Annotated in this window: 43 protein-coding genes and 1 tRNA gene (1 of these 44 only partly in view); 18 read left to right on the top strand and 26 right to left on the bottom strand. The window is 68.2% G+C overall.

Features of this window, described 5'->3' with window-relative positions:
• The 8 genes from glpK to glpD form a co-directional block, all read right to left on the bottom strand.
• A protein-coding gene (glpK, locus tag O4G76_RS01325) for a glycerol kinase GlpK (protein WP_269395624.1) crosses the window boundary here: on the bottom strand, positions 1 to 1,282 show its 5' portion. 200 nt of this gene lie to the left of the window's left edge; 1,282 of the gene's 1,482 nt are visible here — the first part of the coding sequence; its start codon is at positions 1,280 to 1,282; its stop codon lies off the left edge, out of view.
• Positions 1,283 to 1,370: 88 nt separating this feature from the next.
• Positions 1,371 to 3,092, bottom strand: coding sequence for an ABC transporter substrate-binding protein (locus tag O4G76_RS01320; protein WP_269395623.1), 1,722 nt, complete (start codon positions 3,090 to 3,092; stop codon positions 1,371 to 1,373).
• Between the two features lie 64 nt (positions 3,093 to 3,156).
• Complete coding sequence (locus tag O4G76_RS01315; RefSeq protein ID WP_269395622.1) at positions 3,157 to 3,429, bottom strand: DUF2160 domain-containing protein; 273 nt, start codon at positions 3,427 to 3,429, stop codon at positions 3,157 to 3,159.
• Between the two features lie 15 nt (positions 3,430 to 3,444).
• A complete protein-coding gene (locus tag O4G76_RS01310) occupies positions 3,445 to 4,338 on the bottom strand; it encodes a carbohydrate ABC transporter permease (protein ID WP_269395621.1) in 894 nt (297 codons plus the stop codon).
• Positions 4,338 to 5,210 carry a carbohydrate ABC transporter permease gene (locus O4G76_RS01305; RefSeq protein WP_085894925.1) on the bottom strand — a complete coding sequence of 291 codons (873 nt, stop codon included), beginning with the start codon at positions 5,208 to 5,210 and terminating at the stop codon, positions 4,338 to 4,340. Before O4G76_RS01305 ends, O4G76_RS01310 begins: the two co-directional genes overlap by 1 nt.
• Positions 5,210 to 6,304: an ABC transporter ATP-binding protein gene (locus O4G76_RS01300; protein WP_269395620.1), complete on the bottom strand. Its 1,095-nt coding sequence runs from the start codon at positions 6,302 to 6,304 to the stop codon at positions 5,210 to 5,212. Before O4G76_RS01300 ends, O4G76_RS01305 begins: the two co-directional genes overlap by 1 nt.
• Before the next feature lies 1 nt (position 6,305).
• The gene (locus tag O4G76_RS01295; RefSeq protein WP_269395619.1) at positions 6,306 to 7,394 is read right to left on the bottom strand and encodes an ABC transporter ATP-binding protein; all 1,089 of its coding nucleotides are present in this window, start codon (positions 7,392 to 7,394) and stop codon (positions 6,306 to 6,308) included.
• Between the two features lie 29 nt (positions 7,395 to 7,423).
• On the bottom strand, positions 7,424 to 9,016 hold the full coding sequence (gene glpD / locus O4G76_RS01290; protein WP_269395618.1) for a glycerol-3-phosphate dehydrogenase: 1,593 nt from the start codon (positions 9,014 to 9,016) through the stop codon (positions 7,424 to 7,426).
• Between the two features lie 271 nt (positions 9,017 to 9,287).
• Between glpD and O4G76_RS01285 the strand changes: the two genes are divergently transcribed.
• The 5 genes from O4G76_RS01285 to O4G76_RS01265 all read left to right on the top strand — a co-directional run bounded on the left by O4G76_RS01285 (position 9,288) and on the right by O4G76_RS01265 (position 13,034).
• Positions 9,288 to 10,055 (top strand): DeoR/GlpR family DNA-binding transcription regulator, encoded by a 768-nt coding sequence (locus O4G76_RS01285; protein ID WP_269395617.1) that lies wholly within the window; start codon positions 9,288 to 9,290, stop codon positions 10,053 to 10,055.
• 74 nt (positions 10,056 to 10,129) lie between these two features.
• Positions 10,130 to 10,783, top strand: coding sequence for a hypothetical protein (locus O4G76_RS01280; RefSeq protein WP_269395616.1), 654 nt, complete (start codon positions 10,130 to 10,132; stop codon positions 10,781 to 10,783).
• A gap of 72 nt (positions 10,784 to 10,855) precedes the next feature.
• Entirely contained in the window at positions 10,856 to 11,785 is a 930-nt protein-coding gene (locus O4G76_RS01275) for a LysR family transcriptional regulator (protein WP_269395615.1), read from the top strand.
• 107 nt (positions 11,786 to 11,892) lie between these two features.
• Positions 11,893 to 12,288, top strand: a complete 396-nt coding sequence (locus O4G76_RS01270) for an antitoxin Xre/MbcA/ParS toxin-binding domain-containing protein (RefSeq protein ID WP_269395614.1) — start codon at positions 11,893 to 11,895, stop codon at positions 12,286 to 12,288.
• 95 nt (positions 12,289 to 12,383) lie between these two features.
• Entirely contained in the window at positions 12,384 to 13,034 is a 651-nt protein-coding gene (locus O4G76_RS01265) for a trimeric intracellular cation channel family protein (protein ID WP_085894933.1), read from the top strand.
• 60 nt (positions 13,035 to 13,094) lie between these two features.
• Here the strand turns inward: O4G76_RS01265 and O4G76_RS01260 are convergent, their stop codons facing one another.
• The 4 genes from O4G76_RS01260 to O4G76_RS01245 form a co-directional block, all read right to left on the bottom strand.
• Positions 13,095 to 14,531 carry a sodium:alanine symporter family protein gene (locus O4G76_RS01260; protein ID WP_269395613.1) on the bottom strand — a complete coding sequence of 479 codons (1,437 nt, stop codon included), beginning with the start codon at positions 14,529 to 14,531 and terminating at the stop codon, positions 13,095 to 13,097.
• Positions 14,532 to 14,625: 94 nt separating this feature from the next.
• On the bottom strand, positions 14,626 to 15,651 hold the full coding sequence (locus tag O4G76_RS01255) for a sodium:calcium antiporter (RefSeq protein ID WP_269395612.1): 1,026 nt from the start codon (positions 15,649 to 15,651) through the stop codon (positions 14,626 to 14,628).
• Positions 15,652 to 15,671: 20 nt separating this feature from the next.
• Positions 15,672 to 17,351 carry a hypothetical protein gene (locus tag O4G76_RS01250; RefSeq protein ID WP_269395611.1) on the bottom strand — a complete coding sequence of 560 codons (1,680 nt, stop codon included), beginning with the start codon at positions 17,349 to 17,351 and terminating at the stop codon, positions 15,672 to 15,674.
• Positions 17,352 to 17,454: 103 nt separating this feature from the next.
• Positions 17,455 to 18,246 carry a sulfotransferase gene (locus tag O4G76_RS01245; RefSeq protein ID WP_269395610.1) on the bottom strand — a complete coding sequence of 264 codons (792 nt, stop codon included), beginning with the start codon at positions 18,244 to 18,246 and terminating at the stop codon, positions 17,455 to 17,457.
• 150 nt (positions 18,247 to 18,396) lie between these two features.
• On the opposite strand from O4G76_RS01245, the gene O4G76_RS01240 reads away from it, so the two are divergent.
• The 3 genes from O4G76_RS01240 to O4G76_RS01230 are packed head-to-tail and all read left to right on the top strand — an operon-like array spanning position 18,397 to position 22,512.
• Positions 18,397 to 20,451, top strand: coding sequence for an HAD-IIB family hydrolase (locus O4G76_RS01240; protein ID WP_269395609.1), 2,055 nt, complete (start codon positions 18,397 to 18,399; stop codon positions 20,449 to 20,451).
• A complete protein-coding gene (locus O4G76_RS01235; RefSeq protein ID WP_269395608.1) occupies positions 20,448 to 21,569 on the top strand; it encodes a glycosyltransferase in 1,122 nt (373 codons plus the stop codon). Before O4G76_RS01240 ends, O4G76_RS01235 begins: the two co-directional genes overlap by 4 nt.
• 16 nt (positions 21,570 to 21,585) lie before the next feature.
• Positions 21,586 to 22,512: a galactosyltransferase-related protein gene (locus O4G76_RS01230; RefSeq protein WP_269395607.1), complete on the top strand. Its 927-nt coding sequence runs from the start codon at positions 21,586 to 21,588 to the stop codon at positions 22,510 to 22,512.
• A 6-nt stretch (positions 22,513 to 22,518) separates the two neighbouring features.
• On the opposite strand, the gene O4G76_RS01225 is transcribed toward O4G76_RS01230, so the two are convergent.
• Positions 22,519 to 23,655: a glycosyltransferase gene (locus tag O4G76_RS01225; RefSeq protein ID WP_269395606.1), complete on the bottom strand. Its 1,137-nt coding sequence runs from the start codon at positions 23,653 to 23,655 to the stop codon at positions 22,519 to 22,521.
• A gap of 154 nt (positions 23,656 to 23,809) precedes the next feature.
• Here O4G76_RS01225 and O4G76_RS01220 point away from each other — a divergent pair, with 154 nt between their 5' ends.
• Positions 23,810 to 24,493, top strand: a complete 684-nt coding sequence (locus tag O4G76_RS01220) for a tellurite resistance TerB family protein (RefSeq protein WP_269395605.1) — start codon at positions 23,810 to 23,812, stop codon at positions 24,491 to 24,493.
• A gap of 79 nt (positions 24,494 to 24,572) precedes the next feature.
• On the opposite strand, the gene O4G76_RS01215 is transcribed toward O4G76_RS01220, so the two are convergent.
• The 5 genes from O4G76_RS01215 to O4G76_RS01195 all read right to left on the bottom strand — a co-directional run bounded on the left by O4G76_RS01215 (position 24,573) and on the right by O4G76_RS01195 (position 29,015).
• A complete protein-coding gene (locus tag O4G76_RS01215; RefSeq protein ID WP_269395604.1) occupies positions 24,573 to 25,091 on the bottom strand; it encodes a DUF2934 domain-containing protein in 519 nt (172 codons plus the stop codon).
• A 147-nt stretch (positions 25,092 to 25,238) separates the two neighbouring features.
• Positions 25,239 to 25,315 (bottom strand) — tRNA-Arg (locus tag O4G76_RS01210).
• 106 nt (positions 25,316 to 25,421) lie between these two features.
• Entirely contained in the window at positions 25,422 to 26,819 is a 1,398-nt protein-coding gene (locus O4G76_RS01205; RefSeq protein WP_269395603.1) for a HAMP domain-containing sensor histidine kinase, read from the bottom strand.
• Between the two features lie 34 nt (positions 26,820 to 26,853).
• Complete coding sequence (locus tag O4G76_RS01200) at positions 26,854 to 28,272, bottom strand: NAD(P)/FAD-dependent oxidoreductase (RefSeq protein WP_269395602.1); 1,419 nt, start codon at positions 28,270 to 28,272, stop codon at positions 26,854 to 26,856.
• Positions 28,269 to 29,015: a TVP38/TMEM64 family protein gene (locus O4G76_RS01195; RefSeq protein WP_269395601.1), complete on the bottom strand. Its 747-nt coding sequence runs from the start codon at positions 29,013 to 29,015 to the stop codon at positions 28,269 to 28,271. Before O4G76_RS01195 ends, O4G76_RS01200 begins: the two co-directional genes overlap by 4 nt.
• Before the next feature lie 242 nt (positions 29,016 to 29,257).
• Here O4G76_RS01195 and rpmH point away from each other — a divergent pair, with 242 nt between their 5' ends.
• The 9 genes from rpmH to O4G76_RS01150 all read left to right on the top strand — a co-directional run bounded on the left by rpmH (position 29,258) and on the right by O4G76_RS01150 (position 36,840).
• Positions 29,258 to 29,392 carry a 50S ribosomal protein L34 gene (rpmH, locus tag O4G76_RS01190; RefSeq protein WP_017928060.1) on the top strand — a complete coding sequence of 45 codons (135 nt, stop codon included), beginning with the start codon at positions 29,258 to 29,260 and terminating at the stop codon, positions 29,390 to 29,392.
• 32 nt (positions 29,393 to 29,424) lie between these two features.
• Positions 29,425 to 29,805, top strand: a complete 381-nt coding sequence (rnpA, locus tag O4G76_RS01185) for a ribonuclease P protein component (protein ID WP_269395600.1) — start codon at positions 29,425 to 29,427, stop codon at positions 29,803 to 29,805.
• Positions 29,802 to 30,023 carry a membrane protein insertion efficiency factor YidD gene (yidD, locus tag O4G76_RS01180; RefSeq protein ID WP_269395599.1) on the top strand — a complete coding sequence of 74 codons (222 nt, stop codon included), beginning with the start codon at positions 29,802 to 29,804 and terminating at the stop codon, positions 30,021 to 30,023. Before rnpA ends, yidD begins: the two co-directional genes overlap by 4 nt.
• 232 nt (positions 30,024 to 30,255) lie before the next feature.
• Positions 30,256 to 31,119: a tRNA 2-thiocytidine(32) synthetase TtcA gene (ttcA, locus tag O4G76_RS01175; RefSeq protein WP_269395598.1), complete on the top strand. Its 864-nt coding sequence runs from the start codon at positions 30,256 to 30,258 to the stop codon at positions 31,117 to 31,119.
• 122 nt (positions 31,120 to 31,241) lie between these two features.
• The gene (locus tag O4G76_RS01170) at positions 31,242 to 32,789 is read left to right on the top strand and encodes a bifunctional diguanylate cyclase/phosphodiesterase (protein WP_269395597.1); all 1,548 of its coding nucleotides are present in this window, start codon (positions 31,242 to 31,244) and stop codon (positions 32,787 to 32,789) included.
• A gap of 138 nt (positions 32,790 to 32,927) precedes the next feature.
• Positions 32,928 to 34,763 (top strand): membrane protein insertase YidC, encoded by a 1,836-nt coding sequence (gene yidC, locus O4G76_RS01165; RefSeq protein WP_269395596.1) that lies wholly within the window; start codon positions 32,928 to 32,930, stop codon positions 34,761 to 34,763.
• A 5-nt stretch (positions 34,764 to 34,768) separates the two neighbouring features.
• Positions 34,769 to 35,419 (top strand): ribosome biogenesis GTP-binding protein YihA/YsxC, encoded by a 651-nt coding sequence (yihA, locus tag O4G76_RS01160; protein WP_269395595.1) that lies wholly within the window; start codon positions 34,769 to 34,771, stop codon positions 35,417 to 35,419.
• Positions 35,420 to 35,452: 33 nt separating this feature from the next.
• Positions 35,453 to 36,349, top strand: a complete 897-nt coding sequence (gene argB / locus O4G76_RS01155) for an acetylglutamate kinase (RefSeq protein ID WP_085894952.1) — start codon at positions 35,453 to 35,455, stop codon at positions 36,347 to 36,349.
• Entirely contained in the window at positions 36,346 to 36,840 is a 495-nt protein-coding gene (locus tag O4G76_RS01150) for a histidine phosphatase family protein (RefSeq protein ID WP_269395594.1), read from the top strand. Before argB ends, O4G76_RS01150 begins: the two co-directional genes overlap by 4 nt.
• Positions 36,841 to 36,924: 84 nt before the next feature.
• On the opposite strand, the gene O4G76_RS01145 is transcribed toward O4G76_RS01150, so the two are convergent.
• From O4G76_RS01145 to O4G76_RS01110, 8 genes are all read right to left on the bottom strand, one after another.
• Positions 36,925 to 37,716: an amino acid ABC transporter ATP-binding protein gene (locus O4G76_RS01145; RefSeq protein ID WP_269395593.1), complete on the bottom strand. Its 792-nt coding sequence runs from the start codon at positions 37,714 to 37,716 to the stop codon at positions 36,925 to 36,927.
• Positions 37,717 to 37,726: 10 nt separating this feature from the next.
• Entirely contained in the window at positions 37,727 to 39,043 is a 1,317-nt protein-coding gene (locus tag O4G76_RS01140) for an amino acid ABC transporter permease (protein ID WP_269395592.1), read from the bottom strand.
• 1 nt (position 39,044) lies between these two features.
• Complete coding sequence (locus tag O4G76_RS01135) at positions 39,045 to 40,571, bottom strand: amino acid ABC transporter permease (protein WP_269395591.1); 1,527 nt, start codon at positions 40,569 to 40,571, stop codon at positions 39,045 to 39,047.
• Between the two features lie 134 nt (positions 40,572 to 40,705).
• On the bottom strand, positions 40,706 to 41,725 hold the full coding sequence (locus O4G76_RS01130; protein ID WP_085894957.1) for an amino acid ABC transporter substrate-binding protein: 1,020 nt from the start codon (positions 41,723 to 41,725) through the stop codon (positions 40,706 to 40,708).
• A gap of 259 nt (positions 41,726 to 41,984) precedes the next feature.
• Positions 41,985 to 42,692, bottom strand: coding sequence for an ATP12 family chaperone protein (locus O4G76_RS01125; protein WP_269395590.1), 708 nt, complete (start codon positions 42,690 to 42,692; stop codon positions 41,985 to 41,987).
• A complete protein-coding gene (locus O4G76_RS01120) occupies positions 42,692 to 43,363 on the bottom strand; it encodes an HAD-IA family hydrolase (protein WP_269395589.1) in 672 nt (223 codons plus the stop codon). Before O4G76_RS01120 ends, O4G76_RS01125 begins: the two co-directional genes overlap by 1 nt.
• Positions 43,360 to 44,418: an RluA family pseudouridine synthase gene (locus O4G76_RS01115; RefSeq protein ID WP_269395588.1), complete on the bottom strand. Its 1,059-nt coding sequence runs from the start codon at positions 44,416 to 44,418 to the stop codon at positions 43,360 to 43,362. The genes O4G76_RS01120 and O4G76_RS01115 overlap by 4 nt, the downstream gene beginning before the upstream one ends.
• A complete protein-coding gene (locus O4G76_RS01110; RefSeq protein ID WP_269395587.1) occupies positions 44,415 to 44,768 on the bottom strand; it encodes a CrcB family protein in 354 nt (117 codons plus the stop codon). Before O4G76_RS01110 ends, O4G76_RS01115 begins: the two co-directional genes overlap by 4 nt.
• Positions 44,769 to 45,000 lie beyond the last annotated feature (232 nt).

Genomic DNA, 45,000 nt, shown 5'->3' with positions numbered 1-45,000 from the left:
CCACCGGTGCGCCGGTGATGTCGGCGAGGAACTGCATGGTCCAGTCGCTGGCGCTCATGCCGCCATCCACGCGCAGCGTCGCGCGTTCGGAGGCGTCCTGCCAGTCGGCGCGCATGGCCTCGAGCAGGTCGCGGGTCTGGTAGCCCACGCTTTCCAGCGCGGCGCGCGCCATCTCGCGCGGGCCGGTGTTACGGGTGAGCCCAAATACCGCGCCGCGGCAGTCGGGGTCCCAATAGGGCGCGCCGAGACCGGTGAAGGCGGGGACCATGATCACCCGCTGCTGCGGGTCCGAGGCCTCGGCCATCGCCTGCGTCTCGGACGCCTTGTCGATCAGACCCAGCCCGTCGCGCAGCCATTGCACCACCGCGCCGGCGATGAAGATCGAGCCTTCGAGCGCATAGGTCGGCTTGCCGTCGAGCTGGTAGGCCACGGTGGTCAGCAGGCGGTGGGTCGAGCGCACCGGCGTCTCGCCGGTGTTCAGAAGCGCGAAACAACCGGTGCCATAGGTGGATTTCAGCATGCCGGGGGCGAAGCAGGCCTGACCCAGCGTCGCCGCCTGCTGGTCTCCCGCGACGCCGAGGATCGGGATTTCGCCGCCCAGGAGATCGGTCGCGCCGAAATCGGCGGCGCAGTCGCGCACCTCGGGCAGCATCTCCATCGGAATGTCGAGCATGCCGCAGATGGTGCTGCTCCAGCCGCCTTTGCGAATGTCGTAGAGCATGGTGCGGCAGGCATTGGTGGCGTCGGTGGCGTGCACCCGCCCGCCGGTAAGGTTCCAGATCAGCCACGTATCCACGGTGCCGAACATCAGCTCGCCCTTGCGCGCCCGATCGCGCGCGCCGTCGACGTGATCGAGGATCCATTTGAGCTTGGTGCCCGAGAAATACGGATCGATGATCAGCCCGGTCTTGGCGGTGACGGTTTCCTCCTCGCCCCGCTCGCGCCAGTCGCGGCAGAACTGGGCGGTGCGGCGATCCTGCCAGACGATGGCGTTATGGATGGGGCGGCCGGTCTCGCGCTCCCAGACTAGCGTCGTCTCGCGCTGGTTGGTGATGCCGATGCCGGCGATGTCGGCGGCGGCGATGCCGGTCTTGTCCAGCACGGCGCGGCAGACGCGCAGCGTGCTCTGCCAGAGGTCGTCCGGGTCGTGTTCGACCCAGCCGCTGTCGGGGTAATGCTGCGGAAATTCCTCCTGCGCCATCTCCACGATCTTCATCTGCGCGTCGAAGAGAATGGCGCGGCTCGAGGTGGTGCCCTGATCGATGGCGAGGATGTGGGTCATCGGATGCTCTTGTCTGAAAGGAACGCGCCGCGGCGGGAGGCTCCGCGGCGCGGGATGCCGGGGCCAGACGGCCCCGGCGGTTCGGCATTTACTGCCAGGACTTGATCAGCTCTTCATAGCTGATGGTCTCGGGCTCCTCGTCCTCGTTCTCCAACTTCGGCTTCGGCGCGCCGGGCTGGTCGAGCCAGTACTGCGGATCCTGCTCCTCGTTCATGACCGGCCCGAGATCGCCCTGGATGCCCGCGCGCTCGAGCCGCTCGAGCACCTGCTCCTGCTGCTCGCAGAGGCTGTCGAGGGCCTCCTGTGCGGTCTTGGCGCCCGAGGAGGCGTCACCGATGTTCTGCCACCAGAGCTGCGCCAGCTTGGGATAGTCGGGGATGTTGGTGCCGGTCGGCGACCAGCGCACCCGGTCGGGCGAGCGGTAGAACTCGACGAGACCGCCAAGCTCGGGCGCCCGCTCGGTGAAGCTTTCGTGCTGGATCGTCGACTCGCGGATGAAGGTCAGGCCCGCATGCGACTTCTCGACGTCGACGGTCTGCGAGGTGACGAACTGGGCGTAGAGCCAGGCCGCCTTGGCGCGATCGACCGGGGTCGATTCCATCAGCGTCCAGGAGCCCGCGTCCTGGTAGCCGACCTTCATGCCCTCTTCCCAGTAGACGCCGTGCGGGCTTGGGGCCATGCGCCATTTGGGGCTGCCATCCTCGTTCAGCACGGCCGCCGCGCCGTCGCCGACCATGTCGGCGGTGAAGGCGGTGTACCAGAACATCTGCTGCGCGATCTGGCCCTGGGCCGGCACCGGGCCGGATTCCGAAAAGGTCATGCCGGCAGCCGCGGGCGGGGCGTAGTTCTGCAGCCAGTCGGTGTACTTCTCGATCGCATAGACGGCCGCGGGCGAGTTGGTCGCGCCGCCGCGCGCCACGCAGGAGCCGACCGGCTGGCTGTTCTCGTTGACGCGGACGCCCCATTCGTCGACCGGCAAGCCGTTGGGCTCGCCCTTGTCACCCATCCCGGCCATCGACATCCACGCATCGGTGAAGCGCCAGCCGAGGCTCGGATCCTTCTTGCCGTAATCCATGTGGCCGAAGACCTCGCCCGACACGCCCATGTGGCTCAGGTCGCGGCCGGTGAAGAAGGCGGCGATGTCCTCATAGGCCGACCAGTTGACCGGCACGCCGAGCGGATAGCCGTATTCGGCCTCGAAATCCGCCATGTTCTTCTCGTCGGTGAACCAGTCGTGGCGGAACCAGTAGAGGTTCGCGAATTGCTGGTCGGGCAGCTGGTAGAGCTTGCCATCCGGGCCGGTGGTGAACTGCAACCCGATGAAATCGTCGAGGTTGAGGTTCGGGTTGGTGACGTCCGCGCCCTCGCCCGCCATCCAGTCGGTCAGGTTGCGCGCCTGCTGGTAGCGCCAATGGGTGCCGATCAGGTCGCTGTCGTTGATGTAGGCGTCGTAGATGTTCTCGCCCGACTGCATCTGCGTCTGCAGCTTTTCGACCACGTCGCCCTCGCCGATCAGGTCGTGGGTGACGTTGATGCCGGTGATCGCGGTAAAGGCCGGGGCCAGCACGTTGGCCTCGTATTCATGCGTGGTGATGGTTTCGGAGACCACGTTGATCGACATGCCCGAGAACGGCTCGGCGGCATCGACGAACCACTGCATCTCGGCTTCCTGCTCCTCGCGGGTGAGGGCGGAGCGCTCGATCTCCTCGTCGAGGAAGCTGATCGCGGCCTCCATGTCGGCCATGGCGGGCCCCGCCATGAGACCGAGCGCGAGGCCCAGCGCGGTGGTGGATTTCAGAAGCGGGTTCATATGGTTTCCTCCCATTTGTCGAACCATCACGCCGTCCTCCCCGAACGGCGCTTCGTGAAACTCGTCAGACCCAGCGGAACACCGCGGCGGCGTAAACGAGGCAGACCAGCATCGCCCAAGGCTGCGGCGCATCGACAAGCCCCAGCCAGGCGAGATTGATGAAGGCGGAGCCCAAGAGCGTGATGAAGAGCCGGTCGCCGCGCGTCGTCTCGATTCCCAGAACGCCGGTGCGCGGCGTCTCGGGATAACGGATCGCCAGCACCGTGAAGATGATCAGCAGCGCCGCGATCGAGCCGAAGAAGATCGCGGTGGGGACCGTCCATGCCATCCATGCCATGTCGTCTCTCCTCTCTCAGACCCGGCCCAGGGCAAAGCCCTTGGCGATGTAGTTGCGCACGAACCAGATCACGAGCGCGCCGGGCAGGATCGTCAGCACCCCCGCCGCCGCGAGCACGCCCCAGTCGAGGCCCGAGGCCGAGACGGTGCGGGTCATCGTCGCCGCGATCGGCTTGGCATCGACGCTCGTCAGGGTGCGCGACAGCAGCAGTTCCACCCAGGAGAACATGAAGCAGAAGAAGGCGGCGACGCCTATGCCGCTCGCGATCAGCGGCATGAATATCTTCACGAAGAACTTCGGAAAGGAATAGCCGTCGATATAGGCGGTCTCGTCGATCTCGCGCGGCACGCCGCGCATGAAGCCCTCGAGAATCCACACCGCCAGCGGCACGTTGAACAGCGTATGCGCCAGCGCCACCGCAATATGGGTGTCGAACAGCCCGACCGAGGAGTAGAGCTGGAAGAACGGCAGCGCGAAGACCGCGGGCGGCGCCATGCGGTTGGTCAACAGCCAGAAGAACAGGTGCTTGTCGCCCATGAAGCTGTAGCGCGAGAAGGCATAGGCCGCCGGCAGCGCCACCGAGATCGAGATGACGGTATTCATCGTCACGTAGATGATCGAGTTGACGTAGCCCATGTACCAGGACGGATCGGTGAGGATCTTCTCGTAATTGGCCAGCGTCAGGTTGCGCGGCCAGAGCGAGAAGCCCGACAGGATCTCGGCATTGGTCTTCAGACTCATGTTCAAGAGCCAGTAGATCGGCAGCATCAGGAACAGCAGGTAGAGCGCCATCACGATCATCGAGCCGTTCGGCCGGAAGCGGCGGCGGGTGCGGGCGCGCGGTTCGGCGGCGCTGACGTCGCCGGGGATCGAGGCCGCGCCGGGGGCGGAGGTCGTCGCATCGGACATCAGACACCATCCCTTTTGTCGAGGTTGGTCATCACGGTGTAGAACACCCAGGAGATCAGCAGGATGACGAGGAAGTACATCAGGCTGAAGGCCGCCGCCGGGCCGAGGTCGAACTGTCCCAGCGCCATCTTCACGAGATCGATCGACAGGAAGGTGGTGGCGTTGCCGGGACCGCCGCCGGTAACGACGAAGGGCTCGGTATAGATCATGAAACTGTCCATGAACCGCAGCAGGATCGCGATCATCAGCACGCCCGCCATCTTCGGCAGTTCGATGAAGCGGAACACCTTCCAGCGCGAGGCCTGGTCGATCTTGGCGGCCTGGTAGTAGGCGTCGGGGATCGATTGCAGGCCGGCATAGGCCAAGAGCGCCACCAGCGAGGTCCAGTGCCAGACATCCATGATGATGACCGTGGCCCAGGCGTCGATCACGTTCTGGGTGTAGTTGTAGTTCACCCCCAGCTTGGCCAGCACGTAGCCCAGGAGCCCGATGTCGACCCGGCCAAAGATCTGCCAGATCGTGCCGACCACGTTCCACGGGATCAGCAGCGGCAGCGACATCAGCACGAGGCAGAACGAGGCCCAGAAGCCTTTCTTCGGCATGTTGAGCGCGACGAAGATGCCCAGCGGCACCTCGATCGCGAGGATGATGCTCGAGAAGACCAACTGGCGGCCCAGCGCGTTCCACATCCGCTCGCTCTCGAGCATGTCACGGAACCAGTCGAGACCGGCCCAGAAGAAGACGTTGTTGCCGAAGGTGTCCTGCACGGAATAGTTCACCACGGTCATCAGCGGGATCACCGCCGAGAAGCCGACGAGGATCAGCACCGGCAGCACCAGGAACCAGGCTTTCTGATTGACGGTCTTGTTCATCACGCGGCCCTCCCCTGCGCGGTCCCCGGAGCGACGCGCCACTCGTCGGCATAGACGTTGATCGCCTCCGTATCGAAGCTCACCCGGTCGGCCCCTGCCGGCACCGGCGTGCCCTCGTCGAGGATCGCGTTGGCGGCGGTGCCGCCGACATCGAGCCGGACGATCTTGTGGCGGCCCACATCCTCGACGCGCAAGATGCGCGCGGGCAGCCCTTCGCCGCCGGCATGCAGCCGGACGAATTCGGGCCGGACGCCGATCTGCACCTGACCCGCGACGGGGGCGTAGCTGTCGCCCAACGGCACCGCCACGCCCTGCACGGTGGCGGTCGCGCCCGAGACCTGGGCGTCGAACAGGTTCATGCCGGGCGAACCGATGAAGAAGCCCACGAAGGTATGCGCGGGCCGCTCGAACAGCTCCTGCGGCGTGCCGATCTGTACCACGCGCCCATCATACATCACCACCACCTTGTCGGCGAAGGTCAGCGCCTCGGTCTGGTCGTGGGTGACGTAGATCATCGTGTGGCCGAAGTCGTGGTGCAGCTGCTTGAGCTGGGTCCTGAGTTCCCACTTCATGTGGGGGTCGATCACGGTCAGCGGCTCGTCGAAGAGAAGCGCGTTCACGTCCTCGCGCACCATGCCGCGACCGAGGCTGATCTTCTGCTTGGCGTCGGCCGTCAGCCCGCGCGCCTTGCGCCTGAGCTGATCCTCCATGCCGATCATCGCCGCGATGCTGTTCACTCGCTCGGCGATGTATTTCGGATCGGCGCCGCGGTTCTTGAGGGGAAAGGCGAGGTTCTCGCCCACCGTCATGGTGTCGTAGACCACCGGGAACTGGAATACCTGCGCGATGTTGCGCTCGGCCGTCGGCGCGTCGGTCACGTCGCGCCCGTCGAACAGGATTCGCCCCCGGCTCGGCCGCAGCAGCCCCGAGATGATGTTGAGCAGCGTGGACTTGCCACAACCCGACGAGCCCAGGAGCGCGTAGGCCTCGCCATCGGCCCAGTCGTGGTTCAACTCCTTGAGCGCCCAGTCATCGTCGGATTTCGGTTGCTTGAGGTAGGAATGCGCGAGGTTGTCGAGCGTGATCTTGGCCATGTCAGGCGGCCTCCACGTAGGATGCAGGGGCGACGAGCGGACCGTCCTCGGCGAAGACGTAGACATGCGCCGGGTCGAGATAGGCGGTGAGCGCCTGCCCGGGGCGCAGGTTGCGCACGCCATGGATCAGCCCGACCCAACGGGTGCCGTGATGGTCGAGATGCACGAAGGTCTCGGAGCCGGTGATCTCGGTCACCGCGAGCCGCGTCTCGAAGGCGATGTCGCCCTCGTGGCGGCGTTCCAGCTCCATGTGGTTGGGGCGGAAGCCCCCCTGATAGCGACCGTCGCGCAAGCCGCCCAGCGCGCCCGCGGCCGGCACCTCGCGGCCGCCATCGAGATGCAGGACCGCCCCGCGCTTCTCGAAGGGCAGGAAATTCATCGGCGGATCGGAGAAGACCCGTGCCGTGGTCGCGTCCACCGGGTGGCGGTAGACCTGTGGCGTCGGGCCGAACTGCGTCACTCGCCCCTCCCAGAGCGTCGCGACATGGCCGCCCAGTAGCAGCGCCTCCTCCGGCTCGGTGGTCGCATAGACGAAGATCGAGCCCGCCTCTTCGAAGATCTTTGGGATTTCGGCGCGCAGTTCCTCGCGCAGCTTGTAGTCGAGATTGGCCAGCGGCTCGTCCAAGAGCACCAGACCCGCATCCTTGACCAGCGCCCGGGCCAGCGCGCAGCGCTGTTGCTGACCGCCCGACAGCTCAAGCGGCTTGCGGTCGAGAAGCGGGGTCAGCTTCATCATCTCGGCCGATTTTCGAACGGCGGCGTCGATCTCGTCCTTCGACTTGCCCGAGATCCGCATCGGCGAGGCGATGTTGTCGTAGACCGTCATCGACGGGTAGTTGATGAACTGCTGGTAGACCATCGCCACCTTGCGGTCCTGCACCCGCACGCTGGTCACGTCCTCGCCGTTCCACAGGATGCGGCCGGTCGTCGGCGCGTCGAGCCCCGCCATCAGCCGCATCAACGAGGTCTTGCCCGACAGGGTCGGGCCCAGCAGCACGTTCATCGTGCCGTTTTGCAACGTGAGGTCGGTGCGGTGGATATGGGTCTGCCCCTCCACCCGCTTCGACACGCCCTCCAGCGTCAGCGTCATGATCGTCCTCCCCGGTCGCGCGGCCCTCCTCAGCCGTGCCGCGCGGCCCTCTCTCCCTGCATCCAGTCCTCGAGGGCGGCGGCCTGATCTCCTGTCAGGCGCAGCCCCAGCTTCGATCTCCTCCACAGCACGTCATCCGCGCTGCGAGCGTATTCCTTTTCGACGAGCCACGCGACCTCGGCCTCGGTCAGCGTCGCCCCGAAATCGCGACCGAGATCCTGCGCGCTCCGGGCCTTGCCGAGGATCAACCGCGCCTCGGTGCCATAGGCGCGCACCAGCCGCCGCGCCCAGCGCCGGTCGAGGAACGGGTAATCCGCCTCGAGCCCCGCGATCAGCGCCTCGACGCCATCGACCGGGAAATCCCCGCCCGGCAGCGCGACGCCGGCGGTCCAGCGACCCTTTGTGGTCTCGAAATAGGGCGCGATCTTCTCCATCGCGCTCTCGGCGAGGCGGCGATAGGTGGTGATCTTGCCGCCGAAGACGTTGAGCACCGGCGCGCCGCCCTCGGCATTGACCTTGAGCGTGTAGTCCCGCGTCGCCGCCGTGGCGCTCGAGGCGCCGTCGTCATAGAGCGGACGCACCCCCGAATAGGTCCAGACGATGTCGTCGCGCGTCACCTCGCGTTCGAAATAGCGGCTCGCGAAGCGGCACAGATAGTCCTGCTCCTCGGGCGTGCAGATCGCCGGCTCGGAGGGATCGGGGTGGTCGGCATCGGTGGTGCCGATCAGCGTGAAATCGGTCTCGTAGGGGATCGCGAAGATGATCCGCCCGTCGGTGCCTTGGAAGAAATAGCACTTGTCGTGATCGTAGAGCCGCTCGGTGACGATGTGGCTGCCGCGCACGAGGCGCACGCCCTCGCGGGTTTCCACGTCGATCGCGCCCTTCAGCAGCTTGCCGACCCAGGGCCCGCCCGCATTGACCAGCATCCTGGCCCGGTGCGTGCGCCGCGCGCCGGTGTCGCGGTCCTCGACCTCGATGACCCAGAGCTCGCCCTCCCGCGTCGCATGCAGCACCTTGGTTCGGGTCATGATCCGCGCGCCGCGCGCCTCGGCGTCGCGGGCGTTCAGGACCACGAGCCGCGAATCCTCGATCCAGCAGTCGGAGTATTCGTAGGCGGTCTCGAACTTGGGATCGAGCGGGCCGCCGGCCGGGTCGCGCCTGAGATCGAGCGTGCGGGTGCCGGGCAGGATCTTCCGCCCGCCCAGATGGTCGTACATGAAAAGCCCCAGCCGGATCAGCCAGGCCGGGCGCCGCCCCTTCATCCAGGGCATCACCGTGCCCAGAAGCTTCGAGGTCGGGGTATCGCTCTCGAACCGCATCGACGGGTGATAGGGCAGCACGAAGCGCATCGGCCAGGAGATGTGCGGCATGGCGCGCAGCAGCGTCTCGCGCTCGATCAGCGCCTCGCGCACCAGCCGGAACTCGAAATATTCGAGGTAGCGCAACCCGCCATGGAACAGCTTGGTCGAGGAGGAGGAGGTCGCCTGCGCGAGATCGTCCATCTCGGCCAGAACCACCGACAGCCCGCGCCCGGCAGCGTCGCGGGCGATGCCGCAGCCATTGATGCCGCCACCGATCACGAAGAGATCGCTGACATCTTCGGTTGTCTCGACTGCCGACAAGTGGATGCCCCCCGCCCCGTGTTCGGTTCGCCCGTGATCCTGACTCCGAGAAGCGCGCCAAGCAAGAGGAATTTTTCGTTTAGGTTCGCTTTCTTCGATCCGAACCTGTACCGTTCGCGACCATAGGGAGTAGAGTTTTCAGCACTTTTTGGGAGTTTTCGCGGGAAAGACGGGCTATAGGTTTCCATTCACATAGGGAAGCAATCCCGCGTTTGCGTTGCATTCTGCCGGATTCCGCGCATTATGGAACATCCATAACGGGATCCGCGCGATGTCACAGAGCTTTCGGCAGCCAGAAATCCTCGAGATCGCCCGCCGCGAAGGGCGGGTCACGGTCGAGGGGCTGGCCGAACATTTCGGGGTGACCCTGCAGACGATCCGCCGCGACCTGACCGATCTGGCCGAGGCCGGACGACTCGAGCGAGTGCATGGCGGTGCGGTGCTGCCATCGGGCACCGTCAATATCGGCTACGAACATCGCCGCAGCCTCAACCCCGGGCCCAAATCCGCGATCGCCGCGGCCTGTGCTGCCGAGATTTCGGACGATGCCTCGATCTTTCTCAACATCGGCACCTCGACCGAGGCGGTGGCGCGGGCGCTGCTGCGCCATCGCGGGCTGATGGTGGTCACCAACAACATGAACGTCGCCACCATCCTCGCCGAGAACGCCGAGGCGCAGGTGATCGTCACCGGCGGCGCGCTCAGGCGCTCGGATGGCGGGCTCGTTGGTTCGCTCACCACCCAGACGATCCAGCAGTTCAAGTTCGATCTCGCGGTGATCGGCTGCTCGGCGCTCGACGAGACCGGCGACCTGCTCGATTTCGACATTGAGGAGGTCGGGGTGAACCAGAGCCTGCTGCGCCGTTCGCGCCGCACCGTCCTGGTGGCCGACCGCTCCAAGTTCTCGCGCTCCGCGCCCGCGCGCATCGCCTCGCTGCGCGAGATCGACGTCTTCTATACCGACGCACCGCCGCCTCCCGCGCTGGCGCAGCGCTGCGCCGAATGGGGCACCCGCATCGTCATCGCCCGACCGGACTAGCCCTGCACTGGCGATTCACCCCTTCGAGGCATAAAGGGGGATGCGCCTTTCCTGCCCGCGCGCCCGGAGTGCCGATGCGTACCACCCTGCCCCGACTGGCCCTGCGCCTCGCGCTGGTCGCGATCCTGATCGCGGTCAATCTCTGGCTGGCCTTCTGGCTGCGCGACTTCGCCGCCGAGATGGCCGCGCAAGGCCGGATGGAACTGCTCGGCCTCACGGTCGCGGGTCTGCTCCTGCTCTACGCGGTGGTGCTGGCGATTCCCTTCGTGCCGGGGGCCGAGATCGGGCTGGCGCTGCTGATGGCGCATGGCGCTGCCGCCGCACCCATCGTCTGGGGCGCGACGGCGGTGGGGCTGATGCTGGCCTTCGGGGCCGGCCGGGCGCTCGCCGCGCCGCGGGTCTGTCTGGCGCTGGACCGGCTGGGCTTCGACAGGGCCGCCGCGGCATTGGCGCGGCTGCGCGAAACCGATCCAGAGGCACGGATGCGCAAGCTCGAGGACAGCGTGCCGCGCTGGGCCCGGCGCTGGGTGCTGCGGCGGCGTTATCTCGTTCTGGCACTGCTGGTGAACCTGCCGGGCAACTCGCTGATCGGCGGCGGCGGCGGCATCCTGCTGGCCGCCGGGCTGAGCCGGTTGTTCCAGCCGGTTGCCGTGGCGCTGACCATGCTGCTGGCCACAGCGCCGCTGCCGCTCGCGGTGATGCTGATCGGCCCCGGCATACTGGGCTAGCTCCGGCTGCCACTGGCCGAACCCCGTAAGGCGGCGTAACCAAGCCCCAGCTGACAGCGATGGGAACGTGACTTGGCCTATCTCGACAACATCCGCACCTTCGTCAGGGTCTACGAGTTGGGCTCGATGTCGGCGGCCGGGCGCGATCTGCGGGTGTCGGCCGCCGTGGCATCGGCCCGGATCGGGCAGCTCGAGACGCATCTGGGCGTGCGGCTGTTCCAGCGCACCACCCGCAGCCTCGCCCCCACCGAGCAGGGCCGCAGCTTCTACGACGGCGCGCGCGCGGTGCTGGAAAAGGTCGAGGAGGCCGAGGCGCTGGTCTCGCGGATCACCGAAAACCCGCGCGGCACGATCCATGTCGCGGCCCCTCTGGGCGTCGGGCGGCGCCTGATCGCGCCGGAGCTTCCGGGCTTCGCCGCCACCTATCCCCAGGTCGATCTGCGGTTGCGGCTGTCGGACCGGATGATCGATCTCGCCGCCGAGGCGATCGATCTGCGGTTCTTCCTCGGCCGCCCCGCCGACAGCGATCTGACGATCCGCCAGATCGCCAGCTGCGCAAGACTGCTCTGCGCTGCGCCCGACTACATCGCCCGACGCGGCACCCCGCGCGACGGCGCGGCCCTGGTGAGCGGCGCGCATGATTGCCTCAACCTGCGCTTTCCCGGCGCCACGGAGTTCCGCTGGACCCTGATGACCCCCGAAGGTCCGCGCGCCTACCCGGTGAGCGGGCGGCTCGAATGCGATGATGGCGACGTGCTCACCGATTGGGCTCTGGCTGGTGCCGGAATCGCGCTCAAGCCGGTGTTCGAGATCGCCGATCATCTGGCGGCGGGCCGGCTGGTGCCGGTCTGCACCGAAACGCCGCCCCTGCCGGTGCAGATGGCCTGCCTGTTCACGCATCGTCGGCTGCAGGACCCGAAGATGCGGCTCTTCATGGACCATATGGCCGAGCGGATCGGCGGTGCGGTTGCTGCCGCCGAGGCCGTCGCCGGGGCCTGCTAGGCCCGAAATCGGCAAATTTTCGCCCATCACACGGAGATGCTGGAACCGTTTCTGCCCGCTAGACGCGACTCGGGTATAGCGGGGGGCAGAGACAGAGGAGAGCGCCCTTGTTCGCAGCCGTCCGGTCCGTCGAGGCCCCCGAACGTCCCGTCAGCCCTGCGGAAACCGGTCCGCTCGTCCGCACTGCCGTGCTGCTCGCCCGGGTCTGGGAGCTGCGCGATGCGCAGATGGTGGCCATCCTCGGCGGCATGCAGCCCGAGAGCTGGCGCCGCTGGTGCGCCGGACAGGTCGAGATCGTCGACCGCGAGCGGCTGCGCCGCATGGCGCTCCTCCGCGACATCCACGTCGCCACCCGCAGCGCGAGCGCGACGCTCGGCCCCGCCGACTGGATCCGTGCCCGCCAGCCAGCCCTTGGCGGCCGCAGCCCGCTGCAGATGATGGGGTCGGGCCGGATCGAGGACCTGATCAGGCTGCGCGACGCCTTCGCTTCCATCGCCGCCTGATCGCGCATCCCGGGCGCGGGATGCGTCCGCGTTGACACGGGCCCGCCAGCGGCTAGGAGGGCGCTCCCGCCCCTCCTGATGCCCGGAGCCCCGCCATGGACCTGCCCCTCGCCCCGCTGCTCGCGGCGCTCGATCTCGTTTCAGCCGTCTCCTTCGCGGCGACCGGCGCGCTGGTCGCTTCGCGCAAGGAACTCGACATCCTCGGCTTCGTCTGGTTCGCGGTGATCACCGGCGTCGGCGGTGGCACGACGCGCGACCTGATCCTCGGAGAGCCGGTGTTCTGGGTCGAGGATCCGACCCCGGTGATCGCCTGCATCCTCACCGCCATCGTCACGCATTTCGCGGCGCACATGATGGAGTACCGCTACCGCTACATCCTTTGGCTCGATGCCTTCGGCATGGCGCTGGTGAGCGTGGTGGGCACGCTCAAGGCGCTCGACGCGGGGGCGGGCGTCACGGTGGCGATCGCGATGGGCGTGATCACCGCCAATGTCGGCGGCATCATCCGCGACACGCTGGGCCATGAGCCCTCGGTGATCCTGCGCCGCGAGATCTATGTCGCGGCCTCGATGCTGGGGGCCGCGGCCTGCGCCGCGCTCGTGCTTTCGGGCGCGGGGCGCGAGGCGGCGGCGCTGGCGGGCTTCGGTCTCGCCTTCACGCTCCGGATCGTGGCGCTGTGGCGCGGCTGGTCGCTGCCGGCCTACCGCTCGCGTCCTGGTCGCAAGAACCCGCCCACCGGTTTCTGAAGCATCCCATGAAAAAGGGGGGCGTCAGCGCCCCCCTTCGATCTCGCGGACTGATCGCGCTCAGCCGAGCGGCCGGGTCTGGGCCGGCACGGCCCATGCGGCGCGGTCGATGTCGAGATCGGCGTAATCCTCGATCTCCAGTACCGGCTCCACCGCGCCCGCGCGCAACTGCCTGCGGTAGTCGTTGAGAAGCCGCAGCCCGACCGGGAACAGCATGGTCAGCGCCAGCAGGTTGACCAGCGCCAGAAGCCCCATCAGCGGGTCCGAGAAGAAGAACACCGCCGTGGCGCCGGGCGCCGCTGCCCCAAGAAACACCACCATCGGCACCGCGAGCCGCAGCAGCACCCGGGCGATGCCGTTGTCCCACAGCACGCTCAGCGCGGTCTCGCCGAGATAGTAGTTGTAGATGATCGAGCTGAAGGCGAAGAGCAGCACCGCGCCGGTCAGGAAGTACTGCGCCCAGCTGCCCAGATGGTCGACCAGGCTCTGCTGGGTCAGCGCGACGCCGTCCACATCGGTCGCGCCGGGCACGTAGACATCCCCCAGAAGGATCACCATCGCGGTGCAGGTGCAGATGATCATCGTGTCGATGAACACCGAGAGGGACTGCACGATGCCCTGGCTGATCGGATGCGGCACCGCCGCCGCCGCCGCCACGTTCGGCGCCGAACCGAGGCCCGCCTCGTTCGAGAACAGGCCACGCCGCATGCCTTGCGCCACCGCTGCGCCGACACCGCCACCGACGGCTTCCTCGAGGCCCACCGCATTGGCCACGATGGTCCAGAGTGCCGCCGGCACTTCGGTGATGTTGAGAACGATCACAGCCAGCGCCAGTACGATGTAGCCGATCGCCATGATCGGGATGATCACGTCCGAGACGCGGGCGATCCGCTTGATGCCGCCGAACACGATGACGAGCGTCACCAGCGCGAGGCCCGCGCCGACGAGGATCGGGTCGAGCCCGAGGCTGTCCTGCGCGGCCACCGCCACGGTGTTGCCCTGGAACGCCGAGAAGCCGAGCCCGAAGGAGGCCAGCAGGCAGATCGCGTAGAGGATGGCGAGCCAGTTGAAATGCGCCCCGAGCCCGTGGATGATGTATTGCGCGGGCCCGCCACGGAAGGTGCCGTCGGGCTCACCGCGCTTGTAGAGCTGCGCCAACGCGCATTCGAACAGCGAGGTGGCCATGCCGATCAGCGCCACCACCCACATCCAGAACACCGCGCCGGGTCCGCCCAGCGTGATCGCCACCGCGACACCGGCGATGTTGCCGCCGCCGACGCGGCCGCCGACCGATACCAAGAGCGCCTCGCGCGAGGAGACGCCGCCCTGACGGTCGCCGCCTTCGGAGAGCACGCCCCACATGCGCCCGAAAAAGCGCAGCTGCACGAAGCCCGAGATCAGGGTGAAGGTGCCGCCGAGTATCACGAGGAACGGGATCAGCGCCCAGCCCCACGTGGCGTCCCCGATCCAGCCGAATAGCGTCTGCAATTGTGTCATGCGGTCCTGTCTCCCCTGTCGCGCGCAACTTCAACGGTGCGGCTCTGTGGCGCGTTTGCGCAAGGGGCGCAACGCATTGTTCCGATACAAGCGGTCATAGAAGCACCAGTGCCACGGAGCCCGCATAGAGCACCAGCACCAGAACGCTTTCGAAGCCGATCCGCACCGGGCCGGTCTTCTCGCGCCGCAGCATTCCCAGAAGTAGCACCCCGGTCATCAGCATGGCGATGAGCGCGGTGGTCCGATCGGCCGGGGTGAGTGCGCCGTAGATCGAACCTTCGTCGAAGAAATCGGCGGCCGAGAGGAACATTACCTCGAAGGCGTTGCCGCCGATCACGTCGCCCACCGCAAGGCTGACGGCGCCGATCCGCACCGCGGCGATGGCAGTGACCAGTTCGGGCAGGGAATTGGCCACGCCCGCAAAGACCGTGCCCACCGCGCTTTCACCCATGCCGGTCAGCTTGACGAGCGCGAGGCTTGCCTCGCCGATTACCCAGCCCGCCACAGCCGTCACCCCCGCATAAAGCGCGAAGCGCAGCCAGAGCCCGCCATCCGACCTGCCGCCCTCGCGGTCCGGCTCGGAAACCTCCTCGCGGGTTTCATCGGTTTGAACCGGATGCCACATCGGATCGTCATGGATCCGCGACAGCAACCGCAGGCCGAAGGCATAGCCGACCGGGATCAGCAGCGAGGCGGGATGCACGCCCCAAATTGTGATCTGCGGCTCGGCCGAGGCGATGAGCGGGATCGAGAGCAGCACCACCAGCAGCACGCCCTGCGCGAGACCGGTGACCGAGGCGGCGGCATGTTCGAGATTGGCACGGCGATAGAACAGGTCGGCCACCGCGATGAAGGCGGTCTGCGCGGTCAGCCCGCCCAGTGCGTTGCCCACGGCAAGGCCAGAGGCCCCCTGCGCGGCGGTGGAAATGGAGGTGATGGCGCCGGGCAGCGAGGTCGCCGCTCCGACGAAGAGCGCGCCGGCGACGACCTCGCCCATGCCCGTGCGGTCGGCCAGCGCATCGGCGACATGGGCAAGCCGTACGCCTGCCATCATGATCGCCGCCGCCGCCATCGCGAAGATGCCGGCGACGGCCCAGAGGGAGAGGCCCGACAGGTCCATTCAGCGAACCGGACCGCCGGTCATTCCGCGATCGTGAACTCCCGCCCCTCGAACAGGGCACAAGAGCCGTCGCTGTCACCGATGGCGAAGCCGCTTTCGCTCGGGGCAAGCTCGCAGCGCATCGGGAAGATCGCGGAGCCGGTGTCGCCTTGCACCTGATCGAGCGTCAGAACGCCGTTCTCCACGACATAGCGCCCGTTGACGCGGCCCATCTGGTCGCTGCCTGCCATGGTGAAGCGCCCGTCCTCCGAGAATTTCACCGCGATCGGGCCCAGCGTGTAGAGACCGGGTGACAGGTTCGCGACTTCCGAGGGTGCGGCGGCGGGCGCGTCGCTATCGGCAGGCGCGGCGGCGGGACCTGCCGGCGGGGCCCCGGGTTCGCCGCCAATGACGGTGTCGGTCGAGGCGGTTTCGGCTTCGGCGGCCTCCGCGAGATCGGTCTCGGTCGACGCTTCCTGGTCCGGTAGATCGGTGACCTGCGGACGCGCCATGGCCTCGCCTGCTTCGGGGGCCGCGGCAGCTTCGTCAGTCGGCGCGACCTCGGTTCCGCTCTCGGCCGCGTTGGTCACGGCCTCTGTCGAGGCGGCATCGTCGGCAGGCGCATCCACGTCAGCAGCGGGCACGATCGGCTCGGCCGGCTCGGTTTCGCCCTCCTCTGCCACCGCTACGGTTTCTTCAGGCAGATCGGTCACTTGCGGACGCTCGGCAGCAGGCGCGGCATCGGCGGTTTCGTCCGTTTCCGTAGCTTCAGTCTCCACGGGCGCTTCCGAAGCTTCGGTCTCTGCGGGCAGATCGGTCACCTGCGGACGATCGCCAGTCGCCTCGACCGGCGCCGCCGCGCCAGCGATGCGACGCTCGACCCGAGCCAGCTCCTCGGCCCGCTGCGCGAGGTTCTGCGCCAGCTGCGCCACCTCTTCCTGCAACAGCTGCCTCTGCTCCCGGGCCGCCGCGACTTCCTGGGCGAGCGAGTCCTGCTCCTCGCTCAACGCGCTGACCTCGGCCTCGAGATTGTCGCGGCGCTCGGTCAGCTCGGCAACGCGGGCCTTGGCTTCGGCCAGTTCGGCCTTGATGGTGTCGCTCTCTTCGCGCACCGAGCTCAGCTCGGTTTCGGCCTGCGAAACCTGCTCGGTCAGTTCTGCCGCCTCGCTGCTCAGCGTGGCGATCAACTGGCGCAGCTCGGCCTCCTCGCCGCGCGCCTGCTCGAGGCGCTGCGTGACCTCGTTCAGCTCGGCGGTCGCGGCCTCGGCACGCGATTGGGCCTCGGCGCGACGCGTCTCGAAGCTATCGAGTTCGCTGCGCAGCGGCGCGAGTTCCTCTTCGAGCGTGCGCGTCTGCTCCTGCGCCGCCTCGAGATCGGCTTCCGCCGTCTCGATCTGGCCCGACAGCTCCTGCAGACGCGCCTCGGCCGGGGCGATCTCGGCCTCGATGGTGGCACGACGGTTCTCGAGCTCCTGCTCCTCGACCCGGAGCCCTTCGAGTTCGGCGCGCAACGCTTCGATGCTGCCCATGGTCTCGGTCTGGATCGCCACCTGATCCTCGACCTCGACGATCCGCGCCTGCGCCTCTTCGAGATCGCCGCCGATCGAGGCGCGGGCGATGAGCAGCCACAACACCAGGATCCAGCCGATCACCGCGGCGGCCACCGCGATCCAGAATCGGGACGAGCTCGGCCGCTTCGCGGGTTCAGCTGTATCGGTCATGTCGTGCAATCTCCCCTCGTGACGCCTTGCGCGCGCCGCATTCTTCTCGTCAAGAAGCAACAGGGGCAAGCGCGAAGGGGTTCCGGGCAAAGGTGAAAAATCCTCAGCGCCTCGGAGGCCAGACCCTCTCGACCGCCTCGCGCACTGTCCTAAGCGGGTGCGCGACCGCCGCGGCGGGCATCGGCACCACCGCGCCGTCCGGCCCGTATCCCATCGCGCCCATTACCGCCTCCGCCCCCTCTGGCAACGGCATGGTTGCGCGCAGATCGTAATCGCGATTGCCATCGCGTACCGGCTCCGGCGCCGCGCCGTCGCAAGGCCGGTCGCAGAACGCGGCCAAGGCCCGGCGCGCGGCGTCCGGGGTGGCCACGAGATCCTCGTAGCGCAGGATCAGCCGCGCATGCAGCCGTCGGGCATCTTCCAGTGCGATCCGGTAGGCCTGTGTCCAGTGCGCGACCAGATCGGCCTCGCTGCGGTCGCTCCACTTCGCCATGGCCCGCGCCACCGCGAGGGGATGGCGCGCCACGATGACGAATTGCGACAGCGGGAACAGCTGCTGGTAAAGCCGCGTCCGAAGCAGGTTCACCGGAGACTTCTCGACGCGCCATGCCGTGTCGGGGAACCACGGCGCCCAATCCGCCTCGATCCGCTCGCGCACCTCCAGCCGGTCGAAGCGGCCGCCCTCGACAAGATGCTGATCAGGGTCGAAGGCGAAGGCCCCCGGCTCTCCCGCCAGCGCGTCATGCGGGATCGCGCCCTGCAGATAGACCCCTTCGTTTTCGGGAACCGGCAGGTTCGAAAGCGTACCCAGCCCAGGGATGGAGCCGGCGATCCGCGCCGCCAGCGAGGTGCCTGAGCGGTGCAACCCGCCGATGAAAAGGTAACGATGCTTCATGTTTCTTGGTCCCCGCGCCTGCCTGCAGCCCGCAAGCTAGCGCGGCATGGCGTTTGATCAGCCTCGGCTTGAACCGGAACGGGGAGGGAACCCGGCGGTCGCCAATCGCATTGGGGCGCCAACAGACGAGACACACCGAAAGTCCCCCCAATGTTCGTGATGCAGATCGCGCTCGGCGGTTGCCTCAAGGCGCCGCCGATCCACTATGGCCTGACCGACGATACGGGCGGTCATATCGCCTATGTGCTCGCCGCGACCCGCGCGCTCGAGGCGCGGTCAGACATTGATCGCATCGACGTGGTGACACGCCGCTTCGACCGGCCGGATCTGGGCATCGCCCATGCCCGACCGCATGAGAGGCTGGGGCCGAAGTCGCGAATCCTGCGGCTGGACGATGGCTGCGGCGACTACCTTTCCAAGGAGGCGTTGGAGGCCCGGATTCCCGCGATCACCGAGGCGTTCCTCGACCATCTCGCCGGGCTCGCCCGCAAGCCCGACGTGATCCACGCGCATTTCGCCGATGCGGCCGAACTGGCCCTCGCGGCACGCGAACGCTTCGGTATCCCGGTGATCTACACGCCGCATTCGCTGGGGCTCGACAAGGCCCGCGCGATGCAGGGCCAGGGGGATGCGATGTCGCGGCGCATCGCCGCCGAAACCCGTGCCATCGCCGGCGCCTGTGCCACGGTCGTCTCCTCGCGCGACGAGGCCGAGCGGCAGGTGGCGGCCTATGCCGGGGCCGATCCGGCCCGGATCCACTGCATCGCGCCGGGCGCCACACTGCCCGGCCCCGCCGACATGCAGGGCGCACAGGCGTTGATCTCGCCCGAACTGGCCCATCCCGATCGCCCCTTCATCCTCGCCGTGGCGCGCCCGGTCGAAAAGAAGAACCTCGCCGGTCTGGTGGCCGCCTATGCGTCGGCGCCAGGTCTGCGCGATCGTGCGAACCTCGTGATCCTCGCCGGGCTGCGCGGCCCGGGCCGCCAGGGCAGCGATGAGCAGCGGCGCGTGATCGCGGGAATCCGTCAGGCGATCCGCACCCACGGGCTCGAAGGACGGGTGGCCCTGCCGCCCGAGCATGACGCGGCAAGCCTCGGCGGCCTCTACCGTCTTGCCGCCGAGCGGCAGGGTGTGTTTGCCAACCCGGCGCTGACGGAACCGTTCGGCCTGACCATCCTCGAGGCCGCGGCCGCGGGACTGCCCGTGGTCGCGACCTGCCATGGCGGCCCTTCCGACATCGTCGCGCGGATCGGCCATGGGCTGACCGCGGAGCCGAGCGATGCGCAGGCCTTTGGCTCGGCGCTGTCGCGGCTGATCGGCGATGCCGAGATGCATGCGCGTTGCCGCGAGGCCGCCGCGTCGCACGAGACCGCCTATTCGTGGGATCACTGGGCCGCCCGGGTCGCCGCGCTCATCGCGCGTATCGCCGCGCCGCGTCCCCTGCCCGTCCCGATCCGGATCCTCGCCAGCGACATCGACAACACGCTGACCGGTGATCGCGACGCGCTGCGCGGCTTCGCGCAATGGCGCATGGGGGACCATGCGCTCTTCGCCGTGGCGACGGGACGCACCATCACCGAGGCGCGGCGCATCCTCGCGGAATGGGAGATCGACGAGCCCGACGCCTTCATTACCTCGGTCGGCACCGAAATCTACCGCCGGGACGCGACCGGCCGGCTGGTCTTCGACGAAAGCTGGGCCCGCGAGATCGAGTGCGACTGGCGCCGCGATGCGATCCGCGACGCGCTCGACAGCCCCTCGATCCGGATGCAGCCCGAGATCGAGCAGCGGCGCTGGAAGCTGGGCTATCTCGGCGATGCACGACAGGCGATGCGGATCCGTAACCGGCTCGACATGGCAGGGCTCGCGGCGCGGGTCATCGCGTCGCATGGGCGCCTGATCGACGTCGTTCCCGTCCGCGCGGGCAAGGGGGCGGCGCTGGGCCATCTGGCGCGCAGCCACGGGCTGAGCCTCGATCACTGCGTGGCGGCAGGCGATTCCGGCAATGACGAATGCATGCTGCGCGCTGCCGGGCGCGCCATCATCGTCGGCAACGCCGATGGCGATCTTGCCCGCCTGCCCCGCCGCCCCGGCCTTTACCGAAGCCCGCTGGCGCATGCGGCGGGGCTGATGGACGGGCTGAGCTGGGCCGGGCTGGCGCCGCAGGAGGTGGATGAGCCGGTCATGCGGGTGGCAGCGGAATGAGGCCGCTGGGATACTTCGTCCATCACCAGGGGCGCGGCCATGCCGAGCGTTGCGCCGCGCTGGCCTGGGCGCTGCCGCCGGAGCGGCCTATCACCATCTTCTGCGCCCGCGACGACATCTTTCCGCCCCTGCCGCCGCAGGCCAGCATCATAACTACCCCCTCTCTGTTCGAGGCCACGGGCGCCGAGGCGCCGGGGCTTGCCGATCTCGACACGCCTGACACGCTGCATTGCGCACCGGTGGGCTGGCCCGGCATCCGCGAGGCGATGGGCCTCATCGCAGGCTGGTTCCGCGAGGCCGATCCGGCGCTGATGGTCTGCGACGTCTCGGCCGAGATCGCGCAGCTCGCGCGGATCTGCTCGGTTCCGCATGTAAAGGTGCTGCAGCATGGCGACCGAAGCGATCCCGGCCATGTCGCCGCCTATCGCGGGGCTTTGGGACTGCTCGCGCCCTGTCACGAGGATCTGGCGCAGCCCGACTGGCCGGGCTGGATGCGGGATAGGACGCATTTCGCGGGCGGCCTCGGGATCGCGCCGATGCCCGGGCGCGCCGAGGCCCGCGCTAGGCTGGGCATCGGCGCCGATGACAGGGTCGCTCTGGTCGTTTCCGGCGGCGGCGGCTCGGGCTTTGCTCAGGCGCCGATCGGTGTCGGCGCCCGCGCCTTTCCCGACTGGCAATGGCACAGCATCGGCCATGTCGCGCGCGACTGGCACGCCACCGAGCCCGGAAACCTGACCCATCACGGCTGGGTCGATGACGCGCCCGACCGGATCGCGGCCGCCGATCTGGTCATCGCCTCGACCGGCAACACCACCTGCCATCAGGTTATGTCGGCAGGCGTGCCGTGGATCGCGGTGCCGGAATGGCGCTACTTCGACGAGCAGCACGCCAAGGCCCGCGCCCTCGATGCGGCCGGTGTCGCCCATGTCGAGCCGCACCTCCCCTCCTCGGTCCATGCATGGCGCGCGGCGGTCGATGCGGTCTTGATGCGCCACGACGCGGCGCGCATGCGCGCGCTCGTCTCCCCCGACGCCGCCCAAGGTGCCGCCGCATGGCTCGAAACGCTGATCCGGCGGAGCTGGGGCCATAGCGCCCCGCTCGCCCTTGTTGCCGAATGAACCCCAGGAGTTACTCATGACCGCTTCCGTCCTGACCATCGCCCGCGGGCGCGATGCGCATCTTGCCAATCTGGTGCGCGGGTTGTCGCGCCAGACCGAACTGCCGACAGAGCTGGTGATCGTGCGCATGCAGGAAGCGGCGTATGCCCTGCCCGACGCTCCCTTCCCGGTGCGGCAGGTGGCGCTGATCCGCGACAGCCTGCCGCTTGCCGAAGCGCGCAATCTCGCCGCCCGCGAAGCACAAGGTGACGAGTTGCTGTTCCTCGACGTCGACTGCATCCCCGATCCCGATTTCGTGGCCGATTACGGCCGCCATCTCGCCGGTTTCGACGGGTTGGTGATGGGCGAGGTCATGTATCTGCCCGATGGGGTGAACCGCGACGGCTGGGACTATGCCGATTTCGAGGCCGTGGCCGAGCGCCATTCCGACCGGCAGGGCCCGCCGCCGCAGGGCATCCGCGGTTGCAACGATTACCGCTGCTTCTGGTCGTTGAACTTCGCGATCCGCCGCGCCGATTTCGATCGTGTCGGTGGCTTTGACACGCGATTCCACGGCTATGGCGGCGAGGATACCGATTTCGGCCGGTCGCTCGAGGAGGCGGGGATGAAGATCGGCTGGGCCAAGGGCGCGCGCGCCTATCACCAGTATCATCCGCACCACATGCCGCCCGTGCATCATCTCGAAAGCGTCGTGCGCAACGCCGAGCTGTTCCGCGAGAAATGGGGCCATCGCACCATGGGGCACTGGCTCCATGCCTTCGAACTGATGGGGCTGATCGCGCAGGACGAAACCGCGATCCGTATCCTGCGCGCGCCCTCCGAGGGGGATCTGGCGCTGACCCGGCACCAGAGCCACCGGCCTTATTGCAACTCGGCCGAGGTGATCCGCGAGATCGAGCGGCGCCGCGCCGCGCCCAGCGCCGCCCCGGTCGCGGCGGAATAGAGGGCCTCAGGCCCCGGCGGTCATGGCCTCCGGGGCGACCTCCAGCTCGTGCGGCGCATAGGTGATCCCCGGCCAGTCCGCCGCGCGCGCCGCGACCGCCTCGGCGTAGAGCGCCTCATAGCCATCCACCATCGCGCGTATCGAGAACCTCTGCTCGACCCGGGCCCGCGCCGCCTCGCGCGGCAAGCTCATCGCCCTGACAAGCGCCCGGGCCAAGCCTTCGGGGTCATTTGGCGGGGCATAGGTGCCGCAGGGGCCGATCACCTCTCGCACCGCGCCCATCTCCACTGCCGCCACCGGCAGGCCGCATGCCATCGCTTCGATCGCCGCAAGGCCGAAGGGCTCGTCCCAGAGCGGCGTGAAGAGCAGAGCCGAGGCCCGTCCGAAGGCCGGGGCCAGATCCGCCCCTGCGAGATGGCCGCCATAGCGAATATCGCCTCCCAGAAGCGGCGCGATTTCGTCCTCGAAGTAATCGCGGTGCTCGATCACCCCGTAAATCGTCAGCTGCACGCCCGCGATCCGCGCCGCCTGCGCTGCCAGATGCGTGCCCTTGGTCGGCGTGATCCGCCCGGCCCAGACCGCCGATCCGTCGCCCGAGGCCGAAAACGGCCAGTCCGCCAGGGCGATGCCGTTGCCTACCACCCGGGCCGAATCCGGCGGAGCCTCCCACCAGCGCCCGAGCTGCAACCGTGAGCAGGTGGTGACGAGGTGCCACGGCGCCACGCTGTCGCCCATCGCCCGGCGCAGCGCCGCGAAGGGCGGCACATGCATCGACGACACCATCGGCAGCCGCCGCGCCCGCGACAGCCGCGGCGGAAAGCGGTGCAACGTATTGTTGTGCACCACGTCGAACGCCCCTGCCGCCACATCGCGGCAAGCCGTCGCGAACGTGGCATCGAGCAGGTCGTTGAGCGTGTCGGTGCCGTGAAAATCATGCCACGGGTAGCGGCGGTCGTAATGTTCCTCCATCACCGCATGCAGCCGCACCCCCGGCGGCGGGGCGCTGTCGCCGCTGGCGAACAGGGTGACCTCGTGACCCCGCCCCGCCAGTTCGCGCGCGAGGTGCCAGCCATGCGCCTCCATGCCCCCCATGAAGGGGGCCCGCAGCGGGTGGCGGATATGGGTCATCAGGGCGATCTTCACGCATGCGCTCCCTTGCGGTTCGTCAGGACTGACAACTGCGCCCCGCGACGGAGGGGTCAAGGCCGGGTGCGGGGCCGCACCGGCGCGAAGCCCACGGAACGAAGCGCCCGACCGCGTCGTTCCATCTGCGAACCCAGGCGGAAAGGATGATCCCATGAGCCTCAAACGGATTCTCGGCGTCATGCTGGCCTCGCGGATGGCCGGGCGCGGTCGGCGCCGTGGCAGCCTCGGCAGCGCGGCGCTGCTCGGCGGACTTGGTGGCCGCGGGCTGCGCGGCAAGGCCGGCGTCGCGGCGCTGGGCTACATGGCCTACCAGGCCTATCGCGATCACCAGTCGCGCCAGCGTGTCAGCGGCTCCACCGCCCACGCGGCATCCAGCGGCTCCGGATCGGGGCTGAGTGGCATCTTCGACCAGATCGCCGGAGCGCTGGGCGGCGAGGCACAATCGACCGAGACGCCCGATCCGCGCCACCAGCAGGCCGCCGAGGCGATGAGCGACGACCGCGCCCTGCTGTTGATCCGGGGCATGATCGCGGCCGCCCATGCGGACGGCAATCTCTCGATGGATGAACGGCACCGCATCGCAGGCCAGCTCGATGAGGCCGAGGCCAGCGCCGATGAGCGGCGGCTGATCGCCACGGAAATCGAGAACCCCAAGCCGATCGATACGCTGCTCGCGCGGATCGACGATCATGACACGGCGATCGAGTTCTACCTTGCTTCCCGCGCCGCGGTGGATTCTGAAACCGAGGCGAACCGCGCCTATCTGACGCTGCTCAGAAATCGGCTCGGCATCACCGAGGAAGAGGCACGCGAGGCCGAGGAACTCGCTCCCTGATCCCGCCTGTCGCGTCTTGAAACATGAAAGGGCCGCTTCCACCCGGAAGCGGCCCTTTCATGACCTTCGGCATCCGGCCTCAGCGGGTTTCGCTCGGCCCCTTGGCATAGGCGTCGGCGGTCTTCTCCGGGCCAGATCGCACGGCCCGGCGCGAGACCTTCTTTTCGCCCGGTTTCACAGTGTTGCCGCCCTCGGCCGCCCCTGCCTTGTCGGGGTCGACCTTGGCGTTCTTGCGCGGACGGCCACGCTTGGGCGCGGCGCCGGGCTCGGCCTTCTTGGCAGCGCTCTTGCGGCGCCCGCCGGTGGCGGGGGTCGTGTCGGCGATCTGTTCGCCGGGCGCCTCCGGCATGCCTTCGCGGGCCTGCTGCACGTCCATCTCGTCGAGCCCGTCCGCGTTCAAGGGCAGGTCGTCGCTGCGACCGGCAAGCCCCGCCGCGGCCGCCGTCTCGGGCGCCACGTCGGTATCGGTCGCGTCTTCGGCGTCGATCTGCGCCACCGCTTCGTGCCAGTGATCCTGGTGACGCCCTTCGGGCGCACCTTCGCGCTGCCACAGATCATAGGCGCGCCGCCGGATCCGTTCTTCCCTGTCCTCGGCCATCGGGGTCCTCCCGGTTGAATCCACGTTCTTTTCCGGAGGTATCGCGGGTTCGCCGGATTTCGAGTCCCCCGTCTGAAAAGATAGCATTCGAAACGACGAAAGCCCCCGGAGGGGCTTCATCGATCTCTCGTTCCGAATGGGAGGAAGTGGCGGACTGGGGAGGATTCGAACCCCCGACCCCTTGATTCGTAGTCAAGTACTCTATCCAACTGAGCTACCAGTCCGCTGTAGAGTGAGGCCGATCTACCGTCCGGTGCCGGGACATGCAAGGGCCGTTTTCGAGAAATCTTCACGTTTCTGCCCGACCTCCCTCCTGCCGTGGCGGCAGGCCTAGCCGACTGCCAGCTGCGGGGCGCTGCGCGGCAGGCAGATCGCGAACTGGGTGCCGGTCTCGTCGCTGCGCGTCAGTTCGAGCCGGCCGCCATGACCGCGCACCAGCTCGGCGGCGATGGCAAGGCCCAGCCCGGTGCCGCCCTTGGCCACGCCGCCGCGAAACGCCCGGAACAGATGCTCCCGCGCCTTGGGCGGCAGGCCCGGCCCGGTATCGGTGACGAAGATCCACCAGGCGTCCTCGTCCTCGCGCGCCGAAACGGTGACGCGCCCGCCCCCGCCCTTCGCCATGATCGCCTGCCGCGCGTTGCGCACGAGGTTCGACAGCACGCGGAACAGCTGCTCGGCATCGGCGCGCAGCACCAGCCCCGGCGGCACCTCGTCGTGGAACTCGACCTCGCCGCCCTCGCCCGCGGCGAGCCGCTCCGCCTCAAGCACTTCCGTGACCAGAGCCGCCAGCGGCAGCCGGGCGAGCTGTGGCGGTGGCTCCTCGGCACGTCCGAAGGCCAGCGACGATTCGCACAGGTTCACAGCGCGGGTGATCGAGCCGACCAGCTTGGGCGCCATGCGCTTGACCAGCGGATCCTCGGAGCTGTCGAGCCGGTCGGCGAAGAGCTGGGCCGAGGTGAGGATGTTGCGCAGGTCATGGCTGACCTTGGCCACGCCGGAGCCGAGCTGGGCCAGCCGGTCCTTCTGGCGCAGCGCCGAAGTGAGCTGCGTTTCCATCGCCTGCAGCGCCGTCTCGGCCTCGCGCAGTTCGCGCAGCCCGGCGCGCGGCGCGATGATCCGGCGCGCATCCTCGGGCGCGTCGGCATAGCTCTGGATCTGCGCCACCACCCGCTTGATCGGGGTCACGAGAAAGGCCTGCACCGCGGCGAAGAGGAGCGCTGCCGTCACCACCGAGATCACCGCCGAGAGAATCAGGATACGCAGACCGTATTCCAGCATTTCGGCGCGCAGCGGTGCCTCGTCCATCGTCACCTCGATTAGAAGCCCGCCCTGCTGCACCGGGTCGCCGATCACCCGGATGATCCGCTCATCGGCGTCGAGAAGGGTGCGCAGCGCGTCGCGGATCAGCTGCAGCGCGGAATCATTGCGCAGATCGTAGGTGGCATGGATCGGCTCGGGTATCGGCGAGGACAGCGCGAGCTGGCGCACCTCGTCGCGCCGGAGCACGACGTTGTAGACGCCGGCATTCTCCAGAAGCTCAGCCTCGAGATCGGCGTCGAGCGTCTCCGAGGCCAAGAGCGCCAGCGAGGCGATCTGCGCCCGCTCGAGCCGCAGTTGCAGGTAGTCCTGCCGGAACCGCGCCACCGAAGGGACGAAGATCAGCACCTCGGCCAGCATCACGAAGACCGTGGTCAGAGCGAGGAATCGTCCGGAGAGGGTATTGAACATCTGGTCCCTTTTGCGCCGCCGGGCGGCCGGACCCTCAGGGAACCCAGCGCTGGACCGCCCGGACGGCTGTCTTCACCCATTCGTTATCAAACAGGCTGGCGCTGAAATAGTTGCCCGCTGCACGTTTGTTGATTTCACCACGGCTCGGATAGGGCAACACGGCGCCGGCGATCTTCGACAGCTTGGTGCCGCTGGCGATGGCGATGGCCCAGACGCCGATCAGGTCGCCTGCTTCCGGCCCGAGGATCGTCGCGCCCACGGGGCGGCCCTTGACCGCCATCAGCTTCAGCATCCCCTCGGTGCGGCCCTCGGCGATGGCGCGGTCGTTCTCGTCGAAGCGCGCGCGGATCACCTTTAGCGCATCGCCATGCCTCTCGCGCGCCTCCGCTTCGGTCAATCCCACCTGCGCGAGGCCCGGATCGGTATAGGTGGCCCACGGGATATGCGCGGTCTTGGCCTTTGATGGCAGGCCGAACAGCATCGAGCGAATGATCACACCGGCATGGTAGCCCGCCACATGGGTGAACATCAGTCCGCCGGCGGCGTCGCCGACGGCATAGACGCGACGATTCGTCTCCGAGCGCAGATCGGCACCGACGGCGATGCCCCTGGGGCCATGTTTCACGTGTGCCACGTCGAGCCCGAGCCCGTCGGTCACCACCTCGCGGCCCACGGCAAGCAGCAGATGCGTCCCTTCGAAGGCGCCCTTCTCGGTCTCGACCCGGATCGCGCCGGCCTCGCCGGAAACGCGCGTGACCTTGGCCTGCTCCTCGATGCGGATGCCCTCCTCGCGCAGCATCGACAAAAGCTGGCCCGCCAGTTCGGGATCGTCCTTGCCCAGCGCCCGGGCGCCCTCGATCACCGACACCTCGCAGCCGAGCCTGCGATGCGCCTGCGCCATTTCGAGGCCGATCGGCCCGCCGCCGATGATCAGCAGATGGTCCGGCTTCTCGCGCAGATCGAAGATCGTCTCGTTGGTAAGGAAAGGCGTCTCCTCGATGCCGTCGATCGGCGGCACCAGCGGACGCGAGCCGGTGGCGAGCACGAAGCGGCGCGCCTTGACGGTGGTATCGCCCGCCCGGAGTTCGTCGGGAGAGGTGAAACAGGCATGCTCGCGGATCACCGTGACGCCGAAACCCTCGTAACGCTCCTGCGAATCGACCGGCGCGATGGTGGCGATGCTGCGCGCGACATGGTCCTTCACCGCGGCGAAATCGATCTCCGGCGCGGTCGGCGTGATCCCCATCTCGGCGCCCTTGGTCATCGAATGCGCCTGCTTGGCCGCGGCCAGCATTGCCTTGGAGGGCACGCAGCCGCGATTGAGGCAGTCGCCGCCCATCTCGCCCTTCTCGATCAACACCACGCGCGCGCCCATCTGCGCCGCGCCGGCCGCGACCGAAAGCCCGCCCGATCCGGCGCCGATGATGCAGACGTCGCAGTCGATGTGGCTCATGCGAGACCTTTCCGGCCCTTCACGACCTTGATGAGAAGCGGCAGCGCCGAAAGCGCGGCCAGTCCGAGCAGCGGCAAGAGCACCTGCGGCTCGAAGATGATGCCGAGATCGGGGGCCTCTCCGGCGGCGAAGACCGCGCCCAGACCCGCACCGACGGATGTGAAGACCAGTGCGCCCGGCGTGATGCCCAGAAGCGTGGTGATCGCGAAGGGCACCAGCCCCACGCCGACCAGCGCCGGCAGCAGGTTGGCCACGAAGAAGGGCACGACCGGCAACAGCCGCAGCAGGAACAGCATCGACCACTGGTTTTCCTGGATGCCCTCCTTGATCCGCTTCAGCCGGCCTTCGGATGTATCCATGCCCTTCGACAGCCGCCGCCCCAACCCGGCGCGCGCCGCGAGGAAGATCAGCACCGCGCCCAGCGTCGCGCCGACGACGTTGAACAACACGCCCGGAAAGGTCCCGAACAGGAAACCCCCGGTGAGCGTCGCCACGGTGGCCCCGGGCAACGAGAAGGCCACGATCGCCACATAGGCGGCGACGAAGCCCGCCACGGCCAGCGCGTAATTGGCGTCGCGCCAGGCGATCAGCGCCTCGCGGTTGTCGCGCAGCGTCTCGAAGCTCAGCACGTCCCGCAGGAAGAAGGCCCCGATCAGCGCCACCGCGCCGATCACGAGAATCGGCAGGTAACGGGTCCAGCCGGTACGCGCAGGCCCCGGCTCATCCGTGTTTTCGCTGCTCATAAGTGCCTCGCCGGACATGTCATATCTTCAGACATGCACCGGCGCCGGGGCCGCGCCCAGCCCCCTCGCGCCCTGTTGATCCGAGGCACGCGACTGTAACATTGCGCATCGGGCAGGATTCCGGCCCGCCCTGCGTTGACAGGGTGCCGATGCCTCTTTATGGCACGGGCTTCGAATGATGGCAGGCCCCGAATCCGGCATGGACGGCGGACGGCGCGGCCCCTTGAGACGGAGAAAGCGCAATGAAACGCACGTTCCAACCCTCGAACCGTGTGCGCAAGTCGCGTCACGGCTTCCGCGCCCGCATGGCCACCAAGGCCGGCCGGAAGATCATCAACGCCCGCCGCGCGCAGGGCCGCAAGGTGCTGAGCGCCTGATCACCCAAGTGGTGACGGACCAGAAGACCCCCGTGGCCGGCAGAGATGCCGCCGCGAAGGGGTCTTTCGGCGTTGGTATCGACAAGATCCGCAAACGCCCCGACTTCCTGCGCGCCGCCCGGGCGCTGCGGCAGGGCACGACCGGATTCCACCTGCAGGCCAACCCGCGCGGCGATGGCTCCGATGCCGTGCGCATCGGCTTCACCTGCTCCAAGAAGGTCGGGAACGCGGTCGCGCGCAACCGGGCCAAGCGCCGCCTGCGCGAGGTGGCCCGCAAGGTGCTGCCCGAGCAGGGACGCGCCGGCTGGGACTACGTGCTGATTGGCCGGGCCGAGGTCACCGCCACGCATGATCTCGAGCAGATGGCCCGCGATCTCGAATGGGCGCTGTCCCGCGTCCACGCCCAGGCATGAGCCCGCTCGCGCAGGTCTTGGCCCTGCCAGTGCGGCTCTACCGCCTCACCTTCTCGCCGATGGTCGGCCATGGCTGCCGATTTCACCCGACCTGCTCGGCCTATGCGCTCGAGGCGCTGGAACGGCATGGCGGCCTCAAGGGCGGTTGGCTGGTGCTGCGCCGCCTCGCTCGCTGCCACCCTTGGGGCGGCAGCGGCATCGACAACGTGCCCGACTGACGCCTGCCGGGCCGGTCATTGCCGGAGCGTGATGACACCTCAGGCGATCCGGTCGCCGGCCCCGGCCTGGTAGGTGTCCGGATTCATGTGGATGATGATCGCCACGCCGTCCTCGTCGAACAGGCTTTCCTCGGCACCCTCTTCCTAACAGCCTGCGGCCACCACTGCTCCCGGGCCTTTCCTCGCGGGCGCGCGCGTGGCATATCCTCGCCGATCGAAAGGAGCCCCGATCATGCTCGACGACGCTCAGGACGACCTTCAGGACGACATCCACCCGCTCTTTGCCGGCGCGCCCAAGACCACGGAGTTCCGCAAGCTGCGCAAGCGGATCATCCGCGACACCCGCGAGGCGATCGAGAAATACGGCATGGTCGAGCGTGGCGCGCGCTGGCTCGTCTGCCTCTCGGGCGGCAAGGACAGCTACACCCTGCTCGCCGCGCTGACCGAGCTGCAATGGCGCGGGCTGCTGCCTGTCGAGATCCTGGCCTGCAACCTCGATCAGGGCCAGCCGGGCTTTCCGGCGACCGTGCTGCCGGAGTTCCTCGAACGCATGGGCGTGCCGCACCGCATCGAGTATCAGGACACCTATTCCATCGTCATGGACAAGGTCCCGCAGGGGCGCACCATGTGCGCGCTCTGTTCGCGCCTGCGCCGCGCCAATCTCTACCGTGTCGCCCGGGAGGAGGGCTGCTCGGCCGTGGTGCTGGGCCATCACCGTGACGACATGCTCGAGACCTTCTTCCTCAACCTGTTCCACGGCGGCAAGATCGCGACGATGCCGCCCAAGCTGGTCAATGACGAGGGCGACCTGTTCCTCTACCGCCCGCTCGCTCATGTGGCCGAGGCCGATTGCGAGAAGTTCGCGACCGCGATGAACTATCCGATCATCCCCTGCGATCTCTGCGGCAGTCAGGACGGGCTGCAGCGTCAGCAGATCAAGCAGATGATCGACCAGTGGGAGAAGAACGCGCCCGGCCGACGCCAGAAGATGTTCGCCGCGCTGAGCCAGGTCCGCCCGAGCCACATGCTCGATCCGGCGCTGTTCGACTTCGCGGGGCTCGGTTTGACCGGCAGCGCCGACAAGGCGGGCGATTGAGGCAATTCTAACAACTCCCCCTCCCGGCCGTTAACGCGCCGCTCAGATCGCTATCCTAATCTGCAATCCGTTCAGGCTGGGCGCCGCCGCGCCCCGCCGCCCATCGCGGAATGGATGCATGGATGCGCAGCACGGCTCGAACCCATCTGCCTCAGGGATGCGCCCCGATCCTCGGGCGAATCGGCGGGCCGGCGCGGCTGCTGGGTCAGGTCCTCGCACCGTTGCTGCTGCTGGGCGCGCTCCTTCTGGGCGGGGCGCCGGGCGCCGCAATGGTGGCGGCGGCGCTACCGCTCACGATCGCCGCCGCTCTGGGACGACCAATCCTGTCGACCTGCACCTCTCTGGATTCGCTGACCGGGCTGGGCGACCGCCGGTCCCTGACTGCCGAACTCGACCGGATGCTGCTGCGCGGACACCGCGGGGCGCAGGGGGCGGCAGCGATGGTGATCGAGATCGACGGCTTCAAACGGATCGAGCAGCGCCACGACCGCATGGCGGTCGAACGAGTGCTGCGGGTGGTGGGCGAGCGGCTGCAGGATGGGCTGCGCGCCGATGACAGCCTGTCTCGCCTCGACGGGCCCTGCTACGGCGTGGCGCTCGCCCCCGACCGCCGGCTCGACCTCGAATCCGCGATCCAGCTGGGGCAGCGGTTGCAACAGGCATTGGCCGAACCGATCGAGGTGGAGGACGCGCAGGCGCATGTCACCGCCTCGGTTGGCTTTGCGTTGGCGGGAAAGAGCCCCTCCTCCGACGGGACCGCGCTGCTGCAGGCGGCGACCCTGGCTCTGATCGAGGCGCAGCGCGGCGGCGCGGCCTCGATCCGCAGCTATTCCAATGCGATGCAGCACCGCGTCAGCATCCGCAACAGCCTCTCGGACGAGATCGCCGCCGCGCTCGACCGTGGCGACATCACCGCGCATTTCCAGCCGCAGATCTCGATCCCGGACGGTCGGGTCAGCGGTGTCGAGGCGCTGGCGCGCTGGCACCACGCCGATCGGGGCTTGATTCCCCCCGCCGAATTCCTGCCCGTCGCGGAGCAGGCCGGGCTGATGGGGCGGCTGGGCGAGGTGATGGTCCAGGACGGGCTCAACGCCTTGCGGCTTTGGGACGCGGCGGGGCTGGCGGTGCCCCGGGTCGCGGTCAATTTCTCACAAAGCGAGCTGGCCGACCCCCGCCTGATCGATCGGCTCGCCTGGGAGCTGGATCGCTTCGACCTGTCGCCGGACCGGCTCGTGATCGAAGTGCTGGAGACCGTCGTGGCGCAGCGCATCGAGGACATGGTGGTGCGCAACCTCTCCGGGCTGGCCCGGCTGGGCTGCCGGCTCGACCTCGATGATTTCGGCACCGGCCATGCCGCGATCACCGCGATCCGCCGCTTTTCGATCCAGCGCATCAAGATCGACCGGTCCTTCGTCAGCCGGATCGACAGCGACGCCGAGCAGCAAAAGATGGTCTCGGCGATTCTGACCATGGCCGAGCGGCTCGGGCTCGAGACCCTTGCCGAAGGGGTCGAGACCCAAGGCGAGCGCGAGATGCTGGCCAAGCTGGGATGCGGCCATGCCCAGGGCTTTGGCATTGCCCGCCCGTTGCCGCGCCCCGAAGCCGAGGCCTGGATCCGGGCCCGCCTCGCCGATGCGACCGCCCCCGATCGCGCCCGCCGCGCCATCTGAAAGCCACGCGCGGGGGCCTGCCGGAATGGGCGAACGGCGCCGCGGCAGGGGCGCGCCGCGGGCGAAAGAGCTTGACCTTCGGACCCTCGCCCTGTTGAACCGCCACTGACCTTTTCCGGCGATCCGAGGCGGCTTTTCATGGACGATCAGAACAAGAACCTGATCCTGGCGACAGTGCTCAGCCTGGTGGTGATCCTGGGCTGGTTCCTGATCTTTCCTCCCGAGGAGCAGGCGCCCTCGCCGGAGGTCGACGAGATCTCGACCGCGCCCACCGAGGATCTGGGCCCCGGCACCGCCTCTGACGCGGTACCCGGCAGCGCGCTGGAGCAAGCTGCCCCGGTGGCGCAGGAAGCGCCCCGCGTCACCGTCGAAACGCCGAGCCTGACCGGTTCGCTGTCGCTGCGCGGCGGCCGGATCGACGACCTGTCTCTGGCCGACTACCACGAGACGCTCGACCCCGAGAGCCCGCTGGTGCGGCTGCTGTCGCCGGTCGGCTCCGACACGCCCTATTACGCGGTCTGGGGCTGGGCCCCGGTCGGCGGCGAGGCCGGCCCCCTGCCCGGCCCGGACACGCTGTGGACGCTGGAAAGCGGCGAGACGCTGACCCCCGACAGCCCCGTGACGCTGTCCTGGGACAATGGCGAAGGCCTCGTTTTCCGCCGCACCGTTTCGGTCGATGACAAGTTCATGTTCGACGTCGAGCAGACCGTCGAGAACACCACCGACGCGCCCGTCACCCTCGCCCCCTACGGCTTCGTGGCGCGGCATGGGGAGCCGGACACCCAAGGCTTCTTCATCCTGCATGAAGGCGTGGTGCGGATGACCGACGGCACGCTCGAGGAGATCGACTACGGCGACATGCCCGATCTCGAACCCGATGCCCGCGGCGCGGGCCGGGTCGACGTGGCCGAGGTCGCGGGCAACGGCTGGACCGGCTTCACCGACAAGTACTGGATGACCACGCTGATCCCCGAGCCGGGCACGCCGTTCCGCTCCGTGGTGCGTTATTCCGACCGTTCCGAGGTGTACCAGACCGATGCCGTGCTGCCGGCTGTCGAGGTCGCGCCCGGCGCCACCGCCTCTTCCGAAACCCGCCTCTTCGCGGGTGCCAAGGAATGGGAGGCGATCCGCGGCTACCAGAACGAAGGCGGTATCGAAGGCTTCGTCGACAGCATCGACTGGGGTTGGTTCTTCTTCCTGACCAAGCCGATCTTCATGCTGCTGCACTTCCTCAACGGGCTGATCGGCAACATGGGCTGGGCGATCGTCGCGCTGACCGTGATCCTCAAGGCGATCGTGTTCCCGCTGGCCTACCGCTCCTACGTCTCGATGGCGCGGATGAAGGAACTCCAGCCCGAAATGGAGAAGCTCAAGGAGCAGGCCGGCGACGACCGCCAGAAGCTCCAGCAGGGCATGATGAAGCTCTACAAGGAGAACAAGGTGAACCCGGCCTCGGGCTGCCTGCCGATCCTGCTGCAGATCCCGATCTTCTTCTCGCTCTACAAGGTGATCTTCGTCACCATCGAACTGCGCCATGCCGAGTGGTTCGGCTGGATCCGCGACCTCTCGGCGCCGGACCCGTCCTCGATCCTCAACCTGTTCGGCCTGCTGCCCTTCGACGCGCCCGATCCGACCAGCTTTCTCGCGATCATCTCGCTGGGCGTCCTGCCGATCCTTCTGGGCATCTCGATGTGGCTGCAGCAGAAGCTGAACCCGGCCCCCACCGATCCGACCCAGAAGATGGTCTTCGCCTGGATGCCTTGGGTGTTCATGTTCATGCTCGGCAACTTCGCCGCCGGCCTGGTGCTCTACTGGATCACCAACAACGTGATCACCTTCGTCCAGCAATACGCGATCATGCGCAGCCACGGCGCCAAGCCGGACGTGTTCGGCAACATCCGCTCGGGCTTCAAGCGCAAGCCCAAGCCCGCCGAGGCCAAGGCCGCCAACGCGCCCGGGAAACCGAAGAAGTGAGCGGCATGCAGATGAGCTTTCCCGAGGCCGCCCCGCCCGAGCCCGACGCGGCCGAGGCGGGGCGGCTTCTGTTTGCCGGCGAGGTCGAGTTCCTCAAGGGCGTCGTCGCGATGTCGGGCCTGCCGCCCGCCGACCGGCTGGAGGTCTGCTTCGCGGGGCGCTCCAATGTCGGCAAGTCGTCCCTGATCAACGCGCTCACGGGGCGCAAGGCGCTGGCGCGCGCCTCCAACACGCCGGGGCGCACCCAGGAGATCAACTTCTTCACCGCCGCCGACAGCCACTACATCGTCGACCTGCCGGGCTACGGCTTTGCCAACGCGCCGGTCGCGGTGGTCGAGAAGTGGCAGCGGCTGCTGAAGCAATACCTTTCGGGCCGCCCCACCCTGCGCCGGGCCTTCGTGCTGATCGACGCGCGCCACGGTGCCAAAAAGGTCGACGAAGAGATCATGACGCTGCTCGACCGCTCGGCGGTGCCGTTCCAGGTCGTGATGACCAAGATCGACAAGGTGAAGAAGAGCGAGCTGGAGCAGAGCCTCGGCCTGACCCGCGCCGCGCTGGCCAAACACCCGGCCGCCTATCCCGAGCTGGTACTGACCAGCTCCGAGAAGGGCGACGGCATCGAGACGCTCCGCGCGATCATCGCGGGGCTTGCCTGACGCCTTTCCTGACGCATTGAACAGGGGCCTCTGATGAGGACGCAGAAGATGGATCGAGACTGGATCGCCACCGCCAAGACGCTCTCGGAAGCCCTGCCCTACCTGCAGCGCTATTCCGGCGCGATCGTCGTGGTGAAGTTCGGCGGCAACGCCATGGGCGATGCCGATGCGATGGCCGAGTTCGCCCGCGACATCGTGCTGATGCGCCAGGTCGGCGTGAACCCGGTGGTCGTGCATGGCGGCGGGCCGATGATCAACGAGATGCTCGGCAAGCTCGGCATCAAGTCCGATTTCGTGCGCGGCAAGCGCGTCACCGACCAGGCCACCGTCGAGGTGGTCGAGATGGTGCTGACCGGTCTCGTCAACAAGCGCATCGTTCAGGCCATCATGGATGAGGGCGGCCGCGCCGTCGGTCTCTCCGGCAAGGATGACGACCTGATGGTCGCGGTGGCCGACGATCCCGAGCTGGGCTTCGTGGGCCGCCCGGTCGAGATGAACGTGCAGGTGCTGCGCGACATGTTCGGCGCCGGCATCATCCCGGTGGTCGCGCCGGTGGCGACCGGCATGGACCCGAACGAGACCTTCAACGTCAACGGAGACACCGCCGCCGGTGCCATCGCCGGCGCGCTCAAGGCGGACCGGCTGCTGCTGCTGACCGACGTGTCGGGCGTCAAGGATGCGAGCGGCGAGGTCGTCACCCAGCTATCCCCCGAGCAGGTCCGTCAGATGACCGCCGACGGCACCATCGCCGGCGGCATGATCCCCAAGACCGAGACGGCGCTGATGGCGCTGGAGCAGGGGGTGCGCGCCGTGGTGATCCTCGACGGCCGCCTGCCCAACGCCTCGCTTCTGGAACTGTTCACCGAGCATGGCGCCGGTTCGATCATCCGCTCGAGCGAGAGCCGGATGAAGCCGCGCAACGAGACATGAGCCTCGAACTCGTCCTGATCCGCCACGCCAAGTCCGATTGGGGCGATTCCGGGCTGCGCGACCACGCCCGGCCGCTGGCGGCGCGCGGGCGCCGCGACGCGCCGCGCATGGGTGCTTGGCTCGCGGCGGGTGGGCACGTGCCCCAGCTGGTGCTCTGCTCGGACGCCGTGCGCACGCGCGAGACGCTGGCGCTGATGCAGCCCGAATGGGCCGAGGCGCCCGAGATCCGCCACGAGGCCACGCTCTACGCCGCCCCGCCGCGCCAGCTTCTGGCGGCGCTGAAGGACGTGCGGGCCCAGCGGGTGGCGCTCGTCGCCCACAACCCCGGCATCGGCCGCCTCGCCGCCGATCGGGCGGCAGAGGCCCCGGCGCATCCGCGTTTTCGCGACTACCCGACCTGCGCGGTCACGGTGCTGCAATTCGATGCGCGGGACTGGGCCGCCATCGGCAAGGGCCGCGTCGCCGCCTTCGCCATTCCAGCCGACCTCTGAACGGCGAAAGGGGCCGCTTTCGCGCCCCCTCCCTGCTTCGTTGGCTGAACGCCCGTCTTCGCGGCCTTGCGCGCCGCGTCGCGGTCAATGGCCGAGGATCTGGCTCAGGAACAGCTTCGTCCGGTCGGATTTCGGGTTCTTGAAGAAGGCCTCCGGCTCGTTCTGCTCGACGATCTGGCCCTGATCCATGAAGATCACCCGGTTGGCGACCTGCCGCGCGAAGCCCATCTCGTGGGTCACGCAGAGCATGGTCATGCCCTCCTCGGCCAGCTCGATCATGGTGTCGAGCACCTCCTTGATCATCTCCGGATCGAGCGCCGAGGTCGGCTCGTCGAACAGCATGATCCGCGGCTTCATGCACAGGCTCCGCGCGATGGCGACGCGCTGCTGCTGACCGCCCGAGAGCTGGCCGGGATACTTGTGCGCCTGCTCGGGGATCTTCACCTTCTCGAGGAAATGCATCGCGATTTCCTCGGCTTCGCGCTTGGGGGTCTTGCGGACCCAGATCGGCGCGAGGGTGCAGTTCTCGAGGATCGTCAGATGCGGGAAGAGGTTGAAGTGCTGGAAGCACATCCCGACCTCGGAGCGGATCTTGTCGATGTTCTTCAGATCCGAGGTGAGTTCGATCCCGTCGACCACGATCTTGCCGGCCTGATGCTCCTCGAGCCGGTTGATGCAGCGGATCAGCGTCGACTTGCCCGAGCCCGAAGGCCCGCAGATCACGATCCGCTCGCCGCGATAGACGGTGAGGTCGATGTCGCGCAGCACGTGGAACGAGCCGTACCACTTGTTCATGTTCGAAATTTCGATCGCGACCTCGTCGGAGACCTGCATCTGGCTGCGATCGATGGTGCGGGCGGTGGTGGTGTCGGTCATCACACCCTCCTTACTTGTGGCCGCGCTGGAGCTTTTTCTCCAGGTACAGCGAATAGCGGGACATGCTGAAGCAGCAGGTGAAGAACAGCAGGCCGATGAAGACGAAGAGCTCCCAGTAGATGCCGTTCCACGCGGTCGAGGCGCGGATCGCGTTGCTGAGGCCGATCGGGTCCAGCAGGCCGATGAACACCACCAGGGTCGTGTCCTTGAACAGGCCGATGAAGGTGTTGACGATGCCGGGGATCGAGATCTTCAGGGCCTGCGGCAGGATGATCAGCCGCATCGATTGCCAATAGGAGAGGCCGAGGCTGTCGGCGCCCTCGTACTGGCCCTTGGGCAGCGCGGCGAGGCCGCCGCGCACCACTTCGGCGATATAGGCCGCGGCGAAGAGCGTCACCATGATGATGACCCGCAGCATCAGGTCGAAATTGGTCCCCGGCGGCAGGAAGTAGTTCAGCAGCAGGGACGCGGTGAACAGCCAGACGATCAGCGGCACGCCACGGATGATCTCGATGAAGCCCACCGAGATCTTGTTGATGATGAACAGGTCCGACTGCCGCCCCAGCGCCAGGAGGATGCCCAGCGGCAGCGACAGGATGATGCCGGCGATGCCGATGATGAAGGAGAGCATGAACCCGCCGAAATCCTGGCTCGGCACGTATTCGATGCTCAGCGACACCGCCTGCTCCAGTTCCCGCGCGAGCGGGCCTGCTGTGTAGAGCCAGTAGATGATCGGCAGCGCCGCCGCGACGATGGAGGCGATGAGCGTGCCCGCCAGGGGTGCCAGCGCCCGCCACGCGGCCCAGCCCAGCACGAAGCCGAGCGCGACCGAAACCGGGAACCAGACCGAGCCGCCCCAGAGCAACCAGAACATCACGAAGGGCGAGACCGCGGTAAGCGCCAGCGCCTTGCGGGGCGTATGCGGGAACAGCACCGGCGCGATGGCGGCGAGGAAGATGATCAGCGACAGCACCGGGCGCCAGTAGAGTTCGCGCGGGTAGAAGCCGAACATCAGCTGCTGCCAGCGGTCGGTCAGCACCGCCCAGCAGGCGGCCGAGGTGCCCTCGGGCAGCGTGGCGTCGCGGATCTCGCGGCATTCGCTGAGCGACGAGGCGTCCCAGATGCCCCTGAGCGCCCATGGCATGGTGTGCGACAGCGCCCACCAGATCACGTAGAGCGAGATCAGCGTCGTGATGATGTTGAACCAGCCGGAGAACAGGTTCTCGCGCATCCAGAGGACGGCGCCGCGGTTGCCCGCCGGCGGCTCGGATTGCGGGATCATGCTCTCGCGGACGAAGGAGACGGTTTGCGCATGCGTGTCGGACATCTCAGCGCTCCTTCAGCTTCACGCTGGCGTTGTAGAGGTTCATCGCGCTCGAGATCACGAGGCTGGTGACGAGGTAGAACAGCCCGAGAAGCAGCATCCCCTCCAGCTCCTTGCCGGTCTGGTTGATTGTGATACCGCCCAATGTCGAACGCACATCCATGTAACCCACCGCGATCGCCAGAGACGAGTTCTTGGTGAGGTTGAGATATTGCGAGATCATCGGCGGGATGATGACGCGCAGCGCCTGCGGCAGGATCACCAGCCGCATGGTACGCGAGGGCTTGATGCCCAGCGCGTAGGCCGCCTCGGTCTGGCCCTTGGACACCGACAGGATGCCGCCGCGCACGTTCTCGGCGATGAAGGCGCCGGTATAGAGCGACAGCGCCAGCCACAGCGCGATCAGCGAGTTGCGAAGCTGCAGCCCGCCCTCGAAGTTGAAGCCGCCCAGCACCGGGCGCTCGAACTCCACCGGCATGCCGCGGCGGATCGTGTCGGACAGCGCCACGGCGCCTGCAGGCACTGTGGCGAGATCGACCGAGGCCGGCAGCGACAGCACGTTGCAGTTGCCCGCCTCGAGCGCGGCGAGTGCGCCCGCGGCGTCCTCGACGGCGACGTAGTTGAAGCGGATCTCCTGGCTGCGCATCAGCCGGCGCAGGTTCAGCGATTCGGTGGAGAACGGCACCGCGCAGGCGTTGATCGTCTGCTGGCTGGCGGCGTAATCGGTCAGCGTCATACCCTCGGTGGCGCCGGTGGCCAGCACCGGCTGCGTCACCCGGCCCGAGGTCATGCCCAGCGCCAGGAAGGCGACGGCGGTCGGAACGATCAGCAGCCCCAGCGTGCCCCAGCCGATCGGCAGGATGCGCCCGGTCTGCTCCTGCGTGCGATGCGCGTAGCGCCGCCAGAAGAAGATCGCGACCAGCGACACGAGGAACACGGCGAGCAGGATGCCCGCGCCCGCGCCCCAGAACGGCGCCGGGATGAACACGCCGCGATTGGTGATGGCGATGGTGTCGCCGAGGATCATCGAGGCGTCGCCGCCCTCGCGGAAATCGCGGGGCTGCGGCGTGGCCTCGGTCATCAGGGCGAAGACGAGAAGGATCCATAGCAGCACGGGGATGTTGCGGAAGCCCTCGACATAGACGGCCATCAGCTTGGCCACGAGCCAGTTCTTGGACAGGCGCAGCACCCCTGCCAGAACGCCGACGACGGTGGCCAGCGCGCAGCCCAGCACCGCGATCAGCAGCGTGTTGAGAATCCCTACCAGCGCGGCTCGGCCGTGGGACGAGGCGCTGTCATATTCGATCAGGCGCTGGTTGATGTCGTAGCCCGCGCGTTGGCCGAGAAAGCCGAAGTCGAAATCCTTGCCCAGTGCCGAGAGGTTGGCGATGGTGTTCGATACCAGCCAGCTCAACCCCAGCATCAGCGCGATGAAGGCGATCACCTGGATCGTGAGGGAGCGGTAGCGGGTATCGTAGATGAGTTGGCTCGGCCGGAAACCGGCCTTCGGAGCATCCGAGGTCGTGGTCATGCAATGGTCCCCGTTGGTCCCCTCGCCGGTTGCGCGCCGGTTGCTCCGGCTGCGCCCTGCGCTCGGGGGCGGCGGCGCTTCGCGCCTTGTCCGTGATTGGTGGGGAGGGGCGCGGAACGCCCCTCCCGGGATGCTTAGCGGAACGGCGGCGCGTAGATCAGACCGCCATTGGTCCACTGCGCGTTCAGACCGCGCGCCAGACCGATCGGGGTGTTCTCGCCGATGTTCTTCTCGAAGATCTCGCCATAGTTGCCGCCGGCGGCGATCGCGTTCTTGGCCCACTCGTTCTCGAGGCCGATCATCGCGCCCAGCTCGCCTTCGGTGCCCAGCAGGCGGTTCACCTCGGGGTTGGTGCCCGGCGCGGCCGCCAGCTCGTTGACATTGGCCGAGGTCACGCCGAATTCTTCGGCCGCGATCAGCGCGTTGAGGGTCCAGCGCACGATGTCGCCCCACTCGTTGTCGCCATGGCGCACCAGCGGGCCGAGCGGCTCCTTGGAGATGATCTCGGGAAGGATCACGTGCTCGCCCGGGTTCTCGAAGGTGGCGCGGGTCGCGGCGAGGCCGGAGGCGTCGGTGGTGTAGGCGTCGCAGGCACCGGCGAGGTACTGCTGCTGCGCCTCGGCGTTGGTCTCGACCGGGACCGGTTCGTAGCTGATGTTGTTGTTGCGGAAGAAGTCCGCGAGGTTCAGCTCGGTGGTGGTGCCGGTCTGGATACAGACGGTGGCGCCGTCGAGATCCTTGGCCGAGGACACGCCCAGCGCGGTCGGCACGATGAAGCCCTGGCCGTCATAATAGTTGACGCCGGCGAAATCGAACTTGAGATCGGTGTCGCGCGAGAAGGTCCAGGTGGTGTTGCGGGCCAGCATGTCGATCTCGCCCGAGGCCAGCGCGGTGAAGCGGGTCTGGCCGGTGGTGGGCACGAAGTTGACGGCGGTCGGATCGCCCAGCACGGCGGCGGCGACGGCGCGGCAGACGGCGACGTCGAAGCCCTCCCAGACGCCGTTGGCGTCGGGGGCGCCGAAGCCGGCCAGGCCGGTCACCACGCCGCAGTTCAGCTCGCCCCGCTCCTTGACATCGTCAAGCGTGGCGGCCTGCGCCGCTCCGGCGACGAGACCGGTGACGGTCAGCGCGCCGAAGAGTACGGATTTCTTCATGAATAACCTCTTCCTGAGTTGCGGCCCCTCTTGGCGGGGGCGGCATTCTTGTTGCCGGGCCGCCACGCGGCGCGGCGATCTGCAAGGACCGTTAAGATCCCGACGGCGCCAGTTGGGCAATCTTTCGCCGTCAGGTCAAGGGCTGGCCCCTGTCCTTGCCGGACACAGACGCGGGGTAAATAAGCAGGGGCGCATGCAAAACGGGCGGTTCACCGAAGAACCGCCCGCTCAGGATGCGCAGAACCGGTCGAGGTGCCGCCTAGTGCAGCAGTCGCCAGAAGGCGGCCGCGTCGAGAAAAGCGGCGCGCTTGACCTGCGCCATCGCCTCCGCCTCCTCGTCGGCACCCCATTGTTCGATCTGCCATTCCTCGTCGAGCCGCGACAGGCGCCAGGCCTCCTCGGCCTCCAGACGCTCCTCGATGACCGCGAGCGCCAGCACCAGCGAGCCCGACAGTGCCACGAGATCGTGAAAGGCCGCGAGGGCGAATGGCTCCATCTCGCGCACCGGGGCCGACAGCCGCTCCAGCGCGGCCGCGTCCTGCGTCACCGGCATGACGCCGGACACGGTGGAGAGGTCCGCGCCGTAACGCTGCCTCGCCCAGTCGAGCAAGGGATCCCACTCGACCGCCTGCCGGGCCACTAGCTCGGCCGGGCCCAGGGCGCGGTAGCACAGGAGGTCCGAACCGCCATAGGCCGCCAGCATCTCGGCCACCTCGGCACGCTGCAGGGCGACCTTGTCGATCGCCGAGTTCGAGGTGCGGGTGACCGGCATGCTGCGGGGATCGATCCGCTCCTCCTGGGCCTGCCACTCGGCGGCGACCGCCCGTGCCAGCGCCTGCGTCGGCAGCACCAGCGCCGCCTTGGCGGGGGTGCGCACCGGCCGGCTGTCGAGCAGCACCTGCCAGCCGCCGTCTGTGGGGGCGATGCCGGCCTCTCTCCAGAACCGCTTGGCCTTCCATTCGCTCATCAGGTCGTCTCCGTCAGCTCGTCGAGCGCAGGCGCGAGCCCGGCCCAGTCGTGGATGATCCGGTCGGCCATGAGCCCGGCCGCCGGCTGGTAGCCCCAGCCCACCCCGATCGAGGCCACACCCGCGGCGCGCGCCATGTCCACGTCGAAGCGGGTGTCGCCCACCATCACGGCCCGCCGCGCCGCCACACCGGTATCAATGAGCGCGGCCTGGATCATCGCCGGGTTCGGCTTGGAGGGGTGGTCGTCTGCGGTCTGTCGGCTGTGGAACATTCCCTCCAGCCCATGCGCCTCGATCAGCCGGTCGAGCCCGCGCCGCGACTTGCCCGTCGCCACCGCCAAAAGCGTGAAGGGCTCGCCCGCAAGCCGGTCGAGCGCCTCGCGCGCCCCGGGATAGAAGGGGCTGCTTTCGGGCCCATGCGCCTGCCGCAGATCGGCATAGGCGGTGCAGTAGGTTGCGATCATGCGGGCGCGGGCGTCACCGTCCCGGTCCCCCGCCAGCCGCAAGAAGGTCTCGGGCAGCGACAGCCCCACGCCCGACAGCACCCGCTCGCGCGGCGGCGTCTCCAGCCCCTCCGAGGCGAAGGCGGCCGCCATCGCGGCGAGGATGTCGCGCTGGCTGTCGACCAGCGTGCCGTCGACGTCGAAGATCACCAGCCGCAGGTCGCTCATGCCAGCGGGTCGTTCGGATCGAAGGGGTCCATCGGCGCCTCGCGCGCATCCCATCCGAAAAAGTCCCAGGTCCGCTCCATGTGCTCGGGCAGCGGCGCCACGAGTTGCAGTACCGCCTTGGTCACCGGGTGCTCGATCTTCAGCGAGCGCGCATGCAGGTGCAGCTTGCGGTCGATCTCGGCGCCAAGGCCGGAGCCCCAGCCATCGCCGAGATTTTCCTGGCTCGAACCGCCATATTTGCCGTCGCCCACAACCGGGTGGCCGATCTCGGCCATGTGGGCGCGCAGCTGGTGGGTGCGCCCCGTCACCGGCACCAGCGCCATCCACGACACCCGCTGTCCGAGCGCGCTGATCGTGGCGAATTCTGTCGTGGCGCGCTTTGCGCCCGGCGTCTTGTCGACCTCGGCGGGGTGGATGCACTGCATCTTCTCGCCCTCGCCGCCCTTGCCATGGCCCATCGCCTTCACGAGGCCATACTTGATGATGCCCGCGCGCGGCTGCGGCGCACCGGCGACGGCGGCCCAGTAGATCTTGCGCGTCTCGCGGTGCTTGAGGTTCTCGGTCAGCCCCTTGGCGGCGGTGCGGGTGCGCGCCAGCAGCAGCACGCCGGAGGTATCCTTGTCGAGCCGGTGCACGAGGCGCGGCTTGTCCTCGAAGCCGTCGCGCAGCGCCTCGGCGAGACCGTCGACATGCTTGGAAACGCCGGAGCCCCCTTGGGTCGGCAGGCCGGCGGGCTTGTTGATCGCGATGATGTGGTCGTCGCGGTAGATCACGCAGCTGCGGATCATCTCCGCGTCCTTCTTGGAAATCTGGCTGCGGTCCACGGGCCGGCTCTCGACCTCGTGCGCCTCGGGAATGGGGGGCACGCGCACGCTCTGGCCGACCTCGAGCCGCGTCGCGGGCTTCACGCGACCGCCCTCGACCCGAAGCTCGCCCTTGCGGCACATCTTCTCGATCCGGGTCTGGACCAGATGGGGAAACCGCCGCTTGAGCCAGCGGTCGAGCCGCTGGTCGCCCTCGTCGGCCCCGACGGTGATGGTCTGCACGCCGCTCATGAAAGGCTCCTTGCGATCCAGAGGCCCAAAGCACAGGCCACGATTGAGAGAATGACCGATCCCGCCACATAGGCCAGCGCCGCGCTCATGCGGCCCGCCTCGACGAGGCGCAGCGCGTCGAGCGAGAAGGCCGAAAAGGTGGTGAAGCCGCCCAGCAGCCCGGTGATCAGCAGCGGCGCCAGAGGCGCGCCGCGACCCGCAAGCCACACGAACAGCGCGCCGATCGCGAAGCTGCCCGCGACGTTCACGGCGACCGTGCCCATGGGAAAGGCCACGGCCTGCCCCACGAGAAATCGCAGGCTCGCGCCCGCGGCGCCACCGAAGGCCACCAATGCAAGGGATGTCATCATCCGCGCGGTGTCGTTGTGCCGGCCCGGCTTGTCAAGCGCCGCCCCTGTTCATCTTTCCCAAATACGCCGGGGGAGGCCGCAGGCCGGGGGCAGCGCCCCCCCCCCCGGGCGGGGGGGGGCCCCGGGGCCCCCGCGGGGGGGGGGGGGGGGGGGCGGGGGGGGGGGGCGGCGCGGGGGGGGGGGGGGGGGGGGGGGGGGGGGGGGGGGGGGGGGGGGGGGGGGGGGGGGGGGG

Origin of the sequence: Limimaricola sp. G21655-S1 (genome assembly GCF_027213785.1) — a bacterium.
In the GTDB taxonomy this organism is placed as follows: Bacteria; Pseudomonadota; Alphaproteobacteria; order Rhodobacterales; family Rhodobacteraceae; genus Limimaricola.
The sequence above is the reverse complement of the archived record's forward strand: the minus strand, read 5'-3'. Positions and strand labels throughout refer to the sequence as shown.

Coding starts and splice junctions, on each gene's coding strand:
- O4G76_RS01255 (WP_269395612.1), bottom strand. CDS start 15,651: ATGGACCTGTCGGGCCTCTCCCTCTGGGCCGTCGCCGGCATCTTCGCG.
- O4G76_RS01200 (WP_269395602.1), bottom strand. CDS start 28,272: ATGAGCCACATCGACTGCGACGTCTGCATCATCGGCGCCGGATCGGGC.
- O4G76_RS01145 (WP_269395593.1), bottom strand. CDS start 37,716: ATGACCGACACCACCACCGCCCGCACCATCGATCGCAGCCAGATGCAG.
- O4G76_RS01135 (WP_269395591.1), bottom strand. CDS start 40,571: ATGACCACGACCTCGGATGCTCCGAAGGCCGGTTTCCGGCCGAGCCAA.
- O4G76_RS01320 (WP_269395623.1), bottom strand. CDS start 3,092: ATGAACCCGCTTCTGAAATCCACCACCGCGCTGGGCCTCGCGCTCGGT.
- ttcA (WP_269395598.1), top strand. CDS start 30,256: ATGCTCGACGACGCTCAGGACGACCTTCAGGACGACATCCACCCGCTC.
- O4G76_RS01110 (WP_269395587.1), bottom strand. CDS start 44,768: ATGATGACATCCCTTGCATTGGTGGCCTTCGGTGGCGCCGCGGGCGCG.
- O4G76_RS01265 (WP_085894933.1), top strand. CDS start 12,384: ATGGACCTGCCCCTCGCCCCGCTGCTCGCGGCGCTCGATCTCGTTTCA.
- O4G76_RS01150 (WP_269395594.1), top strand. CDS start 36,346: ATGAGCCTCGAACTCGTCCTGATCCGCCACGCCAAGTCCGATTGGGGC.
- argB (WP_085894952.1), top strand. CDS start 35,453: ATGAGGACGCAGAAGATGGATCGAGACTGGATCGCCACCGCCAAGACG.
- O4G76_RS01205 (WP_269395603.1), bottom strand. CDS start 26,819: ATGTTCAATACCCTCTCCGGACGATTCCTCGCTCTGACCACGGTCTTC.
- O4G76_RS01220 (WP_269395605.1), top strand. CDS start 23,810: ATGAGCCTCAAACGGATTCTCGGCGTCATGCTGGCCTCGCGGATGGCC.
- O4G76_RS01235 (WP_269395608.1), top strand. CDS start 20,448: ATGAGGCCGCTGGGATACTTCGTCCATCACCAGGGGCGCGGCCATGCC.
- yidD (WP_269395599.1), top strand. CDS start 29,802: ATGAGCCCGCTCGCGCAGGTCTTGGCCCTGCCAGTGCGGCTCTACCGC.
- yihA (WP_269395595.1), top strand. CDS start 34,769: ATGCAGATGAGCTTTCCCGAGGCCGCCCCGCCCGAGCCCGACGCGGCC.
- O4G76_RS01195 (WP_269395601.1), bottom strand. CDS start 29,015: ATGAGCAGCGAAAACACGGATGAGCCGGGGCCTGCGCGTACCGGCTGG.
- O4G76_RS01300 (WP_269395620.1), bottom strand. CDS start 6,304: ATGGCCAAGATCACGCTCGACAACCTCGCGCATTCCTACCTCAAGCAA.
- O4G76_RS01250 (WP_269395611.1), bottom strand. CDS start 17,351: ATGACCGATACAGCTGAACCCGCGAAGCGGCCGAGCTCGTCCCGATTC.
- O4G76_RS01130 (WP_085894957.1), bottom strand. CDS start 41,725: ATGAAGAAATCCGTACTCTTCGGCGCGCTGACCGTCACCGGTCTCGTC.
- O4G76_RS01230 (WP_269395607.1), top strand. CDS start 21,586: ATGACCGCTTCCGTCCTGACCATCGCCCGCGGGCGCGATGCGCATCTT.
- O4G76_RS01215 (WP_269395604.1), bottom strand. CDS start 25,091: ATGGCCGAGGACAGGGAAGAACGGATCCGGCGGCGCGCCTATGATCTG.
- O4G76_RS01140 (WP_269395592.1), bottom strand. CDS start 39,043: ATGTCCGACACGCATGCGCAAACCGTCTCCTTCGTCCGCGAGAGCATG.
- rpmH (WP_017928060.1), top strand. CDS start 29,258: ATGAAACGCACGTTCCAACCCTCGAACCGTGTGCGCAAGTCGCGTCAC.
- O4G76_RS01240 (WP_269395609.1), top strand. CDS start 18,397: ATGTTCGTGATGCAGATCGCGCTCGGCGGTTGCCTCAAGGCGCCGCCG.
- O4G76_RS01245 (WP_269395610.1), bottom strand. CDS start 18,246: ATGAAGCATCGTTACCTTTTCATCGGCGGGTTGCACCGCTCAGGCACC.
- O4G76_RS01115 (WP_269395588.1), bottom strand. CDS start 44,418: ATGAGCGGCGTGCAGACCATCACCGTCGGGGCCGACGAGGGCGACCAG.
- O4G76_RS01305 (WP_085894925.1), bottom strand. CDS start 5,210: ATGAACAAGACCGTCAATCAGAAAGCCTGGTTCCTGGTGCTGCCGGTG.
- O4G76_RS01285 (WP_269395617.1), top strand. CDS start 9,288: ATGTCACAGAGCTTTCGGCAGCCAGAAATCCTCGAGATCGCCCGCCGC.
- O4G76_RS01120 (WP_269395589.1), bottom strand. CDS start 43,363: ATGAGCGACCTGCGGCTGGTGATCTTCGACGTCGACGGCACGCTGGTC.
- O4G76_RS01280 (WP_269395616.1), top strand. CDS start 10,130: ATGCGTACCACCCTGCCCCGACTGGCCCTGCGCCTCGCGCTGGTCGCG.
- O4G76_RS01295 (WP_269395619.1), bottom strand. CDS start 7,394: ATGACGCTGACGCTGGAGGGCGTGTCGAAGCGGGTGGAGGGGCAGACC.
- O4G76_RS01125 (WP_269395590.1), bottom strand. CDS start 42,692: ATGAGCGAATGGAAGGCCAAGCGGTTCTGGAGAGAGGCCGGCATCGCC.
- O4G76_RS01170 (WP_269395597.1), top strand. CDS start 31,242: ATGCGCAGCACGGCTCGAACCCATCTGCCTCAGGGATGCGCCCCGATC.
- O4G76_RS01315 (WP_269395622.1), bottom strand. CDS start 3,429: ATGGCATGGATGGCATGGACGGTCCCCACCGCGATCTTCTTCGGCTCG.
- yidC (WP_269395596.1), top strand. CDS start 32,928: ATGGACGATCAGAACAAGAACCTGATCCTGGCGACAGTGCTCAGCCTG.
- O4G76_RS01260 (WP_269395613.1), bottom strand. CDS start 14,531: ATGACACAATTGCAGACGCTATTCGGCTGGATCGGGGACGCCACGTGG.
- O4G76_RS01310 (WP_269395621.1), bottom strand. CDS start 4,338: ATGTCCGATGCGACGACCTCCGCCCCCGGCGCGGCCTCGATCCCCGGC.